54 protein-coding genes (1 of these 54 running past the window's edge) are annotated in these 55,678 nt (G+C 72.0%); 24 read left to right on the top strand and 30 right to left on the bottom strand.

All coding sequences use genetic code 11. The annotated features are described in order from the left end of the window. Positions 1 to 7 precede the first annotated feature (7 nt). Positions 8 to 1,561 carry an alpha/beta hydrolase gene (locus tag ACIPPM_RS20330; RefSeq protein ID WP_401449627.1) on the bottom strand — a complete coding sequence of 518 codons (1,554 nt, stop codon included), beginning with the start codon at positions 1,559 to 1,561 and terminating at the stop codon, positions 8 to 10. 126 nt (positions 1,562 to 1,687) lie between these two features. Further along, positions 1,688 to 1,864: a hypothetical protein gene (locus ACIPPM_RS20325; RefSeq protein ID WP_401449625.1), complete on the bottom strand. Its 177-nt coding sequence runs from the start codon at positions 1,862 to 1,864 to the stop codon at positions 1,688 to 1,690. 22 nt (positions 1,865 to 1,886) lie between these two features. On the opposite strand from ACIPPM_RS20325, the gene ACIPPM_RS20320 reads away from it, so the two are divergent. Together ACIPPM_RS20320 and ACIPPM_RS20315 are read left to right on the top strand one after the other, a co-directional pair. Then, positions 1,887 to 2,246: a hypothetical protein gene (locus tag ACIPPM_RS20320; RefSeq protein ID WP_401449623.1), complete on the top strand. Its 360-nt coding sequence runs from the start codon at positions 1,887 to 1,889 to the stop codon at positions 2,244 to 2,246. Between the two features lie 202 nt (positions 2,247 to 2,448). After that, entirely contained in the window at positions 2,449 to 2,646 is a 198-nt protein-coding gene (locus tag ACIPPM_RS20315; RefSeq protein ID WP_401449621.1) for a hypothetical protein, read from the top strand. Positions 2,647 to 2,990: 344 nt separating this feature from the next. On the opposite strand, the gene ACIPPM_RS20310 is transcribed toward ACIPPM_RS20315, so the two are convergent. Next, complete coding sequence (locus ACIPPM_RS20310) at positions 2,991 to 3,734, bottom strand: metallophosphoesterase (RefSeq protein WP_401449619.1); 744 nt, start codon at positions 3,732 to 3,734, stop codon at positions 2,991 to 2,993. Positions 3,735 to 3,777: 43 nt separating this feature from the next. Continuing rightward, the gene (locus tag ACIPPM_RS20305) at positions 3,778 to 4,347 is read right to left on the bottom strand and encodes a YitT family protein (RefSeq protein WP_401449616.1); all 570 of its coding nucleotides are present in this window, start codon (positions 4,345 to 4,347) and stop codon (positions 3,778 to 3,780) included. 228 nt (positions 4,348 to 4,575) lie between these two features. Between ACIPPM_RS20305 and ACIPPM_RS20300 the strand changes: the two genes are divergently transcribed. From ACIPPM_RS20300 to ACIPPM_RS20270, 7 genes are all read left to right on the top strand, one after another. Continuing rightward, positions 4,576 to 5,937 (top strand): PLP-dependent aminotransferase family protein, encoded by a 1,362-nt coding sequence (locus tag ACIPPM_RS20300; protein WP_401450142.1) that lies wholly within the window; start codon positions 4,576 to 4,578, stop codon positions 5,935 to 5,937. A 167-nt stretch (positions 5,938 to 6,104) separates the two neighbouring features. Next, positions 6,105 to 7,574 (top strand): M1 family metallopeptidase, encoded by a 1,470-nt coding sequence (locus tag ACIPPM_RS20295; RefSeq protein ID WP_401449614.1) that lies wholly within the window; start codon positions 6,105 to 6,107, stop codon positions 7,572 to 7,574. Positions 7,575 to 8,001: 427 nt separating this feature from the next. After that, the gene (dhaK, locus tag ACIPPM_RS20290; RefSeq protein ID WP_401449612.1) at positions 8,002 to 8,994 is read left to right on the top strand and encodes a dihydroxyacetone kinase subunit DhaK; all 993 of its coding nucleotides are present in this window, start codon (positions 8,002 to 8,004) and stop codon (positions 8,992 to 8,994) included. A gap of 46 nt (positions 8,995 to 9,040) precedes the next feature. Further along, positions 9,041 to 9,649, top strand: coding sequence for a dihydroxyacetone kinase subunit DhaL (gene dhaL, locus ACIPPM_RS20285; protein ID WP_401449609.1), 609 nt, complete (start codon positions 9,041 to 9,043; stop codon positions 9,647 to 9,649). Beyond that, positions 9,642 to 10,052, top strand: a complete 411-nt coding sequence (locus ACIPPM_RS20280; RefSeq protein ID WP_401449606.1) for a PTS-dependent dihydroxyacetone kinase phosphotransferase subunit DhaM — start codon at positions 9,642 to 9,644, stop codon at positions 10,050 to 10,052. Before dhaL ends, ACIPPM_RS20280 begins: the two co-directional genes overlap by 8 nt. 417 nt (positions 10,053 to 10,469) lie before the next feature. Beyond that, positions 10,470 to 11,444 carry a fibronectin type III domain-containing protein gene (locus tag ACIPPM_RS20275; protein WP_401449603.1) on the top strand — a complete coding sequence of 325 codons (975 nt, stop codon included), beginning with the start codon at positions 10,470 to 10,472 and terminating at the stop codon, positions 11,442 to 11,444. 160 nt (positions 11,445 to 11,604) lie between these two features. Next, on the top strand, positions 11,605 to 12,141 hold the full coding sequence (locus tag ACIPPM_RS20270) for a hypothetical protein (RefSeq protein ID WP_401449600.1): 537 nt from the start codon (positions 11,605 to 11,607) through the stop codon (positions 12,139 to 12,141). A 4-nt stretch (positions 12,142 to 12,145) separates the two neighbouring features. Here ACIPPM_RS20270 and ACIPPM_RS20265 read toward each other — a convergent pair whose 3' ends face one another. From ACIPPM_RS20265 to ACIPPM_RS20245, 5 genes are all read right to left on the bottom strand, one after another. Continuing rightward, complete coding sequence (locus ACIPPM_RS20265) at positions 12,146 to 12,718, bottom strand: PadR family transcriptional regulator (RefSeq protein WP_401449597.1); 573 nt, start codon at positions 12,716 to 12,718, stop codon at positions 12,146 to 12,148. A gap of 25 nt (positions 12,719 to 12,743) precedes the next feature. Continuing rightward, positions 12,744 to 14,759 (bottom strand): FAD-dependent oxidoreductase, encoded by a 2,016-nt coding sequence (locus ACIPPM_RS20260; RefSeq protein WP_401449594.1) that lies wholly within the window; start codon positions 14,757 to 14,759, stop codon positions 12,744 to 12,746. Positions 14,760 to 14,936: 177 nt separating this feature from the next. After that, positions 14,937 to 15,479 carry a GNAT family N-acetyltransferase gene (locus ACIPPM_RS20255; protein WP_401449591.1) on the bottom strand — a complete coding sequence of 181 codons (543 nt, stop codon included), beginning with the start codon at positions 15,477 to 15,479 and terminating at the stop codon, positions 14,937 to 14,939. A 101-nt stretch (positions 15,480 to 15,580) separates the two neighbouring features. Next, entirely contained in the window at positions 15,581 to 15,955 is a 375-nt protein-coding gene (locus ACIPPM_RS20250) for a hypothetical protein (protein ID WP_401449588.1), read from the bottom strand. Between the two features lie 86 nt (positions 15,956 to 16,041). Then, complete coding sequence (locus tag ACIPPM_RS20245) at positions 16,042 to 16,923, bottom strand: hypothetical protein (RefSeq protein ID WP_401449586.1); 882 nt, start codon at positions 16,921 to 16,923, stop codon at positions 16,042 to 16,044. A 307-nt stretch (positions 16,924 to 17,230) separates the two neighbouring features. Between ACIPPM_RS20245 and ACIPPM_RS20240 the strand changes: the two genes are divergently transcribed. Further along, entirely contained in the window at positions 17,231 to 19,312 is a 2,082-nt protein-coding gene (locus tag ACIPPM_RS20240) for a SpoIIE family protein phosphatase (RefSeq protein WP_401449583.1), read from the top strand. Positions 19,313 to 19,381: 69 nt separating this feature from the next. Here ACIPPM_RS20240 and ACIPPM_RS20235 read toward each other — a convergent pair whose 3' ends face one another. After that, the gene (locus ACIPPM_RS20235) at positions 19,382 to 20,179 is read right to left on the bottom strand and encodes a putative protein N(5)-glutamine methyltransferase (protein ID WP_401449580.1); all 798 of its coding nucleotides are present in this window, start codon (positions 20,177 to 20,179) and stop codon (positions 19,382 to 19,384) included. A 249-nt stretch (positions 20,180 to 20,428) separates the two neighbouring features. After that, entirely contained in the window at positions 20,429 to 21,505 is a 1,077-nt protein-coding gene (locus tag ACIPPM_RS20230; protein ID WP_401449577.1) for a hypothetical protein, read from the bottom strand. A gap of 120 nt (positions 21,506 to 21,625) precedes the next feature. Between ACIPPM_RS20230 and ACIPPM_RS20225 the strand changes: the two genes are divergently transcribed. Continuing rightward, positions 21,626 to 22,054 carry a MarR family winged helix-turn-helix transcriptional regulator gene (locus ACIPPM_RS20225; RefSeq protein WP_401449574.1) on the top strand — a complete coding sequence of 143 codons (429 nt, stop codon included), beginning with the start codon at positions 21,626 to 21,628 and terminating at the stop codon, positions 22,052 to 22,054. An 18-nt stretch (positions 22,055 to 22,072) separates the two neighbouring features. Here ACIPPM_RS20225 and ACIPPM_RS20220 read toward each other — a convergent pair whose 3' ends face one another. Then, positions 22,073 to 22,843, bottom strand: a complete 771-nt coding sequence (locus tag ACIPPM_RS20220; protein WP_401449571.1) for a GNAT family N-acetyltransferase — start codon at positions 22,841 to 22,843, stop codon at positions 22,073 to 22,075. Between the two features lie 172 nt (positions 22,844 to 23,015). Here ACIPPM_RS20220 and ACIPPM_RS20215 point away from each other — a divergent pair, with 172 nt between their 5' ends. From ACIPPM_RS20215 to ACIPPM_RS20205, 3 genes are all read left to right on the top strand, one after another. Next, positions 23,016 to 23,621 (top strand): sulfite oxidase-like oxidoreductase, encoded by a 606-nt coding sequence (locus tag ACIPPM_RS20215; protein ID WP_401449568.1) that lies wholly within the window; start codon positions 23,016 to 23,018, stop codon positions 23,619 to 23,621. Positions 23,622 to 23,709: 88 nt separating this feature from the next. Further along, on the top strand, positions 23,710 to 24,429 hold the full coding sequence (locus tag ACIPPM_RS20210) for a ferredoxin reductase (protein ID WP_401450139.1): 720 nt from the start codon (positions 23,710 to 23,712) through the stop codon (positions 24,427 to 24,429). Positions 24,430 to 24,622: 193 nt separating this feature from the next. After that, positions 24,623 to 25,141, top strand: a complete 519-nt coding sequence (locus ACIPPM_RS20205; RefSeq protein ID WP_401449565.1) for a hypothetical protein — start codon at positions 24,623 to 24,625, stop codon at positions 25,139 to 25,141. A 24-nt stretch (positions 25,142 to 25,165) separates the two neighbouring features. Here the strand turns inward: ACIPPM_RS20205 and ACIPPM_RS20200 are convergent, their stop codons facing one another. Genes ACIPPM_RS20200 through ACIPPM_RS20190 form a run of 3 tightly spaced genes read right to left on the bottom strand, consistent with a single transcriptional unit; the run spans position 25,166 to position 27,701 of the window. After that, positions 25,166 to 25,891 (bottom strand): class I SAM-dependent DNA methyltransferase, encoded by a 726-nt coding sequence (locus ACIPPM_RS20200; RefSeq protein WP_401449562.1) that lies wholly within the window; start codon positions 25,889 to 25,891, stop codon positions 25,166 to 25,168. A 30-nt stretch (positions 25,892 to 25,921) separates the two neighbouring features. Then, positions 25,922 to 26,761, bottom strand: coding sequence for an alpha/beta fold hydrolase (locus ACIPPM_RS20195; RefSeq protein WP_401449559.1), 840 nt, complete (start codon positions 26,759 to 26,761; stop codon positions 25,922 to 25,924). A 43-nt stretch (positions 26,762 to 26,804) separates the two neighbouring features. After that, positions 26,805 to 27,701 (bottom strand): hypothetical protein, encoded by an 897-nt coding sequence (locus ACIPPM_RS20190; protein ID WP_401449557.1) that lies wholly within the window; start codon positions 27,699 to 27,701, stop codon positions 26,805 to 26,807. A 285-nt stretch (positions 27,702 to 27,986) separates the two neighbouring features. On the opposite strand from ACIPPM_RS20190, the gene ACIPPM_RS20185 reads away from it, so the two are divergent. Next, complete coding sequence (locus ACIPPM_RS20185) at positions 27,987 to 29,171, top strand: D-alanyl-D-alanine carboxypeptidase family protein (RefSeq protein ID WP_401449554.1); 1,185 nt, start codon at positions 27,987 to 27,989, stop codon at positions 29,169 to 29,171. A 22-nt stretch (positions 29,172 to 29,193) separates the two neighbouring features. On the opposite strand, the gene ACIPPM_RS20180 is transcribed toward ACIPPM_RS20185, so the two are convergent. From ACIPPM_RS20180 to ACIPPM_RS20165, 4 genes are all read right to left on the bottom strand, one after another. After that, positions 29,194 to 30,210: an asparaginase gene (locus ACIPPM_RS20180; protein WP_401450137.1), complete on the bottom strand. Its 1,017-nt coding sequence runs from the start codon at positions 30,208 to 30,210 to the stop codon at positions 29,194 to 29,196. Positions 30,211 to 30,251: 41 nt separating this feature from the next. Continuing rightward, positions 30,252 to 31,010, bottom strand: a complete 759-nt coding sequence (locus ACIPPM_RS20175) for a FadR/GntR family transcriptional regulator (protein ID WP_401449551.1) — start codon at positions 31,008 to 31,010, stop codon at positions 30,252 to 30,254. Positions 31,011 to 31,127: 117 nt separating this feature from the next. After that, on the bottom strand, positions 31,128 to 31,964 hold the full coding sequence (locus ACIPPM_RS20170; protein WP_401449549.1) for an undecaprenyl-diphosphate phosphatase: 837 nt from the start codon (positions 31,962 to 31,964) through the stop codon (positions 31,128 to 31,130). A gap of 222 nt (positions 31,965 to 32,186) precedes the next feature. After that, positions 32,187 to 32,471: an ArsR family transcriptional regulator gene (locus ACIPPM_RS20165; RefSeq protein WP_401449546.1), complete on the bottom strand. Its 285-nt coding sequence runs from the start codon at positions 32,469 to 32,471 to the stop codon at positions 32,187 to 32,189. A gap of 232 nt (positions 32,472 to 32,703) precedes the next feature. Between ACIPPM_RS20165 and ACIPPM_RS20160 the strand changes: the two genes are divergently transcribed. Continuing rightward, positions 32,704 to 33,105, top strand: a complete 402-nt coding sequence (locus ACIPPM_RS20160) for a MarR family winged helix-turn-helix transcriptional regulator (RefSeq protein WP_393593035.1) — start codon at positions 32,704 to 32,706, stop codon at positions 33,103 to 33,105. Positions 33,106 to 33,376: 271 nt separating this feature from the next. Here the strand turns inward: ACIPPM_RS20160 and ACIPPM_RS20155 are convergent, their stop codons facing one another. Further along, positions 33,377 to 33,781, bottom strand: a complete 405-nt coding sequence (locus ACIPPM_RS20155; protein WP_388998405.1) for an SseB family protein — start codon at positions 33,779 to 33,781, stop codon at positions 33,377 to 33,379. A gap of 309 nt (positions 33,782 to 34,090) precedes the next feature. After that, positions 34,091 to 35,596, bottom strand: a complete 1,506-nt coding sequence (locus ACIPPM_RS20150; RefSeq protein WP_401449542.1) for a purine-cytosine permease family protein — start codon at positions 35,594 to 35,596, stop codon at positions 34,091 to 34,093. Positions 35,597 to 35,832: 236 nt separating this feature from the next. Here ACIPPM_RS20150 and ACIPPM_RS20145 point away from each other — a divergent pair, with 236 nt between their 5' ends. The 3 genes from ACIPPM_RS20145 (at position 35,833) to ACIPPM_RS20135 (ending at position 38,871) form a co-directional block, all read left to right on the top strand. Continuing rightward, a complete protein-coding gene (locus ACIPPM_RS20145; RefSeq protein ID WP_401449539.1) occupies positions 35,833 to 36,486 on the top strand; it encodes a heme oxygenase (biliverdin-producing) in 654 nt (217 codons plus the stop codon). A gap of 129 nt (positions 36,487 to 36,615) precedes the next feature. Continuing rightward, positions 36,616 to 37,077 carry a MarR family winged helix-turn-helix transcriptional regulator gene (locus tag ACIPPM_RS20140; RefSeq protein ID WP_401449536.1) on the top strand — a complete coding sequence of 154 codons (462 nt, stop codon included), beginning with the start codon at positions 36,616 to 36,618 and terminating at the stop codon, positions 37,075 to 37,077. 72 nt (positions 37,078 to 37,149) lie between these two features. Beyond that, complete coding sequence (locus ACIPPM_RS20135) at positions 37,150 to 38,871, top strand: MFS transporter (protein WP_401449533.1); 1,722 nt, start codon at positions 37,150 to 37,152, stop codon at positions 38,869 to 38,871. 51 nt (positions 38,872 to 38,922) lie between these two features. Here the strand turns inward: ACIPPM_RS20135 and ACIPPM_RS20130 are convergent, their stop codons facing one another. From ACIPPM_RS20130 to ACIPPM_RS20105, 6 genes are all read right to left on the bottom strand, one after another. Beyond that, a complete protein-coding gene (locus ACIPPM_RS20130) occupies positions 38,923 to 39,630 on the bottom strand; it encodes an FAD binding domain-containing protein (RefSeq protein ID WP_401450135.1) in 708 nt (235 codons plus the stop codon). 155 nt (positions 39,631 to 39,785) lie between these two features. Continuing rightward, the gene (locus ACIPPM_RS20125; RefSeq protein WP_401449530.1) at positions 39,786 to 41,852 is read right to left on the bottom strand and encodes an iron ABC transporter permease; all 2,067 of its coding nucleotides are present in this window, start codon (positions 41,850 to 41,852) and stop codon (positions 39,786 to 39,788) included. Between the two features lie 4 nt (positions 41,853 to 41,856). Beyond that, the gene (locus tag ACIPPM_RS20120) at positions 41,857 to 42,834 is read right to left on the bottom strand and encodes an ABC transporter substrate-binding protein (RefSeq protein ID WP_401449528.1); all 978 of its coding nucleotides are present in this window, start codon (positions 42,832 to 42,834) and stop codon (positions 41,857 to 41,859) included. Further along, a complete protein-coding gene (locus tag ACIPPM_RS20115; protein ID WP_401449525.1) occupies positions 42,831 to 43,703 on the bottom strand; it encodes an ABC transporter ATP-binding protein in 873 nt (290 codons plus the stop codon). Before ACIPPM_RS20115 ends, ACIPPM_RS20120 begins: the two co-directional genes overlap by 4 nt. A 65-nt stretch (positions 43,704 to 43,768) precedes the next feature. Further along, positions 43,769 to 44,332 (bottom strand): MSMEG_1061 family FMN-dependent PPOX-type flavoprotein, encoded by a 564-nt coding sequence (locus tag ACIPPM_RS20110; protein WP_401449523.1) that lies wholly within the window; start codon positions 44,330 to 44,332, stop codon positions 43,769 to 43,771. A 133-nt stretch (positions 44,333 to 44,465) separates the two neighbouring features. Continuing rightward, positions 44,466 to 45,254 carry an SAM-dependent methyltransferase gene (locus tag ACIPPM_RS20105; RefSeq protein ID WP_401449521.1) on the bottom strand — a complete coding sequence of 263 codons (789 nt, stop codon included), beginning with the start codon at positions 45,252 to 45,254 and terminating at the stop codon, positions 44,466 to 44,468. Between the two features lie 379 nt (positions 45,255 to 45,633). Between ACIPPM_RS20105 and ACIPPM_RS20100 the strand changes: the two genes are divergently transcribed. The 4 genes from ACIPPM_RS20100 (at position 45,634) to ACIPPM_RS20085 (ending at position 52,376) form a co-directional block, all read left to right on the top strand. Beyond that, the gene (locus tag ACIPPM_RS20100; protein ID WP_401449518.1) at positions 45,634 to 47,967 is read left to right on the top strand and encodes a transglycosylase domain-containing protein; all 2,334 of its coding nucleotides are present in this window, start codon (positions 45,634 to 45,636) and stop codon (positions 47,965 to 47,967) included. A 71-nt stretch (positions 47,968 to 48,038) separates the two neighbouring features. After that, positions 48,039 to 49,313: a hypothetical protein gene (locus ACIPPM_RS20095; protein WP_401449515.1), complete on the top strand. Its 1,275-nt coding sequence runs from the start codon at positions 48,039 to 48,041 to the stop codon at positions 49,311 to 49,313. A 196-nt stretch (positions 49,314 to 49,509) separates the two neighbouring features. Further along, positions 49,510 to 50,622: an amidase domain-containing protein gene (locus ACIPPM_RS20090; protein WP_401450133.1), complete on the top strand. Its 1,113-nt coding sequence runs from the start codon at positions 49,510 to 49,512 to the stop codon at positions 50,620 to 50,622. Positions 50,623 to 50,810: 188 nt separating this feature from the next. Further along, on the top strand, positions 50,811 to 52,376 hold the full coding sequence (locus tag ACIPPM_RS20085) for an MFS transporter (protein WP_401449512.1): 1,566 nt from the start codon (positions 50,811 to 50,813) through the stop codon (positions 52,374 to 52,376). A 60-nt stretch (positions 52,377 to 52,436) separates the two neighbouring features. On the opposite strand, the gene ACIPPM_RS20080 is transcribed toward ACIPPM_RS20085, so the two are convergent. After that, entirely contained in the window at positions 52,437 to 53,351 is a 915-nt protein-coding gene (locus tag ACIPPM_RS20080) for a LysR family transcriptional regulator (protein ID WP_401449510.1), read from the bottom strand. Between the two features lie 100 nt (positions 53,352 to 53,451). Here ACIPPM_RS20080 and ACIPPM_RS20075 point away from each other — a divergent pair, with 100 nt between their 5' ends. Beyond that, positions 53,452 to 53,817, top strand: coding sequence for a YybH family protein (locus ACIPPM_RS20075; protein ID WP_401449508.1), 366 nt, complete (start codon positions 53,452 to 53,454; stop codon positions 53,815 to 53,817). Between the two features lie 117 nt (positions 53,818 to 53,934). On the opposite strand, the gene ACIPPM_RS20070 is transcribed toward ACIPPM_RS20075, so the two are convergent. Further along, entirely contained in the window at positions 53,935 to 55,182 is a 1,248-nt protein-coding gene (locus ACIPPM_RS20070) for an MFS transporter (protein WP_401449506.1), read from the bottom strand. Positions 55,183 to 55,313: 131 nt separating this feature from the next. After that, on the bottom strand, positions 55,314 to 55,678 hold the 3' portion of the coding sequence (locus ACIPPM_RS20065; protein ID WP_401449503.1) for a DsbA family protein. 286 nt of this gene lie beyond the right edge of the window; 365 of the gene's 651 nt are visible here — the last part of the coding sequence; its start codon lies off the right edge, out of view — the gene reads right to left on this strand; the stop codon is at positions 55,314 to 55,316.

The following is a 55,678-nucleotide window of genomic DNA, read 5'->3' as shown; positions in this document are numbered from 1 at the left end:
TGGGTCCTCAAGACATGTCGCCCCGGCACACCTTTCCCGGGGCCGGGGTGTGGCCCGTGTTGAGGTATGTGTCGACCGTCTCCGTGACGCAGCGGTTCTGCGGGTATGTGCCGTGACCCTCTTCCTCGGCCGTCAGGAGCACGCCGACACCGTCGCCCAGGGCGTGGGCCATGTGGCGGGCGCCGGAGTAGGGGGTGATCGGGTCGCCGGTGCCGCCGACCACCAGGACCGGGGCCGCGCCCTCGGCGTTCACCTGGGGCGTGACGCGCTCGCCGTCGAACGGCCAGCCGTAGCAGAGGTAGACGACGCCGGACCAGGCCGCGCCGAAGACGGGTGAGGCGGCTTCGACGCGGGCCTCGTCCCGGTCGAGGCGTGCGAAGCCGGGGCGCAGACTGGAGTCCGCGCAGGTGATCGCGGTCTGGGCGGCGCGGCTGTTGTCGCGCGGGGGCGCCGCGCGGTCGGCGGAGCCGATGTCGTCCGCGCCCTTGCTCAGCGGACGGCCGTCGTTGTGGTCGATCAGCGCGGTGAGGGCCTTGGCGAGCGGCGGCCAGCCGTCCGTGCCGAGGCGGAGGTGGTCGCTGATGGCATGTGCGACGGCGTCGGCGTCGAGGTTCCTTCCGCCGCCGGCCGGGGCGGGCTTCTTCTCCAGGCGGTCGGCCAGGCGCGCCATGCGCCGCGCGGCCTCCTCGGGCCCGTCGCCGGTCGGGCAGTTGCGGATACGGGCCGCGCAGTGCGCCGCGAACCGGTCGAAGGCCGCCTGGACCGCCTTGACCTGCGAGAGCTTCTCCTCGTCGAGGTCCTCGGTCGGATCGACGGAGGCTTCGAGGACGAGCCGTCCGACGTGCGACGGGTACAGATGGGCGTAGACCGCGCCGAGCGCCGTTCCGTACGAGACGCCGAAGTAGTGCAGCCGCTCGTCGCCGAGGAGGTAGCGCATCAGGTCGAGGTCGCGCGCGGTGTGCGAGGTGCCGACGTACGGGAGGAGCGCCCCGGAGTGCTCGGCGCAGGCGTCGGCCCCCTCGTAGCCGGTGTCGGCCGCGGTCTTCCCGCAGCGGACGGGGATGGTCGCGCCGACGCCGCGCGGGTCGAAGGAGACCAGGTCGTAGCGGTCGAGCAACGGCATGTACTGGTTGAGGAAGTCAGGCAGTCCGCTCACGCCGGACACACCGGGACCGCCGAAGTTGAAGACGAGCGAGCCGATACGCCGGCTGTTCGGGCCGGTGGCCTTGCGGCGGATCAGGGCGACGTCGATCGTCCGGCCGTCCGGTTTCCGGTAGTCGAGGGGCGCCTTCATGACGGCGCAGTCGTAGCCCGTGCGCGCGGTGGGCGGCGAGGTGCAGCGGGACCAGTGCAGGTGCTGGCCGGTGGTGAGCGCGGGCGGCAGACCGGCGGGCGGGTTCTTCGCGGTGAACTCCGTACGCGGCTCCGCACTCCGACCGGAAGCGTCGCGCTGGAGCCAGGCGCCGACGGCCCCGAACACGACGAGGACGACCACGGCGATGATGCGCGCACCGATCGACAGGCCCGGCCCGTGGCTTCGTATCCGGTGTGCGTCACTCATCGAAATCCCCGCGCTCCCGCCCCTGGACGCCCGCCCCGTGCCCGCACGCCCGTACCTGTGATCGTCCGATCGTCGAACGAATGGAGGTTACAACCCGCCCCCGACGATCCGAAGTGGCCCGCGTGGTCAGTCGGCCGGCATGCCGTTCAGGACGGAGTCCACGACGAGGCGGGCGTCGACCGTGCCCAGCGGTTCGTCGCTCATGTGCGCTCGGCCGTGGAGCGGGCCGACCAGCATCTCGAAGATCACCCGCGGGTCCACCTTCTCCGGAATCCCGTCGCGTTCACGGACCCGCTCGATCACGACCGCGCACCGCTCGAGCCGTGTGCGCCATCTCTTCGGCGCCGCAGGCGCCAGTATCGCCTCGATCCTCCTGCTGATCCTCGGCAACAGCACCAGCGGCGCCACCATGCCCCCGGCCTACCTCCCCGCCTGGCTCAGCCCCCTGTCCGAGATCCTGCCGGTCGGCGTGGGCATACGCGCCATCCAGGGCCTGTCCCGCTTCCAGTCCGACGGCCTCCCCCGCGCCCTGATGACCCTCCCCCTGTGGGTAATCGGCGCCGCCGTCGTGGTCCACCTGAAGGACGTCTTCCGGCGCGCGGCTCCGGACGACTCGATTCCCCCCGGTCGAAGCGCACGCTTCAGACCCAGAAACCTCAACCCCCGCCACAGGCAATCCCGGTGAAGATATGCGATCACGGCACCGGGGGGTGTCTGGCGAATGATCGTCACATCCCAGTCCGTGGCCCGGATCAACGGCCTTGCTATGGGTACTGCCAGGCGGCGATGCTGGGCCGGTGCCAGGACAGCGGAAGAGAAGACGTCAGCAGCAGGACGCGAGGCGGCACGCTGCTGCTCGCGCCGTTCCGGACACGGGGAGCTGGCGAGTGCTCTTCGAGACTCGGGACGAGGCGGAATGGCGTGCTCACCTCTGTGGCCTGCGTACAGGGGAGGAGAGGATCGACTGGGCGATGACGCGGATCGACATGTTCTGCGGGCGGCTGGCGCAGCCGACCACCTACCGGTTGAGCCTGTTCGTGCCGGACCCCGCATGCGATCCCGACCGAGATCACCCTGATCATTGATCTCGTGTTGGGTCGCGGCGAGTTGACGGATCGGGCAGACAGCCGGGACGGCGCCGAGCCGGTCCGTCCGGCACTGCACTGGGTCCGGGGGCGGGCCCCATCGGCAGTCGGCCGTACGGGACCAGCGCGTCAGCGTCCTCGTCCGCTGTTTCGCCGCCCACATCGACGAGCAGCGCAACAGTCTTGGGCAACTCCCGCTGGATCAGACGCTGAACCGTGTCGTCGGCCTGCTCACGGGTGATCATTCATCAGCCAAGACCCGGAGGAGACGACGGCCGAGGCGATGTGCCCGGGCGTCCCGGTGGCTGCCGAGCGGGGCGGGTCGGACGGGCGGACGGGCGGGCTCAGAGCACGACGCGGTAGTGGGTGGTCAGGCGCCGGTCGTCGCCCAGGACGTGGAAGGCGATCCCGGGTGGCTGGTCCCGGTCTGCGAGATCGTCGCCTTCCCACCGCATTCTCAGGGTCCAGGTGACAGCGGGGGCGACGATCAGGGGACGGGCCGCGAAGGTCGAGGCGGCCGCCGTGTGGGCGTGTCCGGTCAGGACGGCGACGACCTGTGGGTGCGCCTCCAGCAGGGTGGCCAGTCGTTCGGGCTGCTCCAGCATGATGGAGTCGATGTACGGGTGGTGGAGTTCGACCGGCGGGTGATGGAAGGCGACCAGTGCCGGGGTGTCCCGTGGCAGGTCGGCGAGGGTGGTGTCCAGCCAGTCGAGCGTCGCCGCGTCGAGGCGTCCCTCGTCACCGCCGGGGATGGTGGAGTCGCACATCAGCACGGCGGTCCCGGAGATGTCGTGCAGCCGGTTGACGGGCGCGTGGTCGGGCGCCTCTTCGAGGAGAGCCTTGCGGTAGGCCGGGCGGACGTCATGGTTTCCGGGGCAGGTGAGCACCGGGAAGGGCGCCGCCAGAATCCGGGCCGCCTCCTCGTACTCGGCCTCCTCGCCGTGATCGGCGATGTCACCGGTGACCAGGACCGCGTCGACTGGGTGGGGCAAGGCCCGCAGGTGGTCCATGACGCGCTCGGCGCGCCGGGTGGCCCTCTCACTGCCGTCCAGGTGCAGGTCACTGATCTGGGCGAGTAGCAGCGTCATTTTCGTCCTCTCATCGTGCAAGTGGTCGGGCGCATCAAGGAGTTCACAAAGATTGTCCGTCCGCGTCGACGGCGGGGAGGCGCACCGCCACCCGAGGGAGGAAGAGGCCGACGAGGGGCCCCATGCACAGTGCGACGAGAACGGTCCCAGCCCCGAGGGTCCCGCCCAGGAGCCAGCCCGCGCCGGCCACAGCGACGTCGATGCCGGTGCGCACCACGGCGATGGGAAGACGGGTGAGCCGGACGAGTCCGGTCATGATGCCGTCGCGGGGGCCGGAGCCGAACTGCGCACCGAGGTAGAGCGCGTCGAAGAAGGCAAGAGCGACAAGCCCGAGTACGAGGTACACGATCTCGGCGAGTGTCCCCTCCGGGCGGGGGAGGACGGCTGCGGTGGCATCCGCGGCGAAGCCGACGAGGGCGACGTTGAGAAGGGTGCCGAGGCCGGGCAGTTCGCGCAGCGGAATCCATGCCAGAAGTACCGACAGGGAGATCAGGTTCGTCGCCCAGCCGAACGAGATACCGAGGGTCGCGGCGGTGCCCTCGGTGAGCACGTTCCAGCTGGCCGCTCCCAGCCCGGACTGGACGAGCGTCATCACGGCGGTCCCGTATCCCACCAGGCCGACCAGAAGCTAGAGTACGCGACGTGTCGTGCGGCCCGCCCTGAATTGAGCGAGCGCGTTCAACCGGGCCAGCACGGGCGGGCCTTGGCGGGCCTGGACAGGGAGGTGTGCGGCGGAAGCAGGAGGTGCCATGCGGCAAGCCTGCGAGCACCTGGCCCTCGATTCCATAGCCAGATTGCCTATGCTGGCGGGGTGAAAGTAAGTGCGCACGCCGTGGCACGCATGCTCGGAACCTGGCAAGAGGGACCCGGGCCGACGCACCAGCGCCTCTCCGACAGGCTGCGGCTCCTCGTCCTGGACGGACGTCTCACGCTCGGGTCGGTCCTGCCGAGCGAGCGCGACCTGGCCACCGCGCTGTCCACCAGCAGAACCACGGTCGGCGCCGCCTACCGCACGCTGGTCGATCAGAGATACGTCGCCACCCGGGCCCGGGCCAGGGCGACGGTGCGGCTACCCGATGACCCGGCGCCCGAGCGCGGCGGCACCGCGGGCCCGGCGGCCATCGACCTGTCCTTCGCCGCCCCGCCCGCGCCTGTCGAGATCCTCCACACCGCGTTCGCGACCGCGCTCGAACAACTGCCACGGCACTTCGAGCGGCACGGCTACGACCGGTACGGCATCGCGGAGCTGCGTGAAGCGGTGGCCGACTGGTATCGACGGCGCTCCCTGCCCACAGCCCCCGATCACATCCTGATCACCAACGGCGCGCAGCACGCGCTCGCCCTTCTCGCGCGTACCCTCCTGTCCCCACGCGACAGGGTCGTGATCGACCATCCGACCTATCCGCACGCGATCAGCACGTTCACCGAGGCGCGTGCCCGGCTCCTCGCGGTCGCCGTGACGCCTTCGGGCTGGGACACGGCACAGCTCCAGGAAGCGGCCCGCGGCGCGAGCCTGGCCTACCTGATCCCCGACTTCCACAACCCGACAGGGCTGTGCATGCCCACGAGCGTCCGCGCCCGGCTCAGGCTCGCCTGCCCCACGGTCGTCGACGAGACCATGACCGACCTGGCCCTGGACGGAGCGAGCCCGGAATCCCTCGCGCTGCACATGCCGACCGCGATCAGCATCGGCTCGGTCTCCAAGAGCATCTGGGGCGGCCTGCGCATCGGCTGGATACGAGCGGCGCCGTCCCTCCTGGAACGCGTCCAGCAGACCCGGCACGCGACGGACCTCGGTACCCCTGTCGTCGAACAGCTCGCCACGGCCGTACTCCTGAACGAGCACCAGACTCGTCGCCCGGACACCCTCAGCCAACTGCGAGCGCAACGCGACGCACTGTGCGAGGCGCTCACCGAGAAGCTGCCGGAGGTCCAGGCCCCTCGACCCGACGGCGGCGTCACGCTGTGGGCGACCTTCCCCGAGCCCATCAGCTCACGGCTGGCAGCGATCGCGCCGGACCACGGCGTGACCATCGCGGCCGGACCACGCTTCGGGATCGGCGGCGCGTTCGAACGCAACGTCCGACTGCCCTACACCCTCCCGCCCGCCCAACTGACCCGGGCGATCGACGGACTCGCACGGGCCCGGCGAGCACTCGCTCGGGGCGTCACCGGAACTCACACCCCCGCGCCGGTCGCGTGAACGTCGCACCGCACCCGCCACTTTCCGCCGAGACGCCCGAGCGCCCGCCGCTCGCCGCACCTCGTCGGCCGCGAGGCGCGTGAAGAACTTTTGCCAACCCTGAGGCAACCGACGGACGATGCCGACTTTCTGACGTGTCGCGCCCTGCGATCGACGGGAGACACGAGATGAGACCGCACATGGCGAAGGGCAGCCGTCCTCGGTCGGCGGTCCCGGGCCGGCTGTCCGGCTGGGCTCCGGCCGCCGCACTCCTCCTGGCCGTGACGACGTCCTGCACCGGCTCCGCACCGGGAAACGGCGCCCTCGCGGTCGGAACGCCCGGCACGGCCGGAGTGGGAGATCGACTGTTCCCAGGACTCGGCAATGGTGGCTACGACGTGGCGCACTACGGACTGACACTGGACTACGTGCCCGAGACCAACCACCTGACGGGCACGGCGGTCATCACGGCGCGGGCCACCCAGAACCTGAGCCGCTTCAACCTCGACCTGTCAGGGCTGCGGGTACGCACCACCACGGTGCAGGGAGCCAAGGCCCAGGTCGCCCGCTCGGGCGACGAGCTGCTCGTGACACCGGCGAAGACGGTGAGGAACCGCGAAGTCTTCACGACGGTCGTCACCTACGACGGCACCCCGCGCACGCTCGAGGACGACGACGGAGGGCTGGAAGGCTGGGTGGAGACCGACGACGGCTCGACGGCCCTGGGCCAGCCGTCCGGCTCGATGACCTGGTTCCCGGGGAACCACCACCCGTCGGACAAGGCCACGTACGACATCACAGTCACCGTGCCCAAGGACGAGGACGGCGACCCCTACGACGTGATCAGCAACGGTGAGCTGATCACGGAGGAGGACCAGGGCAGAGCGGTCACTCGTCACTGGCGCACCGAGGAGCCCATGGCCGGCTACCTCGCACACGTCTCGGTCGGCCACTTCGAGATCCACAAGGGCCGGACGGGCGATGGCGTGCCCGTCCACGTCGCCGTCGACCCCGACGAGGCCGAAGAGTCCGCCGGTGTCGCGGACCTGGTGCCCGAGATCGTCGACTGGGCCGCCAAGCGCTTCGGTCCCTACCCCTTCTCCTCCACCGGTGCCGTCGTCGACCACCTGCCCGGCCTCGGTTACGCCCTGGAGACCCAGACCAAGCCCTACTTCGCCGAGGCGCCCGAAGAGGCACTGCTCGTGCACGAACTGGCACACCAGTGGTTCGGCAACTCCGTCACCCCGCGCAGCTGGAAGGACATGTGGCTCAGCGAGGGTCTCGCCACCTACGCGGAGTGGCTCTGGGAGGAGGACCGGGGCAGCAGGAGCACCACGGAGATCTTCGAGGACTTCTACGACGGCACGGACACCGAGAGCGAGGGCATCTGGGCGTTCCCGCCGGCGGATCCGCCCAGCGCGGGGCGCGTCTCCGACCCGCCCGTCTACGGACGCGGTGCCATGGTCGTGCACCAGGTGCGCAGGGCCGTCGGCGACGAGACGTTCTTCAGCATCCTCCGTACCTGGACCCGGCAGCACCGGCACGGCAATGCCGACACCCGGCAGTTCATCGCCCTGTGCGAGAGCAGGTCCGGGAAGGACTTGACCGCGCTCTTCGACACCTGGCTCTTCGACAGGAGGAAGCCCTCCCGGATGTGAGGAGGGCGACCCGACGAGGGACGTGACCTCGCGGTCCAGGCCGGTCTCGTCCACCTAAGCGCCCACGCACCCGCCGCTCACCGTCGAGATCACCCCAATGGCCGATACGGACTCTCCTGGGTCGCGGAGCGATTCTGCCGGATCGCCCGCGATCACTGGGCGACCCCCGCTCACCGGGCCCCTGAAGGTCAAGCACAGCAGCAGACATCCCACGATGCTTGAACCGACCCTGACCTACGCGCGACCGGGGCACGCGGAACCAGTACAAGCACCTGTCCCACTCCACGTGACCTTCCCAGCCGCAAGGTCGATACTGCCGACAGTAGTACTGCCATCTCAACGCCACAGACCGCCCACCCACACCTGGCAGCTCACCAGCGACAACGCTGCCCATAGGCCCGTACGCTCGCCTCATCAGGAGATACCGATGAAGATGTTGATCAACGTCCCGGAGACCGTGGTGGCCGATGCGCTGCGGGGGATGGCGGCCGCGTATCCGGATCTGAACGTGGACGTGGAGAACCGGGTGATCGTCCGGAGGGACGCGCCGGTGGCCGGGCAGGTGGGGCTCATCTCGGGGGGCGGTTCGGGGCATGAGCCGCTGCACGGCGGGTTCGTCGGGCCGGGCATGCTGGCCGCGGCCTGTCCCGGCGAGGTGTTCACCTCGCCGGTGCCGGATCAGATGGCGCGGGCCGCGGCGGCCGTGGACAGCGGGGCCGGGGTGCTGTTCGTCGTGAAGAACTACACGGGCGACGTGCTCAACTTCGACATGGCCGCCGAACTCGCCGAGGACGAGGGCATCCAGGTCGGCAAGGTCCTCGTCAACGACGACGTCGCGGTCACCGACAGCCTCTACACGGCGGGCCGGCGCGGTACCGGGGCGACCCTGTTCGTGGAGAAGATCGCGGGCGCGGCGGCGGCCGAGGGGCAGCCGTTGGAGCGGGTGGAGGCCATCGGCCGCCAGGTCAACGACAGCTCGCGCAGCTTCGGCGTGGCCCTCAGCTCCGTCACCACCCCGGCCAAGGGCTCCCCCACCTTCGATCTCCCGCCCGGTGAGCTGGAGTTGGGCATCGGCATCCACGGTGAGCCGGGGCGGGAGCGGCGTTCGATGATGACCTCCGGGGAGATCGCCGACTTCGCGGTGAACGCCATCCTGGACGACATGCCGCCTCGCGGCCCGGTACTGGTCCTGGTCAACGGCATGGGCGGCACCCCGTTGCTGGAACTGTACGGCTTCAACGCCGAGGTGCAGCGGGTGCTGGCGGAGCGGGGGGTGGCCGTCGCCCGCAACCTCGTCGGCAACTACGTCACATCGCTCGACATGGCGGGCGCCTCCGTCACCCTGTGCCAGGTCGACGAGGAACTGCTGCGGTTGTGGGACGCGCCGGTCAGGACCCCGGCGCTGCGCTGGGGGATGTGATACGGCGGAGTCAGTGGTCAACATCCCTACCAGCCAAGGAGATCCAGTGCTCGATGCCGACTTCTTCCGCCGTTGGATCACGGCGACCGCCGCGTCCGTGGACCGGGAGGCGCAGCGGCTCACCGCTCTCGACTCGGCCATCGGCGACGCCGACCACGGCAGCAATCTCCAGCGCGGCTTCACGGCCGTGCTGGCCACCTTGGAGAAGGAGGCACCGGACACGCCGGGCGCGGTGCTGACACTGGCCGGGCGCCAGCTGATCTCCACGGTCGGCGGGGCGTCCGGGCCGCTGTACGGCACGTTGCTGCGCCGGGCCGGGAAGGTGCTCGGGGACGACCCCCAGGTCAGCGAGGGACAGCTGGCCGAGGCGTTGCGGGCCGGGGTGGACGGCGTACGGGCGCTCGGCGGGGCGTCCGCCGGGGACAAGACGATGCTGGACGCGCTGATCCCGGCCGTGGACGCGCTCGCCGACGGGTTCGACGCCGCGCGCCGGGCCGCCGAGTCCGGCGCCGTGGAGACGACCCCGATGCAGGCCCGTAAGGGACGGGCGAGCTACCTCGGGGAGCGCAGCATCGGCCATCAGGACCCCGGCGCCACCTCGTCGGCCCTGCTGATCGCGGCGCTGGTGACGGCGGAGGGAGGCTCCGATGAGTGACGAGCGGTATGTCGGGATCGTGCTGGTGTCGCACAGCGCGGAGGTCGCCGAGTCGGTGGCCGGGCTGGCGAAGGCCCTGGCGGGCGGTGCCACGGCGGTACCGGTCGCCGCGGCGGGCGGCACGGAGGGCGGCGGCTTCGGCACCAGCGCGGAGCTGATATCCGCCGCGTCGGCCGCCGTGGACCAGGGCGCGGGGGTCGCGGTCCTCACCGACCTGGGCAGCGCCGTGCTCACGGTGAAGGCGCTGCTCGCCGAGGGCGACGAACTCCCGGCGCACACGCGCCTGGTGGACGCCCCGTTCGTGGAGGGCGCGGTGGCCGCCGTGGTGACGGCGGCGACGGGCGCCGATCTGGACGCGGTGGTGGCCGCCGCGACGGAGGCTTACGCCTACCGCAAGGTGTGAGCGCCGGGCCGGTCCCCGCCACCGGGGACCGGCCCGCCCGCCCTCAGCGTCGGAGCGAGCAGGGGATATTCCGGACACCATCATCCGCGCGCGCCGAGAGACGCGTACGCCTGCCGCTTTACGGGCGGACAGGCACGTTCCGCCGCCGGATGGGGCAGCTCACGGGGTCCGAAGGGCCGGACCGGCGAGGGTCCGGCCCTTCGGCCGCCCGCGTCGGCGCGGGTTCGGCGACGACAGCATTTCCGCGCCACGGACATGAACTCGGCCCCACACGGGGGCAGTTCACGCCTCAGGGAGATCACAGCATACGTAACGCCCGGACGCCCCCACCCGCGAGGCCCCCTTGCCGGGGTGACCCCGCGGGCGCCATATTGGTCCGGACCTTTGCCGTGATGCGGGCCTCCGGGAGGCAGCGCCGTGCGACGTGTTCCCCTCCGCCCCGGACGCCGGGTGCCGGTCTGCGCGGCCCTCCTGCTGGCCGTCTCCTGCGGCGCGCCCGACGGCGGGTCCGGCGACGGCCCGGCCCCCGGCGCCCCGACCGGTGTCACCGCCGACGCGGGGAGTGCCACCAGCATCCATGTGATGTGGAACGCGGCCGGGTCCGGCGTCCATACCTACGAGGTATATCGCGGCACCACAAGAGTGAGGGAAATACCGGCTGCGCAGCACATGGTGGATGTCACCAGGCTGAAGCCGTCCACCCTGTATGTCTTCACCGTGCGGGCCCGGAGCGCGGACGGGCGCCTCGGGCCACCGAGTCGCGAGGCACACGCACGGACACCCGCCTATGTGGCGGCGGACCATGTGGCGCCAAGCCGCCCCGACCGCGTGACCGGTCGGGTGGTGGACGGCCGCGCGGTCCAGCTGTCCTGGACCGCCGCGCACGACGACCAGGGTGTGCGGTCGTACGCCGTCCAGCAGGGCGGGGTGAAGATCCACGCCGTGGGCGCCGGCCAGACGGCGACCGTGGTCACCGGACTGCGCCCCGGCACCCGCTACGCGTTCACCGTGCGAGCCCAGGACGCGGCGGGCAACCTCTCCCCCGCGAGCACCCCGGTCCGGCTCACCACCCCGGGCACGGACGACCGCCGGGGCACCGCGCCGACGGGGTTCGACGTGACCTCGCGCCGTTCCGCCGGGTCGTACTACCTCGATCTCGCCTGGGACCCGCCGCGGGTGGACGGGGTGGTCACCGAGTACCAGATCCGGCTGGACGGGGACACGGACAGCTCTCTGGTGTGGGGCGGCACCCCACCGCGCGGCCGGGCGCACCACAGCCTGTACGCCGGGCGCGAGGCCGGAGAGGTCCACCGGGTGCGGCTGCGGGCCCGGCTGCCGGACGGCACCTGGGGCGGCTTCTCGGCCGAACGGACCGTCACCACGGGCCGCTGACCGGCCGACGCCCGGACGGCGGAGCGCGTCACCTGTGCGGACGCCCTGCGCGTGCGGCGCCGTACGGGGCCGCGTTGGCTGCTTCTGGGGCAGCACGGATGTTTCCCGACCCCAGGCGGCGCACGGGACGTACCGCCACCGTGCCGCCGGAGGCAGGCCCATGCGCTACTCCCGAGTTCTCTCCCGTTCCGCCGCTCCCCTGGCCGCCGTCGCGCTGCCGCTCGCGCTCGCCGGGCCGTCCGCGGCCGTGGCGGGGATCTCCGTCAGCACCACGGGCACCAACGTGTCGGTGGTGACCAGCGCCTGCGCCCAGAACAGCGGCAGTTGGGGCACCGCCTCCCTGCTGGGCAGCGGGCAGACGAGCTTCACCCAGGGGCGCCAGGTGGCACTGTCCGGTACGACGACGAGCCAGTCGGCCGCCTGGTCGGCAGTGGCGCCGGGGACCTACACGGTGACGGTGCGGTGCTCCAACGGCGTGTCGGCGGGCACCCAGTCCGTCATCGTGTCCGCGGCCGCCGCCACCCCGCCCCGTGCGGCCACGCCGTCACCGTCGCGGGGTGTGGCGGGCGGCCTGGGCGGCTCGGCCCGTGACTACGGCACGCTCACCCTGGGGGCGGGCGCGGCGCTGGTGGGGTCGGCGGTCATCGCGGGCGCCTGGTTCCTGCGCCGCCGCCCGAGGCCGCACCGGCGGTACTGACGGATCACCGCCCGGGGCCGTCCGGTTCCAGCTCGCCGTCCGGTTCCAGCTCGGGGAAGTCCTTCAGCGCCTCGGTGAGCCATTGGGCCCAGAAGGTCTCCAGGTCGATCCCGGCCCGCAGGACCAGATGGCGCAGCCGGTCCTCCGGAGAGTCCCGGCCGGGCGGGAAGTCGCGCTGCTCGATCTCCTGGTAGACGGCCAACTGGCTCTCGTGCAGCTGCAGATGGCGCCGCATGTCGGCCGCGAGGCCCGCCGTGCCGACCACCGCCGCCGCCCGCATCCGCAGCAGCATCGCGTCCCGCGGCGGCCTGGGGTCCTGGGGCGCGGCGGTCCAGCGGGCCAGTTCCTCGCGGCCCGCGGGCAGAACCTCGTAGCTCTTCTTCTGCCCACGGGCGGGCTGCGCGGACGGCAGGGCGCGGATGAACCCCTCGGCCTCCAGTTTCCCCAGCTCGCGATAGATCTGCTGGTGGGTCGACGGCCAGAAGTAGGCGATCGACTTGTCGAACCGCCGGGTCAGTTCCAGACCCGAGGACGGCTTCTCCAGCAGGGCGGTGAGGATGGCGTGCGGGAGTGACATGGGCTCATCCTAGGGACGCGCGGCGCTACAGCGCCGCCGCCAGTTCGGTGCCCTGCTTGATGGCCCGCTTGGCGTCGAGTTCGGCCGCGACGTCGGCGCCGCCGATCAGATGGGCGTTGACTCCGGCCGCGATCAGCTCCTCGTACAGGTCGCGGCGCGGGTCCTGGCCGGTGCACAGGACGACGGTGTCGACCTCGAGAAGGTGGCTCTCCTCGCCGACGGTGATGTGCAGTCCGGCGTCGTCGATGCGGTCGTAGCGGACGCCGGGGACCATGGTGACGCCCCGGTGCTTCAGCTCGGTGCGGTGGATCCAGCCGGTGGTCTTGCCCAGTCCGGCGCCGACCTTGGTGGCCTTGCGCTGCAGCAGGTGGACAGTGCGCGGGGACGCGGGGCGGCTCGGCGCGGCGAGGCCGCCGGGGGCCGCGTAGTCCATGTCGACGCCCCAGGTGCGGAAGTACGTCTCGGGGTCCTCGTGCGCCTTGTCGCCCGCGTCGGTGAGGAACTCGGCCACGTCGAAGCCGATGCCTCCCGCGCCGAGCACGGCGACCCGGTCGCCGACCGGGGCGTTGTCCCGCAGCACGTCGAGGTAGCCGACGACGCGCGGGTGGTCGATGCCGGGGATGTCGGGGGTGCGCGGGGTGACACCGGTGGCGACCACGACCTCGTCGTACCCGGTGAGGTCACCGGGGGTGATCCAGGTGCCGAGGCGAACGTCGACGCCGTGGGTGTCGAGCTGGTGGCGGAAGTAGCGCAGGGTCTCGTCGAACTCCTGCTTGCCGGGGACCTTGCGGGCCACGTTGAGCTGGCCGCCGATCTCGTGCGCGGCGTCGAACAGGGTGACCTGGTGGCCGCGTTCGGCCGCGGAGACCGCGCAGGCCAGGCCCGCGGGTCCGGCGCCGACGACGGCGACGCGCTTGCGCAGCCGGGTCGGGGTGAGCACGAGCTCGGTCTCGTGGCAGGCGCGGGGGTTGACCAGGCAGGAGGTGATCTTGCCGCTGAAGGTGTGGTCCAGGCACGCCTGGTTGCAGCCGATGCAGGTGTTGATGGCTTCCGGGGTGCCCGCGGCGGCCTTGGCGACGAAGTCGGGGTCGGCGAGCATCGGGCGGGCCACGGACACCATGTCGGCCCGGCCGTCCGCGAGCAACTCCTCGGCGAGGTCCGGGGTGTTGATGCGGTTGGTGGTGACCAGGGGTACGGACACCTCGCCCATGAGCTTCTTGGTGACCCAGGAGTAGGCACCGCGCGGCACGGAGGTGGCGATGGTGGGGATACGGGCCTCGTGCCAGCCGATGCCGGTGTTGATGATGGTCGCGCCGGCCGCCTCGACGGCCTTGGCGAGGGTGACGACCTCGGGCAGCGAGGAGCCGCCGGGCACGAGGTCCAGCATCGAGAGGCGGTAGATGATGATGAAGTCTGTGCCGACGGCCTCGCGGACCCGGCGGACGATCTCGACGGGGAAGCGCATCCGGTTCTCGTACGAGCCGCCCCAGCGGTCGGTGCGGTGGTTGGTGCCCGCGGCGATGAACTCGTTGATGAGGTAGCCCTCGGAGCCCATGATCTCGACGCCGTCGTACCCGGCCTGCTGAGCGAGGCGGGCGGTGCGGACGTAGTCCTCGATGGTCCGCTCGATGTCGGCGTCGGTCAGCTCACGGGGGACGTGGGGGCTGATCGGGGCCTGGAGCGGGCTCGGGGCGACCAGGTCGGCGTGGTAGGCGTAGCGGCCGAAGTGCAGGACCTGCAGGGCGATGCGGCCGCCCTCCCGGTGGACGGCGTCGGTGACGACGCGGTGGTCCTCCGCCTCGGCGTCGGTGGTGAGTTTCGCGCCGCCCTCGTAGGGGCGTCCCTCGTCGTTGGGGGCTATGCCACCGGTGACGATGAGGCCGACCCCGCCGCGCGCGCGGGCCGCGTAGAAGGCCGCCATCCGCTCGGAGCCGCGCTCGGCCTCCTCCAGGCCCACGTGCATGGAGCCCATGAGGACGCGGTTGGGCAGGGTGGTGAATCCCAGGTCGAGCGGGGACATCAGGTGCGGGTAACGGCTCATCGGGCCCTCCGTGGGGGTGCGGTCGCTTCTTGTTGTAGAGCAACCGCCCACCTTTTTGCAACTAGTTGCATAAGGGTGGGACGGAGGGCACATGGGCGTGGCGCACATGTGGAGAGGCGTGAGTACCGTCACCCGGCTCCGGCCAGGGCGGACGAGGCGAGTCGCGGCGTATCGGCTTCACGGCGCCGCGTAGCAGCGGATCGTCACGGTCTGCTCCGGGCTCCACCGCTGTTCGGTGCTGCCGAGCAGTTCCCAGCCCAGTCGCTCGTAGAGGGCGGCCGCCGCGGTGTCGGAGGCCAGGACGTCGAGCACCGGATGCAGGCCGCGATCCCGCGCTTCCCGGACAGCTCGGGCCATCAACGACGCGCCCAGCCCGTGGCCGCGTGCCGCTGGAGCGACGAACAATCGGCTGATGACCGCGGTCGCCTCGCCGCCCGCACCCTCGCGGGCCCTCCACAGGCCGGGCGCGACATCGCCGATGTCGTTCCGGGACAGCCCGACATGGCCCGCGATCCGGCCGTCCAGTTCCGCCACCCAGGCAGCGACGAGCACGGGCTGCGTCAGCCAGTCACCGGGGCGGTCGGGCCAGTTCATCGGATAGCCGTCCCGCTCGTGGACGGCGGCGAGTACCTGGACACAGGCGTCGAGGTCGCGATCGGTCCTGCGCCGGACACGAGGGGCCGGGATCTGCGGAGACGGGCGTCCGCTCTCAGTCCTCATCGCGGAAGGGAAGCACAGTCCACGACCCGCGACCAGCCGTTTTCACGGCAGGGTGCCCCGGCCGACGGGAATCGGCCGGGGCACCTCGCACGAGGGGTCGGTCAGCGGCTGTCCAGCAGCAGGTGGAGTTCCCGCTCCTGGTCGCCGGAGGCCGCCGCGGTCTCCTGGACGGTGAACATCTCGCCCAGCGCCTCACGGAACCGGTCCACCGCCCAGTACCCGCCCTGCACGTCCGCCTGGACGGACGAGCTGAGCTTGGCGGGCGGACAGTTCCCGGTGCGGGAGTCCGCGATGTCGTACGTGCCGAGCCACACCATCGGGCGTGACGCGTCCTGCTGCTGCGGGGCGTCGCCCGCGTCACGGTCCGACGCGAAGCAGGCGCTCAGCACATCGAAGACCACGCGCGCGTCGTCCGGCGAGCACCCGCTGATCTCCACCGAGACGGTCTCCGGGTGCGATGCCTCCGTGTTCGTCATGTCCGCTCCTTTCCTGGCCGTCCGCGCTGGTCGGGTACCCAGGCAGGCGGCGGCCATCCCCCCGGAGACCGGCGGACCCCGACGGATCAGCTCCGGGTGAACTTGTACGTCTTGCTGTCCGTGATCACACAGAACCCCGGCGAGACGACGATCACCCGCAGGGTGCCGCTGCGCCGGTCGTAGTCGATGCCCTCGGTCTCGAAGCTGCCCGAGCAGGAGCTGCGCAGCGGGAGCTGGCGCAGGGCCGTCACACGGCCGGACACGTTGGAGGTGCCGTTCGCCGGCGCCGACAGATCGATCTGGAGGAGCGGCTTGGTCATGCCGAACAGCGTGCCCTCCGGGTCGTCGGAGGAGCAGAGCAGCGTGGTGGGCCCGGAGAAGTCGCAGCCCTGCACATCGCGTACGGGGCGGTCCAGGGTGACATTGGAGGCCAGCTTCAGGTCGGCCGAGGGCGAGGTGGCCGCGTTGACGCCGGGGGTGGGGAAGACCAGCAGGCGGTTCATGGTGCCCCACTCGCCGGAGAGCATCCACTGCCCGTCGGGCGAGATGGCGGACCAGGAGTTGTTCATGGCCTCGCCGGGGGCGAGCGTGTGCGTGTACTCCGACCAGGCACCGCCGGGCGCCTGCACCCGGTACATCTTGGAGTTGCCCGAGTCCCGCTGGTAGGGCTCGATGTAGTAGCCGTTGTACGAGGCGTCGGGGTCGCCGACGTGGTTCCAGCCCCGGCTGGAGACGCCGACCGGGATGGTGCCGACGCCGGTGTAGCGGTTGGGGCTGTTCGCCGGGACCTCGACGGAGGTCAGGCCCTGGCTCTCGGTCAGCGGGTCGGCGCGGTCGGAACCGGTCTCGGTCCAGGTGTCCGCCGCCGAGGCGGGGGCCGCGGCGCCCAGGGACAGGGCGGCGGCGGTGGCCAGCGTGACGAGTCCGGCGGATAACGCGTGGCGGCGCTTTCGGGCAGGGGCGGGCATGGGCCGACTCCTCGGTGAGGGGGGGTGGGGACACTCGGTCGGCGCACAGTCTGGCCCGCCCAGGTAGGCATGTACAGACCAACAAGGAAGATGACGGTGAACTCTCCCGGCCCGTTGGACGACGTCCGCCACACGCGTCACGGGGCCACTGGGGCCGGGGAGTACACCGGAGGCCGGAGTGAGAGATGGTGGACGCACACGGTTCCTGGCACCACGGCCTCGGCGCGCCGGGTGTGGGCGCGGTACAACAAGGGGAGTCGGCACGGGGGACGGCGTGCCGTGCGGACGGGCGAAGGCGGTGCGTGGCATGAGTGCAGCCGAGACTCAGGCGGCCGGGAACGGCGAGCCCGAGCGCGGCCCCGTACGGCCCGGCGGGCTGCTCGACATGCTGGGCGTGGCCTCCGTGGTGCTGGACGCCCGGGGCCGCATCGTGCTGTGGAGCCCGCAGGCCGAGGAGCTGTTCGGCTACCCCGCCGATGAGGCGCTCGGCCGGTACGCGGCCCGGCTGATGGTGCACGAACGGCACATCGAACTGGTCGGTGAGTTGTTCGAGGACGTGCTGCGCACCGGACAGAGCTGGGCGGGCGGCTTCCCCATCCGCCGCAAGGACGGCACCACCCGACTGGTGGAGTTCCGCAACATGCGTCTGCTCGACGACCGGGGTGACGTGTACGCGCTGGGTCTGGCCGCCGACCAGTCGACGGTACGGCGGCTGGAGCACGACGTGGCGCTGTCCGAGCGGATGGTGCACCAGTCCCCGATGGGACTTGCCGTCCTGGACACCGCGCTGCGGTTCGTCTCGGTCAACCCGGCGCTGGAGCGGCTCAGCGGGGTCCCGGCCGAGCGGCACGAGGGCCGGACCATGCGCGAGGTGCTGCCGCTGCTGGACGCCGACGTGGTGGAGGAGGCCCTGCGGGAGGTGCTGACGAGCGGAGATCCGGTGATCGACCGGACCGTGGTGGGCCGTACCCCGGCCGACCCGGACGCCGAGCACACCTGGTCGCTGTCGCTGTACCGCCTGGACGACGCGCTGGGCAACGTCCTGGGGGCCGCCCTGTCCCTGGTCGACATCACCGAGCAGCACCGGGCGGCGGTGGAGGCGGAGAACGCACGGCGCAGGCTCGCCCTGATCGCGGACGCCTCCGCCCGCATCGGGACGACGCTGGAGCTGGAGCGCACCGCGTGCGAACTGGCCGAGGTCGCCGTCCCGGCACTGGCCGACGTCGCCGCTGTCGACCTGCTGGACGCGGTCGTGGAGGGCAGGCGCAGCACGCTCGGCCCGTCCGAACCGGCCGTGATCCGGGCGCTCGCCGTACGCCCGGACGACGGCGGCGACGCCGTACGGGCGGCCGACCGGCCCGGCGGCATCGCCTGGTACGGCCCGGACCGCCTGGTCACCGAGTGCGTGCGTACGGGCGAGGCGGTACACGTGCCCCGGGTCAAGGACGAGGACCTGCCGCGCATCGCGCGCTCCCCCGAGGCCGCCGTCATGCTGAGCCGGGCCGGGCTGCACTCCTACCTGGCCGTCCCGCTGATCGCGCGCGGCGAGGTGCTGGGCGCGCTGGACCTCAAGCGCACCCGCAACCCGGCGCCCTTCGACGAGGACGACGTGCTGCTGGCGCGGGAGCTGGCGGCGCGCGCCGCCGTGCAGATCGACAACGCGCGCTGGTACCAGAACGCCCGCAGCACCGCGCTGACCCTCCAGCGCAGCCTGCTGCCGAGCCATCCGCCGGTGACGGCGGGGCTGGAGGTGGCGTCCCGCTACCAGCCCGCGGGCTCCACCAGCGAGGTCGGCGGCGACTGGTTCGACGTCATTCCGCTGGACGGCGACAAGACGGCGCTGGTCGTCGGCGACGTGATGGGCAGCGGCATCAGCGCGGCCGCCACGATGGGCCTGCTGCGCACCGCCACCACCACCCTCGCCTCGCTCGACCTCGACCCGTCACTGCTGCTGGAACAGCTGGACAAGGCCACGGCGGCGACGGAGCACTCCATCGCCACCTGCGTGTACGCCGTCCACGACCCTCGGCAGCGCCGCTGTCTGATCGCCAACGCCGGGCACCTGCCTCCGGTACGGGTCCGTCCGGGCCGGCCGCCGGAGCTGCTGGACCTGCCCACGGGTGTGCCGCTGGGGGTGGGCGGGGTGGAGTTCGCGACCGTGACCGTCGACTTCGAGCCCGGCGACGAGCTGGTGCTGTACACCGACGGTCTGGTGGAGACCCGCAGCCACTCGCTGGACGAACGCCTTGACCGGCTGTTGTCCCTGCTGGCCGACGGCGCGGACCGTCCGCTGGAGGAGGTCTGCGAGCACCTCCTGAGCACGCTGTACGAGCCGGACAACCACGACGACGTGGCCGTACTCATCGCGCGGGCCCGCGACTTGTCGTAGCTCGCGGCTGTCGCAGTCCGCGATGTGTCGTGGGCCGGGGCTTGCCGTCGACTGGGGGCCGGGGCCGGGTCACCGTACGCCGATCACCACATGTGCGTCCCACTCATGTGAGACGGCCACATGTGCGGCCAGCCCAGCGCGGGCGAACACCTCCTGGGCGGCGGACGCCTGGCGTGCGCTGGTCTCGGAGAGCAGGCAGCCGCCGGGGGCCAGCCAGTCGGCCGCTCCGTCGGCCACCCGGCGCAGCACGTCGAGTCCGTCGGGGCCGCCGTCGAGCGCGGTCGGGGGTTCGTGGTCGCGGGCCTCGGCGGGGAGCAGGGAGATCTCCGCGGAGGGCACATAGGGCACGTTGGCGGTCAGGATGGCGACGCGACCGCGCAGTTCGGCGGGGAGTGCCGCGTAGAGGTCGCCAGTGTGGGCGCGCCCCATGTGGGGGGCGAGGTTACGGCGGGCGCAGCGGACGGCGGCCGGGTCGATGTCGGCGGCGTGCACCTCGGCGCCGTCGAGCGCGACGGCGAGGGCCGCGCCGAGTGCGCCGGAGCCGCAGCACAGGTCCACGACCACGCGTGCGTGCGGGGCGCGGGCCAGGGCCTGGTCGACGAGGAACTCGGTGCGGCGGCGGGGTACGAACACGCCGGGCTCCACGGTGATGCGCAGCCCGTGGAACTCGGCCCAGCCGAGGACGTGTTCGAGCGGGAGCCCGGAGGCGCGGCGCTCCGCCATCGCGGTGGCCTCGTCGGCGCTGCGGGCGGTGGCGAGGATCAGCCGGGCCTCGTCCTCGGCGAATACACAGCCGGCGGCGCGCAGTGCGGCCAAGAGGGAGGACGGGTCGGCGAGCGGGGAGGGTGATACGGGCACGGCGGCCATAAGAGCCTGGAGCCTTTCGGGGACCTGGGGCCTCAAGGCGCTCTCACGGTCACCGTCGCGTGAATCCGTGCCGTCACATGGCACGGGTACGAGGGGAGAGCACCCTGGCTGACACAGCGTTGATGGGTCTCACCTCCTCGTTCGCACCGGGCGCGCACTCCGCGCGACCGGACGGCCACCATACCGTGCCGGGGTCTCCGGACGGGACCGGATTCCTGGCACGGTCGGTGGCCGTGAGTCCGCGACGGCTCAGACGGCCACGGTCTCCTCGGTCTCCTCCTCGGCCTCGCGCACGGCTTCGCGCTCGGCCTCCCGTTCGGCCTCGGCGGCCGGGGTGTCCTGCGCGGCCGGCACCTCGGCCGGGGTCCGGCGGGCCGGGCGCTCCCACAGGGCGGCGATCCCGGTGACGGCGATACCGACGACCAGCCAGGCCACGAGGGTCCATACGTTGCGGGCGATGCCGTCGTCGCCGAAGTACAGCAGCGAGCGGATGCCCTCGACGAACCCGGCGCCGTTCCAGAAGGCGTGCAGGGTGCCGAAGAAGCCGTTCTGCAGCTCGGGCCGGAACAACCCGCCCGAGCTGGTGAAGTTCAGCATCACGAACAGCACCATCATGGCGAGCGTGGTCCAGCGCTTGAGGAAGGTGTGCAGGCCGACGCCGATGAGGAGGATGCCCGCCGAGTACAGCCACGCCATGGCCCACAGGGTGCCCAGGTCGTGGTGGGCGAGGTGGAAGACCGGCCCGGCGAGCAGGGCGCCGATGCCGCCGACCACGGCGGCCGTGCCGACCGCGATGAGCGCGCGCACCCGCACGGCGAGCGCGGCACCGGCCGCGCCGATGGCGGCGACGGAGGCGTAGGAGCCGATGCTGACGGCGATCAGCAGGAAGAACAGGCCCTGGCCCGTGGGGTCGTCGGACACCGGCTTCGCGATGTCGGTGACCTTCAGCGGGGCGCCCTGGTGCGCGGCGACCGGCGTGAAGACCTTCTCCACGGCGGTGGCGCCCATGTCGGAGGCGGCGCTCGCCACGATCAGCTCGGGTTCATGTGCGCTGGGCACATAGGCGCCGGTGACATGCCGGTCCCTCAGCAGCTCCACGGCTGCGGCCCGGGTGGAGACGGTACGGACGTCGAGCTTGTCCCCCGCGGTGTCCTTCACCGTCTGCGCGAACACCTTCGCCTCGGGTCCGGCGCCGACCACGGCCACGGGCATGTGGTGGGGCTCCGGGGTGACGAAGGCTCCCATATAGGCGAGCCCCATACCTATGCACATCAGCAGCGGGGTGATCAGGTGCGTGAGCACATGACGCAGTGCCGGGGACTTCATCGACCGGAACCTCCATTGGTTGTCTTATACAACTCACGTTCAAGTTGTACTATACAACCAGAATCGTTCGGACGGCTCGGAGGAGTTCCGTGAAGGGGTTCTCATGACGAAGGTGATCTCATGACGGCGGCGGAATCGGCCGTCGAGACGATCCAGCGCGAGATGACGGCGTTCGCGCGCCGGGCCCGCGCCTCGGCGGGGCGGATGCATCCCGAGTTGTCGCTGGTGTCGTACACGCTGCTCGGGCATCTGGAGGAGCGCGGCGGCTGCCGGGCGACCGACCTGGCCTCGCACTACGCGCTGGACAAGTCGACGGTGAGCCGTCAGGTGGGCGCGCTGGAGCGGGCCGGGCTGATCGAGCGGCGGCTCGCTCCGGAGGACGCCCGCGTGCAGGTGCTCCATCTCACCCGGGCGGGCGAGGAGATCCTGGCCCAGGTCACCGAGAGGCGCCGGGGCGCCTTCCAGGAACGGCTCGCCGACTGGCCGGAGGACGACCTGGTCCGCTTCGCGGCCTACCTGGAGCGGTACAACGCGGGGTCCACCGAATAAGCCGAACAACCGGCCGGGCTACGACTCGAGGGGCACGCGCACCCCGAAGAACCTCGTGTCCAGCCGGTGCCGGAAGCCGAGGGACTCGTAGAGGCGGATGGCGCCGGTGTTGGCCGCGCCGGTGTGCAGGAACGGGCGCTCGCCGCGCTCGCGGATGCCGTGCGCGACGGCGAGGATCAGCCGGGTGGCCAGCCCCTCGCCGCGGAAGGCCGGGTCGGTGCAGACCGCGCTGATCTCGGTCCAGCCCGGCGGACGCAGCCGCTCCCCCGCCATGGCGATCAGCGCGCCGTCACGCCGGATGCCGAGGTACGTGCCCATCTCGATGGTGCGCGGTTCGAACGGGCCGGGCTGGGTGCGCGCGACGAGGTCCAGCATCTCGGGCACATCGGCCGGGCCGAGCGGCATCGCCTCCGGGTCCGGGGCACCGGGCACGCCGTCGTCCGCCAGCTGCACCCCGGCCACGTCGAAGGTGATCTCCCAGCCTTCCGGCACCCGGCCCCGGTAGCCGAGCAGGGGGACCTCGGCGCCGGGTCCGGCGAGCGCGGCGAGTTCGGCCCAGTCGGCGGCCTCGGGTTCGTCGGGCAGGGCCAGCCAGGGCGACACCTCGACCGGGTACCGGAGCACCCGGCCGTACCGTTCGGCGAAGTGGGCGTGCGGGCCGGTGAGGGAGGCGCGGGCGGCGTTGTCCAGCGGGTGCGGGACGGTTGTCCCGGCGGGGCCGGGGTCCGCGCCGGTCAGGGTGTCGGCCTCCCGGCCGTCGTACCGCGTGGAGACGTACGCCTCGGGCATCCTGTTGTCCTCGTTTCCCTCGTCTCTTCACCGGCGCGGCGGCGCCTCGGCACTCCCCCCAATCGCGGCGGAGGGACGGCTATTCCCGATGCGCTCCCGGATGTGGCCGATGTCGCCGGTGTGGTCACTGATCAGGACGGGAGCGTGTGTGGCGGGAGCGTACGGTTGGACCATGAACGTCACCCGAGGCTTCACGGGCCGTCGGCGCGTCTCCCGTCCGGGGCTGCCTCCCGGACAGTACGACGCGGGCGACGACTGGCCCGTCCTGTCCGCCGAGGTCACCCCCGACCTCGCGCCCGCCGACTGGTCCTTCCACGTCGACGGGCTGGTGGACCGGCCGCACACCTGGAACTGGGACGAGGCACACGCCCTGCCCGGCTCGCTGTACGAGGGTGACATCCACTGTGTGACCGGCTGGTCCAGGTTCGGGATGCGCTTCGGCGGGGTCGCGCTGGACACGTTCCTCGCCGTGGCGCGGCCCCATGTGTCCGCCACACATGTGCTCGCCCGCTCCCACACCGGGTACACCGCGAACCTGCCGCTCGCCGATCTCACCGGCGGCCGGGCCTGGCTCGCCTGGGACCACGACGGCGCGCCGCTGGCCCCGGAGCACGGCGGTCCGGCCCGGCTGATCGTGCCGCACCTGTACTTCTGGAAGAGCGTGAAGTGGATCGCGGGCCTCACCCTCCTCGACCACGACGAACCGGGCTTCTGGGAGGGCAACGGCTACCACGAGCGGGGCAACCCGTGGGAGGAACAGCGGTACCGAGGTGACTGAGCTGACGTACGAGACACCGGCCTACGGGACCTCCGAGACCCCGGGGGCGGCCGGGTCCGCGCCCGTCGCTCCCCCGGCCCGCTTCGCGGTGCCCGGTCGGATCGCGGTGAGCGAGCAGGTGGCGGCGGCCTGGCAGACCGCCACCCTGACCGAGATCCGGCGGGAGACACCGTCCGCGTCGACGTTCCGGCTCGCGGTGCCCGAGTGGGCGGGGCATCTGCCCGGCCAGCATCTGATGCTGCGGCTGACCGCCGAGGACGGTTATGTGGCCCAGCGCCACTACTCCATCGCCTCCACGCCGGACGACTCCGGGCACATCGAGCTGACCTTGGACCGCGTCCCGGACGGTGAGGTCTCGGGCTGGTTCCACACGGTGGCCCGGCCCGGTGACCGGATCGACGTGCGCGGCCCGCTGAGCGGCTTCTTCGCCTGGCCGGGCGACCGTCCGGCGCTGCTGCTCGGGGCCGGTTCCGGGATCGTCCCGCTGATGTCGATGGTCCGGCACCACCGTGCGCGGGGTCTGTCGGTGCCGCTGCGGATGCTGGTGTCGGCACGCGGCCCGGAGGAGCTGATCTACGCCGACGAGCTGGGCGCGGAGACGACGGCCGTGTTCACCCGGAGCGCCCCGGCGGGTGTGCCGGTGGGCCGTATGTCGGCCGCACATGTGGCGCCGCTCCTGGCCGAGCAGCCGTCCGGTGGGTGGGAAGCCTATGTGTGCGGCTCCAATGGCTTCGCCGAACATGCCTCCCGTCTCCTCGTCGCGGCCGGTCAGCCGGTGGACCGCATCCGCATCGAACGCTTCGGCTGAGCCGCCGGGCTGCCGGGCCGTCGGGCTGCTGATCTTGCTGCGTCGTGGGGCCGACGGCAGCTCGTGGCGCGCCGGGTGCGCGAGGTCGGGTCCTGCTGGGTACCTGACGGGTGTGGACATCCGTACCCGGTCACCCGGCCGCCGGCGTCGGCCCAATCCGCTGCGGCGGCGGTCGGACGTGATGGAGGCGTGGGTGGTGGCGCTCGTCGCCGTCCTGCTGTGCGTGGTCGCGCCCCTGGCGGGAACGGCGGCCGGGTTCTACACCTACGACCGGGCGCGGGCCCACGCCGAGGAGCAGCGGGCCGAGCGGCACGCGGTACGGGCCGTGGTGCTCGGCCGTCCGGCGGCCCGGCCCACGGTGCACGGTGACCGTGGGCACGCCTACCGCGCCGAGGTCCGCTGGACGGAGCCGGGGCCAGGGTCGGGGCAGCGGAAACGTACCGCCGTCGCGCATGTCGCGGCCGGGACGCGTGCCGGGGACACGGTCACCGTCTGGTTCGACGGCCGGGGGCGCACGGTGGCGCCGCCGCCGAACGACGTGGCCGTCTGGCAGCACACGGTCGTGGTCGGCCTGGGCGTGGCGGGCGGCACGGCCGCGATCGTGCTGCTGGCCCGTGCGGTGGAGCGCCGGGTCGCGCTGCGGCACCGGCTGGACGAGTGGGAGCGTGCCTGGGCCCGTACCGGCCCGAGATGGACACGACGGAGCGCGTGAGGAACCCGCGTCGCCGCATCCCGCCTACGAGTTCACCGGTGCCCTCAGCGCCGTCACCAGCCGGGCGCGGGGGCTGCCGTCGGCACGCGTGCCGAACTCGGGCAGCGGCTGGAGCTCCACGGTGAACCCGGCCAACTCCAGTTCCCGGCGGACGTCGCCGAGGCGGAACGCGCGATAGTACATGACGAACGGTGGTCGCCACACGGCGTTGCGCACCCGCATCACCGCGTCGAAGGCGAGCAGCATCCAGTACGCGGGGCTCGACGGCCGGGGCGGCGCGAGCACCGGGAAGGCGAACCGCCCGCCCGGTCGCAGGGCCGAGTGGACCTGGGTGAAGAGGCCGGGCAGTTCCCGTGGCAGGAAGTGGCCGAAGGCACCGAAGCTGACGACGAGGTCGAAGGCGGCGGTGAAGGGCAGCGCGCGGGCGTCCGCCCGGACCAGGGCGACCTCCGCGCCCTGTCCGCGCCGGGCCACGTCGAGCATGCCCGCGCTGAAGTCGACCCCGGTGACGCTCCGGCGGCACAGTCCGTCCAGCACGGGCAGCCCGGCACCGGTGCCGCAGCACAGGTCGAGCCCGTCCTCGAACGGGCCGAGCGGTGCGAGCGCCTTCGCCACGGCGTCCAGCACCGGGGCGGGCGTCCGGAACGGCGTGTGGTCGAACTTGGGCGCGAGCAGGTCGTAGCCCCGCTCGACTGACGACAGCGCCTGCACGGCCAGTTCACGCGTGGTGGGACCCTCGGGGCTGAACATGGCTCCAGCGTAGGGCGTACGGGTGCCGGGTCAGGGCCGGGTGAGGAAGTCGGCGGCGACCGTCACGAACCGTTCCGGGTCGTCGAGCCAGGGGTAGTGTCCTGCCTCGGGCTGGACGACGAGCCTGGCGTCGGGGAAGAGTTCCGCGCACTCGGCGACGACCTCGGGCGGGCTGTTCAGGTCGAACTCGCCGGTCAGCAGCAGGACGGGCGCGGTGACGTCGGTGAGCGCCGCACGGGTGGCGGGCGGGTCGAAGGCGCCCTCCTCGCCGAAGCGGGTGACGGCCTCCATGTTGGTCGGCCGGCTCCCGGTGTGGTGCCGCTGGGCCGCGGCGTCCCAACGGCCGTAGCAGAAGGGGCTGATGGCGTCCCAGTCGGTGCCGGTGCCCTCGGTGATGGCCTCCAGCGCGGCGAAGGCCGCGGGGAACCAGGGTTCGTTCTTGCGGAGCCGGGCGACCTGGCGTCGGCTCTCGCCCGTGATGTCCAGGCCGACCGCCCGGGTGCCGGGCCCGATCAGGGCGAGGCGGCGCAGCCGGTGCGGGTGGCGGGCCGCGTACCGTGTGGCGATGTTGGCTCCCGCGGAGTGGCCGAGCAGGTCGATCCGGTCCAGGCCGAGGTGGACGCGGAGGGCCTCGATGTCGTCGACGAGCCGGTCGCAGCGGTAGGAGGCTGGGTCCTCGGGGGTGGCGGACCGGCCGGTGCCGCGCAGGTCGGGGACGGCCAGCCGCCGGTGCCCGGAGAGGCCGCCGAGGTCGCCCAGATAGCGGGAGTCCGTGGGGCCGCCGGGCACGCAGACGACCGGGTCGCCGTCTTTTTCGCCGAGGACCCGATAGGCCAGCGGGGTGCCGTCGGGTGCGGAGTAGGTGGGCATGGCGGGAAGTCTGCCCCCGGCATCCGATACGGCGAAAGCCATTTCAGTCCTTCAGCCGGTCCAGCGTGTTCCGGGTGTCCGTCTTCAGCCAGTCCGAGATCTCTTCGATCTTCGGCGGGTCCTTGTCGGGGTCGTACGAGGAGAGGTAGGCGCTGTAGCTCATCGTGTAGGTGACCCAGCCGTCGCGGACGGCCAGGGTGGCGTAGCGGGAGCCGCTGGAGGTGCCGCTGGTGGTGTCACGGGTCACGAGGTACGCCTCGTCGCCGATGTCCTCGACCGGGCCGACGTCGTAACCGCTGTGGCTCTCCTCGTAGTTCTTCCAGGTGGCGGTGAACTCGGGCCCCGGGTCGGTCGTTTTGTGCAGGTCCAGCTGGATGGAGAGGTAGGCGTCGGCGTAGGAGGAGCCGGGCTTCTTCAGGCTCGCGCTGCAGTAACTCTCGTCCAACGCCCGGTCCTCGAGGGAGCTGTGGGTGGGCGCGGAGTCTTCCGCGGTGTACTCGTCCTTGAATGAGGCGTAGTCCGCGCGGGAGCAGAGGTCGGACGGGGCCGCGTAGCCGCGCAGGTCGGCCGCGCTCGCCGCGGCGCCGATCAGGAAGACGCCGCCCGCCCAGGCGGCGGAGGCCACCACCGCGCCGACGACGGCCCACAGCACCGCCCGTCCGGCGGCACCGCTCCCACGGGCCGCGGGCGGCATCGGCGGCGGCCCATACTGCGGGGGCTGGGTGTAGGGGTTGCCCGGCTGGGGGCCGCTCGGCGTCGCGGGCGGCTGGAAGGGGCCCGGGGGTCCCGGGGGTGGGGACTGCGGGACCGGCGGCGGGGACTGCGGGCTCGGATACGGGTATGCAGTCGGCTGCGGCGGGACCGAGGGCGGCTGCGCGGGCGGTCCGGGCTGCGGCGGCCGGTCGGCGGGCTGCGCGGGCTGCTGCGGTGGCGTGGACATGTCGTGACGATAGGGCACAGGTGGCGCCCAAGTACCCCGCTCTACCGGGATCGTTACGGCACCCGGACACCGGTGGTGGGGGCGGGGCACATGTGGCGCCACACCATGTCGCCCCGTCATACGTCAGAGCCCGTCAGAGCCCTGGGGGTGTGTTCACAGCCCATACACAGCTGCCACCTATAGAGCACCGCCACATGGGCGCTCAGTGCGGCATCCGGGTTGCTCCCCTCAGCCGTCCGGCGCGGACAGCTCGCCGCACCACGTCGACCTTCCTACGTTGATCATATGAGCACCGGATTCTCACGTCGGGCGACCCTTTCCGTCTGTTCCCTGTGCATGGCGGGAGCGCTGGCCCTCGCGCCCGCGGCCGCCGCCACCGGAGGCGGCGGGGAACCAGCACCGCCCGCACCACGGGCGGCCGTCCCGCAGCCGTCCCTGCTCTACGGTTCCGGCGTCCAGGTACGCCCGCGCGCCGGTGCCCCCGAGACACCGCAGCTCTCGGCGCTGTCCTGGCTGGTGGCCGACGCCGACAGCGGTGATGTGCTCGCCGCCGACGGGGCGCACCGCAAGCTGCCGCCCGCGAGCACCCTGAAGACCCTGTTCGCGCTGACCGTCCTGCCGACGCTGCCCGCGACCCAGCAGCACAAGGTGAGTTACCAGGAGCTGGCGGACGTCGGCGAGGGCAGCAGCCTGGTCGGGGTGGAGGAGGGCCACACCTATCAGGTGGCGGACCTGTGGCGCGGCGTGTTCCTCAGCTCGGGCAACGACGCCGTGCACGTCCTGGCGGCCCTGGACGGGGGTGTGGACACCACCGTCGCCAAGATGCAGACGAAGGCGCGCACGCTGGGCGCGATGGACACCCATGTGATCTCCCCCGACGGCTACGACTCCCCCGGTCAGGTGTCCTCGGCGTTCGACCTGGCGGTGTTCGGCCGGGCCGGGCTGCACAACCCGGACTTCGCGCGGTACTGCTCGACCGCGCAGGCCCAGTTCCCCGGTGAGGGGTGGCCGTTCGCCATCGAGAACACCAACCGGCTGCTGACCGGCGAGGACGGCGTCGCTCCGTATCCGGGGATCATCGGCATCAAGAACGGCTACACCAGCAACGCGGGCAACACCCTCGTCGCCGCCGCCCGCAGGGGTGGCCGCACCCTGGTGGTCACGGTGATGAACCCTCAGGAGGGCGGCGGGCTCGCGGTGTACGAAGAGGCGCGCCAGCTGCTGGACTGGGGCTTCGCCGCCGCCGGACGGGTGGACCCGGTGGGCTCGCTGGACGGACTGCGCACCACGCCGGAGCCCACGCACTCCGCCGTCCCCGTCGCGGCGGCCACCTCTCCGGCGCCGGACGACGACACCGACTGGACCCGGACCGCGACCATCGCCGGGATCATCGTCCTCGGAGCGGCCGGGGTGACGCTGGCGCTGCGTAGCAAGGGCGGCAGGAACACCGGCGGAGGCACCAGAGCCTGACCTCCGCCACCGGTCAGCAGGCTCAGCCGCAGGGCAGCAGCGGTGCCGGTTCCAGCTCTCGTACCGTACGCACCGCTCCCACCGGCCGGCCGCCGCCCAGCAGGGGGGCGCCGGCGAAGTCGGTGAGGAGCGCCGGGTCGATCCCGGCGTGGGCGAGGGCGGCCGCGGCGACGGGTATCCGGGCCCGGTCGGCGCCGTCCGCGATCTTCACGGCGATGGCGCGGCCGTCGGGCAGCGCGGCCACCTGGACGCCCTCGAAGCCGTCCTTGGCGAGCAGGCCGGGCACGGTCCGCATCAGCGCGGCCACGTCACGGCGGGCGCCGGAGGCCATCTCGGCGTGCTCGCGCATCGCGTCCGCCACGCGCGCCTCGGGGGTGCCGGGGGCTGCGGTCGTGATGCGGGCGAGGGCGCGGGCGAGTCCGTGCAGGGAGACGGCGAACAGGGGCGCGCCGCAGCCGTCGACGGTGACATGGGCGACCCGCTGCCCGGTGAGGTCCTCGACGGTCTCGGCGATGGCCTGCTGGAGGGGGTGGGCGGGGTCGAGGTAGTCGGCCAGGGACCAGCCGTTGAGCGCCGCGGTCCAGAGCATGGCGGCGTGCTTGCCGGAGCAGTTCTGGGCGAGCCGGGAGGGGCTCCGGCCGTCGCGGACCCAGGCGTCGCGGACGACGGGGTCGTACGGCATGTCGGGGGTGTTGCGCAGGTCGGCCTCGGTGAGTCCGGCGCGTTCGAGGATGCGGCGGGTGCCCGCGAGGTGGCGTTCCTCGCCGGAGTGGCTGGCGGCGGCCAGGGAGAGCAGGTCGCCGTCGAGGGGCAGCCCGGCGCGCAGCATGGCGACGGCCTGGACGGGCTTGAGCGCGGAGCGCGGGTAGAAGGCGGCCTCGGTGTCGCCGAGCTGGAGCCGCGTCCGGCCGTCGGTGTCGAGGACGACGACCGAGCCGTGGTGGACGCCCTCGACGACTCCGCCGCGCACCAGGTGGGCGACGGGGGTGTGGCGGGGTGCGCGGACGACGGGGGCGTCGAGGGGGGAGCTGGTGTGCATCATTGCCTGCGTCACGGGGTCGGGGGTGGCCTGGGCGCGGGTCACGCGTCGGCTCCGGTGGTCTGCGGTCCGCCCTGTGCGGGCAGCGCCGGGGGTGTGGCGGCGCCCGCGGTGCGGACGATACGGGTGAGGGTCGTGGCGACCCGGTCGAGATGGTGGGTCATGGCCGCGACGGCGTCGTGTTCGGAGCCCGCGGCGAGCGCGTCGACGATGGCGCGGTGCTCGCGGTCGGACTGCTCGCGGCGGCCGCCCAGCTCGGTGAGGAAGGCCGACTGGCGGGCCAGGGCGTCGCGGATCTCCTCGATCACCTGGCGGAAGACCGGGTTGCGGGCGGCCTCCGCGACGGCGAGGTGGAAGAGGGTGTCCATGGCGACCCACGCGGTGGTGTCCGTCTCCCGCTCCATACGGTCCAGGAGACGGGTCAGCCGGTCCAGGTCCTCAGGGGTGTGCCGCCTGGCGGCGTACCCGGCGACCGGGACCTCTATGTGGCGCCGCACCTCCAGCAGGTCGCTGGCCGCGTAGTCGCCGAACGTGGGGTCCTCTACGGCGTCGGCGACGACGAACGTGCCCTTGCCGGTGCGGGAGACCGTGAGCCCCATGGTGTGCAGGGCGCGCAGCGCCTCGCGCACGACCGGCCGGGAGACCTCGAGGGTGCGGCACAGCTCAGCCTCGGAGGGCAGCTTGTCGCCGATCGCGTAGTCGCCGCGCTCGATGGCGCCGCGGAGGTGGCCGAGGACCGCTTCCATCGCGCTGACGCGTCGGGGGGCCGGACCACCTGTCTGGCTGTCTGACAGGTTCACGGAGCGATCGTGCGGTCTGAGGGCAGAACCTGTCAAGGCGGGACGAGCCGGTACGCGCACGGGGTGCGGACGCCCGTGTGTCCGGGCGTCCGCACCCCGTGCGGTGGGCGCGCTCGCTCAGTTGCTGAGCGTGCCGGTGGCGAGCAGGCCGATCAGGGCCACGCCGACGACGATCCGGTAGATCACGAAGGCGTTGAACGAGTGCTTGGCGACGAACTTCAGCAGCCAGGCGATGGACGCGTAGGCGACGACGAAGGAGACGACGGTGCCGACCACCAGGGGGGCGGCGCTGACGCCCGCGCCGAGGGCGTCCTTGAGCTCGTAGACACCGGCGCCGGTGAGGGCCGGGATGCCGAGGAAGAAGGAGAGGCGGGTGGCGGCGACGCGGTCGAGGTCGAGGATGAGCGCCGTGGACATGGTGGCGCCGGAGCGGGAGAAGCCGGGGAAGAGCAGCGCGAGGATCTGCGAGCAGCCGACCAGCATCGCGTCCTTGAACGAGGTGTCGTCCTCACCGCGCTTGTGGCGGCCCATCTGGTCGGCGGCCCACATCACGCCGGAGCCGACGATCAGGGAGCCCGCGACCACCCACAGGGAGGCGAGGGGCCCGTCGATCAGCGGCTTGGCGGCCAGTCCGACGACGACGATCGGGATCGTGGCCGCGATCACCCACCAGGCGAACTTGTAGTCGTGCCGGTAGCGCTGCTCGGGGTGGATCAGCCCCTGGAACCAGGCGGTGACGATCCGCTTGATGTCCTTGAAGAAGTACACGAGCACGGCCGCGATGGCACCGACCTGGATGACCGCGGAGAACCCGACGACGGACTTGTCGTCCACGGGGATGCCCATGAGCCCCTCGGTGATCTTCAGGTGACCGGTGGAGGACACCGGGAGGAACTCGGTCACCCCCTCCACTACTCCGAGGACGACGGCCTGACCGACAGAGATGGCGCTCATGGATTCCAGTTCTGGGGAGAGGGGGTCGACTGCGGTGCGGGCACGTCTTGGCGCGCCCGTTCGGCACCGGCGCGGACCGCTCCGGAGCGCCGCCCGCGCGTACGGCAGCGTAGAGGCACCGGGGGTGTGGGGCGGAACGCGGCCACGCGCGCTCCGGGCGGAACCCGGCTCGCTCACAACGACTTCTTACCGTCCGTGCCCGTATTGCCCGGGAAGTGAGGATCACCAGTTCTTCTCGAAGAGCTGGGCCACCTCGGCGATGCGCGCCTCGTCGCGGCGGTAGTAGGTGCGCAGCAGGCGACGGCGGGTGCGCAGCAGACCGAGGCGGGCGAGGAAGTCGAGGTGGGCGGCGGCGGTCCGGCGGGGTACGCCGAGCTTGCCGGCTACGGCGCGCAGGGTGACGCCGGTTCCGACGGGGTCGAGGCTCGCCGGAGGGAAGTGGGCCGCCGGGTCCTTGAGCCAGTCCAGGACGGTCTGGCGTACGCGGCCCGAGGGCGTGCCCATCATGTGTGTGCCGCCTCCACTCCCCCGGGTCTGCCGTGTGCCGTGGTCCCACTGTGGCGCAGGCGCCAGGGGTGCGTCCGGCTCTCGGTGCGGGTTGTCCGGTACCGGACTGCGGGCGGGGCGGGGGCCGTGGCGAGGTGGGGTGAGGCGGGCGGCCGGGTTCGCCCGTACGGCGGCTTGCGCCCGCACTAGTTGCACAGTCAACGATTGGCCGGATCGGTGCTACGGTGCGGGTATGGCAGTGAAGACGGGCGAGGGTGCCCGGCTCGAAGAACGTTGGCGGGACATCCTCGCGGTGCACGCGCGCACGATGTGCGAGATAGACCGTGCCCTCCATCCGCACGGACTGGGCGCCAGCGACTTCGAGGTGCTGGACATCCTGGCCGCGGAGACCCCCGTCGAGGGGGACCACTGCCGGGTGCAGAACCTGGTCGGCCGGGTCCACCTCAGCCAGTCCGCGCTCTCACGGCTGATCGGGCGGCTGGAGAAGGAGGGCCTGGTCGAGCGCTCGGTGTGCGCGGAGGATCGGCGCGGGGTGTGGGTGAGCCTCACCCGCAAGGGCCGCGACCTGCACGCGGAGGTGCTGCCCCTTCAGCGGGGGGTACTGGGGCGGATGCTGGCGGAATCGACGGACTGAGGTCCGGATCGCACATGGGCGTGGCCTACATAGGCGTGGCCCACGTGGGCGCAGCGCACATGGGTGCCGCCCACGCAGTGGCTACACACACGGGTGTTGCCACGCAGGCGCGCGACGCACATGGGCGCTGCCCACACAGGCTGAACGCACATAGATGCAGCCCACATGACAGCGGCCCCCATGGGCGCGCCACACACAGGCCCAGCCCCCACCCCAGACACACCCGTATGGCGAAGCCGCCCATGTGCGACTCCGCCATACGTGAGGCGGTTCAGCGCGCCAGCAGTGTCCGCACGCCCTGTGAGGTGAGCGTCAGCCCGTGCTCCGAGCTGCCGTCGATCGTGAGCGAGAGTTCCTCCTCGGGCCATTGGGCGGCGAGGGCACCGAGCTGGATCAGCCGGTAGCGGGACACGGAGGGCAGCAGCCCGGCCATCTCCAGCTCCGAGGTGAACACCGGAACCACCTGCTCGCCGCCGGGCTGCTCGAGTACCGGCAGAGCGACCATCGTGGAGTCGGCGCCCTCCGCGTCCACGGCCTCGTCGGGCATCGGGACGAGCACGTCACTGTGCGCGAGGGTCTCAAGGGCGGCCTGGTCGTCGGTGTTGACGGTCAGCACGTCCAGCGCCTGCTGGGCGGGCGTCGGCGTCGGAAGGTCGTCGTGTGCGGGTGTCTCCATGGCACATCCCCAGGTAGTGCGGTCGTACGGGCTCACGCTGGGCCGGGGCCCGAGCGCGCTCCCGGCCGCGTACCCATCCGCGCCCGGAGCATGCGCGCGGTTTCCAGCAGGTCCGAGCCCCGGCCCGCCCCTCCGAGCCCCGGCCCACCCCCCGGTCCCGGCGCCCCTTGGGGTCAGGCGATGCGCGGGGCCGCCCCCAGTCCGATGAACGGTTCACCCGATCAGACGGCAGGCACACGATCACAGCGAGCGAAGTCCGCACCTCCCAGCACCCGGTTCAGCTCCCGGCGAGCAGCCCCGGCACCGGCCTCACGCGCCGTACATCCCGTGGGCCGGGGCGGGGCTCGGCGGGAGTGTCTCCTGCGCGCGTACCCGGCCCCGGCCCAGCAGCAGGGTGCCGAGGAGGGTGAGCGCCAGGGCGACGAGGACGCCGAGGTTGGCGTGGGCCCACTCGCCGGACCGGCCGCCGAGGCCGAGCGGGCCGAGGAGGTACCCCTGCCAGCTCAGCCAGGCCGCGGCGGTGTTGGTGACCAGGCCCCAGCCGATCGCGGTGGCACTGAGGGTGAGGACGAGGGGCAGGACGGGGGCGTCGCCGTAGCGGCCGTCGGGACGGTAGAGGTCGCCTTCGTCGTAGTCGCGGTGGCGCAGGGCGAGGTCGGCGAGCATCACGCCGCACCAGGCGCCGATGGGCACGCCGAGGGTGGTGAGGAAGCCCATGAACTCGCCGAGGAAGGCGCCGCCGTAGAACACGATGTAGAGGGAGCCTGCGATCATCAGGACGCCGTCGAGGAGGGCGGCCAGATAGCGGGGCACGCGCAGTCCGGCGGAGAGCAGGGCGAGCCCGGAGGAGTAGATGTCCAGCACCGCGCCGCCGACCAGGCCGAGCACGGCCACCAGGGCGAAGGGGACGAGGAACCAGGTCGGCAGGATGGTGGTCAGGGCGCCGATGGGGTCGGCGGCGATGGCCCGGCTCAGCCGGTCGGAGGACCCGGCGAGCAGCAGGCCGAAGACGAGTAGGAGCAGCGGGGCGGCGGAGGCGCCGAGGGTGGTCCAGCCGATGACGCCGCGACTGGAGGAGGAGCGCGGGAGGTAACGGGAGTAGTCGGCGGCGGCGTTGACCCAGCCGAGTCCGAAGCCGGTCATCATGAACACCAGCGCGCCGATGAACTGCTGGGCGGAGCCCGCCGGGATGGCGCTGACGACGGCCCAGTGGACGTGGTCGGCGACGAGGGCGACGTAGACCAGGGTGAGCACGCCGGTGATGATGGTGATCAAGGTCTGCAGGCGCATGATGAGGTCGAAGCCCATGACGCCGCCGACCACGGTGAGCGCGGCGACGACGAGGAGGGCGACGGCCTTGGTCTCGGTGCCGCCGCCCCAGCCGAGGCGGCTGAAGACGGTGGCGGTGGCGAGGGTGGCGAGCGAGGTGAGGACGGTTTCCCAGCCGACCGTGAGCATCCAGGACATGACGGACGGCAGGCGGTTGCCGCGTACTCCGTAGGCGGCGCGGCTGAGCACCATGGTGGGCGCGGAGCCGCGTTTTCCGGCTACGGCGATGAGGCCGCAGAGCAGGAACGAGGCGACGATGCCGAGGACTCCGGCGGCGAGGGACTGCCAGAAGGAGATGCCGAAGCCGAGGGCGAAGGCGCCGTAGCTGAGGCCGAGGACGCTGACGTTGGCGCCGAACCAGGGCCAGAACAGGGTGCTCGGGGTGCCTTTGCGGTCCGCGTCCCCGATGACGTCGAGGCCGTGGGTCTCCAGTTGGATCTGGCGGCCGTCGGCTCCGCTGTCGTGGGGGTGCTGCGGCTGCGTCATCGGCGACCTACCTGTCCTGACGTGTCGCGTCCAAGCTAGGCGGGCGGGTGGAGGGGCGCAAGGAACGACCCGGCGTCAGCCGGTGGGCCTGACCGGGGCGTTCGGGCGGGAGGGGGTGGGCACCCCTCCCGAACGGCAGTAAGTTAGGCTAGCCTAAGTATGTTGCCGACACCCGGTCGGCAACGCGGCGGCCTCCGGTCGTCCGCGTGACCGCGGGCTCTGCCAGGGAGGCAGCGTTGTCGACACCCCTCTTCTCGTCGGTCATCCGCACCGCCAGCCAGGACCGGCACACCGAGGCCGAGCAGGCGCCGTTCATGGGCGCACTGCTGAGCGGCCGGTTCGGCGTGGACGCCTTCGCCAGGTACACCGAGCAACTCCTCTTCATATACCGCGCGTTGGAGGATTCCGCCGCCTCGCTGGAGGGCGATCCGATAGCGGGCCCGTTCCTCCGTCCCGAGCTGCGGCGGGTGGCCGAGCTGGAGCGCGACCTGCGGCACCTCCTGAGTGAGGACTGGCGCGACCGGGTGGCCCCGCTGCCCGCGACGGAGCGGTACGCGGCCCGTGTCGCCGAGGTCGCCGCGACCTGGCCGGCCGGATATGTGGCCCACCACTACACCCGCTACCTGGGCGATCTGTCGGGTGGTCAGGTGATCCGGCGCATCGCGGAGCGGACCTGGGGACTGGAGAGCAAGGGCGACGGCGTCCGCTTCTACGTCTTCGAGGGCATCGGCAACCCGGCCGCCTTCAAGCGCGAGTACCGCGAGCGGCTCGACGCGCTGCCGGTGGACGAGCTGGAGAAACGACGTGTGGTGGAGGAGTGCCGGTCAGCGTTCGCGCTGAACAACGCGGTCTTCACCGACCTCGGCACGCTCTTCCCGGCCACCGCCTGACATCCACTCCCCCTGACCGCGGGCAGCTGATCTCCCCGGCCCGGCGCGGTCCCGTTTCGGCGGGGCCGTGCCGGGCTTCTTCATGCCCGACAACTTGATTCACCGTACAAGCATCTGCATAATGGGCTTATGCATAAGCGGGTTATGGACACCGGTCCCATCGAGACCTCCCCGGAGACCTCCGTGGAGGATCTGATGCTCGCCGTGGAGCAGTTGGTGCGCCATGTGCGGCGCAGCGCCACGGCCGGGGGCCTCAGTACCGCCGCGTCCTCGGCGCTCGGCAGGCTGGGCCGGGAGGGGCCGCAGCGGCTGACCGAGCTGGCGCGGGCGGAGAACGCCACCCAGCCGAACATGACCCAGCTCGTCACCCGCATGGAGCGCGCGGGGCTGGTACGGCGGGTCGCCGACCGCACGGACGGGCGAGGTGTGCTGGTGGAGGTCACCGAGCTGGGCGAGGAGGTGTTCCGGGAGCGCCGGGCCGAGCGTGCCGAGGCGCTGGGGCAGCTCGTCGGCGAGCTGTCCGAGCCGGAACGGCAGGCCGTACGGGTCGCGCTGCCCGCCCTGGCCCGCGCGATACAGGAGCGTTCCTGAGTCATCCGTCGGATCTCTCCGGCGCCGCCACGGCAGGGCCGGGGAGAGCGACTCGAGCGGAGAGAAGCGGTAATGAGTGCACCGCGTGGAAGGGCCGCGAGCCCGTTCCGGCAACCGAAGGCCGTCTGGGCCGTGGCGTTCGCCTGCGTGATCTCGTTCATGGGCATCGGACTGGTCGACCCGATCCTGCCCGCCCTGGCCGACAGTCTGCACGCCACACCGAGCCAGGTGTCCCTGCTGTTCAGCAGCTATCTGATCGTGACGGCCGTCGCGATGCTGTTCGTCGGCTGGTTCTCCAGCCGCTTCGGCGCCAAGCGCACCCTGATCGTCGGCCTGGCGGTCATCGTGGTCTTCGCTGCGCTGGCCGGGACCACCGACTCGATCGACGGCATCGTCGGCTTCCGGGCGGGCTGGGGGCTGGGCAACGCCCTGTTCATCGCCACCTCGCTCGCCGTGATCGTCGCCTCGGCCAGCGGCGGCTTCGGCGGCGCGATCATCCTGTACGAGACCGCGCTCGGCCTCGGTATCGCCGTAGGCCCGCTGCTGGGCGGGGAGTTGGGGGCGATCAGCTGGCGCGGGCCGTTCTTCGGGGTGGCCGCGCTGATGGCCGTGGCTCTGGTCGCCACGCTGGCCTTCGTCCCCTCGATGCCGAAGCCCGCGCGCCCCACCTCCCCCATCGCCCCGCTGAAGGCGCTACGGCACCGGGGCCTGCTCACCATGGGCATCATGGCCCTGCTCTACAACTGGGGCTTCTTCACCATGCTGGGCTACGCGCCCTACCCGATGCGCCTGGACGCCCATGAGCTGGGCCTGGTCTTCACCGGCTGGGGTCTGCTGGTCGCCGCGTTCAGCGTCTTCTTCGCCCCACGCCTGCAGGCCCGCTTCGGCACGGCCCCGGTGCTGTACGCCAACCTGCTGGGCCTCGGCATCGTGATGACGGTCATCGCGGCGGGGGTCAGCAGTCCGACGACGGTCATAGCAGCGGTCATTGTTTCGGGCTGCTTTATCGGCATCAACAATACTTTGACCACGCAGGCCGTCATGCTCGTCTCCCCCGTCGAGCGTCCGGTGGCGTCCTCCGCGTACGGCTTCCTGCGGTTCATCGGCGGCGGTCTCGCGCCGTTCGTGGCAGGCAAGTTGGCGGACGCCACGGACCTGAGTGTGCCGTTCTACCTGGGTGCGGCGACCTTCGTGCTGGCCATCCCGGTGCTGGCCAGCGGGCACGGGCTGCTGCGGAAGGCGGAGGAGCAGCCGGATGAGGCGCCGGTCATGACGCCGTCGCTCGCCGCCGTGGGTGAGCCGGTGGAGGCGGGCGTGCCCCGGGTCATCGTGGCGGTGGGCGCGCGCGGCGGGGCCCCGGCCATCGTGGACGCGGCGGCGCGGCTCGCGCGGGAGACCGGCAGCCCGCTGGAGGTCGTGCACGTACGGGAGACGGTCGTGGTGGAGGAGCAGGCCGTGGAGCCGGAGGGTGCCGAGGAGGCGCGGGCGGCCGTCTCGGCCCATCTCGCCCGGCTGGCCGCACACGGGGTGACCGCGTCGGGGCAGGTCCTCACCAGCGTCGGCGACCATGCCGCCGCCGGACGGGTGCTGGCCGAGCACGCCGCGCGGGTCGGTGCGCGCGCGGTGGCGGTGGGCCGTTCACCGCGCGGGCCGCTGGCCCAGTTCGCGGACGGCAGCCTCACCTCCGCCCTCACCCACGGCGCACCCTGCGACGTGCTGTTGGTGGACACGGAGGCGGTGCCCCGGCAGCTGACCAGTGGCTCGCTGGTGGAGCTGCGCGACAGCGCGGTCTGAGCGGCGTACGGCGAAGGGGGGGGCCACGGCACGCGGCCGTGGCCCCCCCCTTCAGCGCGGCAGCAGCCCGTTGATCTGGTCGTGGATCGCCGTGCGGGCGGCCGGTATGTCGTGCAGGAGGGTGGAGCGCAGGGCTTCCAGTGGCTCTTCGGGGTCGGTGCCGCACTCGGTGGTCTCGCTGATGACCTCGTAGCCGTCGCGGACGGCGATGTTGAGCCGGTGGCGGCCGTCGCCGAGGGCGTGCAGGGCGGAGGCGACGACGAGGGGCGGTGGTCCGCCCGGCTCGCCCTCGTGCTTGCGGTAGGCGCTGGCGACGGGGGTGCGCCAGCGCAGGCTGAGCAGGACGGGGCTCTTGGCGACGACCTCGGCCAGGTCGGTGTCGTACACACCGGTGGAGGTCAGGACGGTGGCGCGGGTGTCCAGGACGAGGGCGGCCGGGAGCAGGCAGCGCAAGGTGCTCCCGGCTATGTTGCCGCCGACGGTGGCCGCGCGGCGTACGGCGCCGGTGCCGACCGCGCCCGCCGCGCGGCGCAGGACCTCGGGGACGCGGTCGTCGACGCGGTTGAGGACGACGGCGCCGCCCAGTTCCTCGGGGCCGAGGACGTTGGCCTCGGGCAGTTCGCGCAGCGACATGGCCTGGGCCGGGAACCCGTCGCGCTGCCAGGTGGCCCAGACCAGGGTGGCGCCGCCTACGGGCAGGGCTCCCTCGGCCAGGTATTCCCGCGCTTCGGTAACGGACGTGGGCAGACGCAGCAGCACAGTGGCCAACCTGCCTTCCTCGGGGAGGGGTTCGGCGGGCGGCCGCCTCCGCCGCCAGGGGCATTCTCGCCGTAGGCCGAGGGGCGCGTCCAGGGCTCATGGATGCGCGCCCCGTGCGCCCTTTGGCGCCCCCCGGCTCATCACGCGCCGCCCGTTCAGCGCCGGGTGCGGATCAGCAGGTACAGGAAGTACGGCGTGCCGATGACCGCGGTCATCAGACCGGCGCCGAGCTGCGCCGGGGCGATGACGGTGCGGCCGATCAGGTCGGCCACGCAGACGAGGACCGCGCCCAGCATGACGGCCACCGGGATCACCCGGGTGTGGCGGCGGCCGACGAGGGCGCGTGCCGCGTGCGGGGCGATCAGGCCGACGAAGCCGATGGAGCCCGCGGCGGCGACGGCCGTGGCGCTGAGCAGGACGCTGACCACGAGCAGCCCGAACCGGGCGGGTGCCGTGCGCAGGCCGAGCAGCCTCGGCGTGTCCTCGTCCAGGGAGACCAGGTCGAGTTCGGTGCGCCGGGTGACGGCGACGACCAGCCCGACGGCGAGCGCGACCGCCACGGGCAGGGTGTCCGTCAGGGTCCGCCCGTAGGTGGAGCCGGACAGCCAGGTGAGGGCCTTGTTCGCGTTGAACGGGTCGGTGAGCACGATGAGCAGCCCGATCAGCGCCGTCGTCGCGTACTGCGCGCCGACGCCCACCAGGACCAGCCGGTTCTGCCCGAACCCGCCCCGTGCGGTGAGCCCGAAGACGACCACGGCGGCCACCCCCGCCCCGGCGAACGCGGCCCAGGCGATGCCCCAGGACCCGGCCAGTGGGGCCGTCGTCACGAAGAGGACCGCGCCGAGCGCGCCGCCGCCGGAGACGCCGAGGATGCCGGGTTCGGCGAGCGGGTTGCGGGTGACGGCCTGCACGATGGTGCCGGAGAGGGCCAGCGCCGCGCCCGCGAGGAGCGCCGCGAGGACCCTCGGCACGCGGGTGTCCAGGACGAAGCTGACGGACTGTCCGGCGAGGCCGCCCGCCCAGTTGACGACGTCGCCGAGCAGGAGCTTGGTGTCGCCCAGCAGCATCCCGGCGACGACGGCTCCGGCCAGGACGAGGACGAGCACGGCCACCGTGACCAGGAACGTGGTCCGGCCGACCAGGCGTCCCCGCTCGGGGCTGCCCGCGGCGGCGGTCTCGCGGACCCGCGTGGCCATCCCGACGAGGAACAGCGCGCCGAGCAGGCTGGTGACGACGCCGGTGGGCACGGCCACGGCGGACTGGGCCGATACGAGCAGGCGCAGCAGCACGTCGGCGCCGAGGACCAGTGCGGCGCCCGTGAGTCCGGCGACGGGCAGGGCGGCCCGTACCCGGACGAAGGGGCGGATGCGGCGGGCGAGGGGGCGTACCAGCGCGGGCGCGCACAGGCCGACGAAGCCGACGGGTCCGGCGAGGGTGACCGCGGCGGCGGCGAGCAGCGAGGCGCACACCACGACGGTGATCCGGGTGCCCCGGACCGGTACGCCGAGTCCGCGCGCGGTCTCGTCGCCGAGGGCGAGGGCGTCCATCCGGCGGGCCGTCAGGAGCAGTCCGGCGAGGCCCGCGAGGGCGACCGGGGTCATCTGGAGGACGCCGTCGAAGCCGTTCTGGGCGATGCTGCCCTGGTTCCACTGGTAGAGGCCGTTGGTCCGCTCGGGGAAGAGCAGCAGCAGGGCGTCGGTCACGGAGGTGAGGCCGAGGGTGACGGCGCTGCCCGCGAGGACGAGCCGTACGGTGCCCGCGGCGAGGCCGGACAGGGACAGCACGACGGCGGCGGCGGCGAGCGCCCCGGCGAAGGCCACGCCGGAGGAGGCGAGCAGGGGCAGCGATACCCCGGTGACGCCGAGCAGGCCGAGGCCCAGGTAGGAACCGGCGTTCACGGCCAGGGTGTCGGGTGCGGCGAGCACGTTGCGGCTGACGGCCTGGAGGGCGGCGCCCGCGATGCCGAGGGCGGCGCCGACGAGGAGCCCGGCGGCCGCGCGGGGCAGCCGGGAGGCGACGACGACGGAGGCGTCGCCGGGGTCGGCGCGTCCGGTGAGCGCCTTCCACACCTCGGGCGCGCCGACGGCCGCGGTGCCCTGGGCGATGTCGACGACCGCGAGGGCGGCGACCAGCAGGACGAGCAGGGCCGTCACCGCGACCGCGCCCGTCCGGGTGGTCACGGCCGCTGGGCCGGTGGCGGGAACTGTCGCGGTGGCGGCCATGGTGCTACTTCGTCAGGACGGCGGTGAGGGCGTCGATGTACGCCTGCATGGACTTGGGGCCGCCGAACATCCAGATGCCGTCGGGCAGCCGGTGCACGTCGCCCTTCTTGACGAAGGGCAGCGCCTTCCAGGCGGCGTTCTTGGCGAGTTCCTTCTTGAACGGGTCGCCCTCGCTGTCGCTGCCGATGTACGCGAACTCGGTGTCGCCGCCGAGCGAGGACAGGCCCTCGACGTCGGTGGTGGCGAGGCCGTAGGAGGGGTCGCCCTTGAGCTTCCAGGCGTTCTTCAGGCCGAGGGCCTTGTTGACGGAGCCGAGCTGGGAGCCGTCGGTGTAGGCGCGCAGGGAGACCTGGTTGGCGGCCACATAGGCGTCGGCGAAGGCGATCTCGTCTGCGGCGTGGCCGGTGTCGGTGAGCTTCTTCCTGGCCTCGGCGATCTTGGCGTCGAACTCCTGGCCCGCCTTGGCGGCCTGGTCGGTGGTGCCGGTGGCCTTGGCGATGAGGTCGAGGTTCTTCTTCATCCGGCCGATCTGGTCGGCGGCGTCCGCCGACTTGACCTCCAGCACCGGGGCTATTTTGCGCAGCTGCTTGACGGCGGCGGCCGGGAGGTCGGTGGTGGCCACGATGAGGTCGGGGCTGAGCGAGGCGATGGTGTCCATGCTGGGCTCGCCGCGGGTGCCGATGTCCTTGGGGGTGTTGCGCAGCGGGGCGGCGGTGTCCCAGGTCTTGTATCCCTTGACGTCCGCGACGCCGACCGGGTCCACGCCGAGCGTGACGAGGCTCTCCACGACGTTCCACTCGGTGCCGACGACCTTCTTGGCCGGGCCGTCGAGCTTGATCTTGGCGCCGGTGTCGTCGGTCAGGGTGATGCTCTTGGCGGCGTCCTTGCCCGTGCCGGAGGCGGCGGGTTCGGTGGTGCCGCAGGCCGTGAGGGCGAGCGTGCCGGCGGACAGGGCGGCGAGGGCGATGAGGTGGCGTCTCATGAGGTGGTGCTGAGCCTTCCGGTGCGTGCGTGGTGGCGGCCGAGGGCGCGGGTGCGCAGCCGGCCGGTCAGGGGGTCGGTGTCGACGTCGATGCGGATGCCGTAGGTGGCGGTGAGGCGCTCGGCGGTGAGGACGTCCTCGGGGGCGCCGTCGGCGATGATCCGGCCCGCGCGGAGCAGGGTGATCCGGTCGGCGACGGCGGCGGCCTGGTCCAGGTCGTGCAGGACGACGCCGACCGCGATGCCGTGGTCGTCCGCCAGGTCCCGCATCAGGTCGAGGAGTTCGACCTGGTAGCGCAGGTCGAGGTAGGTGGTGGGTTCGTCCAGGAGGAGGACTCCGGTGTCCTGGGCGAGGCAACTGGCGAGCCAGACCCGCTGGAGCTGGCCGCCGGAGAGGTGTTCGGCTCCCCGGTCGGCGAGTTCCGTCAGGTCGGTCAGGGCGAGGGCCCGCCGTACGGCGTCCGCGCCGCCCGCGTCCGCGCGGGTCCAGCGGGTGCGGTACGGGTAGCGGCCGAACTCGACCACGTCGCGCACGGTCAGCCCGCCCGGGGTGGGGCGGCCTTGCGTCAGCAGGGCGACGCGGCGGGCGAACTCGCGGGCCGTCAGGGCCAGTCCGTCGACCGTCTCCTCCCCCGGTTCCGTCAGCGTGAGCTGGGCGGTGCGGGGGCGCTGGAGGCGGGCGACGGTACGCAGCAGGGTGGACTTGCCGCTGCCGTTGGGGCCCACGAGCGCCGTGACCTGGCCGGGCCGGATCGTGAGCGCCGCCTGGTGCACCACGTCCGTCCCGTCGTACGCCACGGTCACGTCGCGGGCGGTCAGTTCATGACCGCGCGTACGGGGGACCTCGGTTGTCTCTTCACCGGAACTCACGAAGGAAGGTTAGCCTATCCTTACTTCGATCGATCACCCCCTGACCGGGGCAGTCGCCGCAGGGGTCAGCTCTCGGGCCAACTGGACGGCTCCCACAGGCCCGAGCGGCGCAGCGAGGCCGGGCAGTGCAGGTAGATCTCGTCGATGTCGAGCACGAGCGCGAGCTGGGGGCGTCGGCCGCCCTGGGCCATCGCGTCGAAGAAGGGGGCGTCGGTGAGGAGGCGGGCGCGGCCGTTGACGCGGAGCACCTGGGTGCCGCCGGGGATCAGGTAGAGGAGTCCGGCGTGCGGGTTGTCCAGGATGTTGTGGAAGCTGTCGGCCCGCCGGTTGCCGGGGCGGTCGGGGATGGCCAGCGTGGACGGGCCCAGGACGTGGGTGAAGCCGGGGCCGTCGCCGCGCGGGGAGACGTCGCAGTTGCCCCGGCGGTCGGAGGTGGCCAGCAGGCAGAAGGGCGAGCGGGCGAGGATGTCCCGGTCGGTGTCGTCGAGTTGCCCGTGCACCTTGTCGATGACGAGGGGGTGCGGCTCGCCCAGGAGTTCGCGCAGCTCCTCCCGCGAGCCCAGTTCCACGTATCCGGCGGTGCCGACGCGGTCCGGTTGGCGCGTCGCCGCGTCGATGATCTGGGACAAGCCGACTCCCGAGGTGCTCGCGTGCCGGACGGCCCGGCCCGCAGTCAGGTCATACGGACCCACGCTGCGGGCCCGGCTGATTGCCCGGCACACATTATCGGAAGTTAGGTTCGGCTTACCTAAGTGGACTTCGCTACGGGAGGCGCGCCACCCCGGCGTAGATCCCGCTCTTCTCGGCCGCCGGGGCCTCGCCGTCCCTGAACCACTCCGTGGCCGTGACGAGGCCGGGCTCGACCAGCTCCAGGCCCTCGAAGAAGCGCAGGACGCCCGCGCGGTCGCGGAAGCCGAGCCGGATGCCGCCCTTGGCGTACTCGGCCGTGACCTGCGCGGACAGCTCCGGGAAGATGTCGGAGGAGGCGTGGGAGAGGACCAGGTAGCTGCCCGAGGGGAGGGTGGCGAGCAGGTTGGAGACGAGCCCGTAGGGGTCCTGGTCGTCGTTGATGAAGTGCATCAGGGCGATCAGGGACAGGGCGATGGGCCGGTCGAAGTCGAGCGTCTGCCGGGCGTTCTCGATGATCGCGGCCGGGTCGCGGACATCGGCCTCCACATACTGGGTGGCACCCTCGGGACGGCCGACGAGCAGCGCCTCGGCATGCCGCAGCACGATCGGGTCGTTGTCGGTGTATACGATCCGGGCCGTCGGCACGATCCGCTGGACGATCTGGTGCAGGTTCGGCTCGGTCGGGATGCCGGTGCCGATGTCGAGGAACTGGTCGACGCCCTGCGCGGCGAGCCAGGCGACCGCGCGGTTCATGAAGGCGCGGTTCTGCCGGGCGCCGTCCCGCGCCTCGGGAGGCAGCCGCTCCCCCACGGCCTCGTCCACGGGGTAGTTGTCCTTGCCGCCGAGCAGCCAGTCGTACACCCGCGCCGGGTGAGCCGTGCTGGTGTCGATCTGCCGGGGGCCGGGTGTGCCGGTGGTCATGGGCGGACTCCGTCATGATTCTGGCCGGTGCGAACACAGACGATCATCGAGTGATGGACGTCATTCTGCATGTGGGGCACGGGAGTTGACCAGGCCGGGGTGCCCGCGGACCACACCGGGAGCCAGGTGCGCGGGGCGTCGGCGCGGGCCGTCGGGGCAGGGCGGGTGACCGGGTCCGATCACCCCGGGGCCGGGGTGTGACCCATGACCGACCCTGGTCTCCAGGTTTCGAAAGTATTAGCTGATAATTTGTGAAGCTCGCGGGCAGACACGGGGCCAGGGGGAAACAAGACGGCCGTCGGTGCCACCGTGGTGGTCGCCGATTCCGGCCGGTCCGTCCGCCCACGCGAGCAAGGCCGAGTGGGGAGGGAGACCTGTCGTGACCGAGGCAGGGCGGGGGACGGACGCCGACGACGGCGCCCGTCGCGGGAGAGGCAGGCGCGCGGCGCCGAAACGGGCATGGGGACGCCGTACGCGGGAGCCGGACCGGACGGCCCGGCACGAGCCCGAACAGACCCCCGACGGCCCCGCCTTCGAGCCCGAGGCCACCATGCAGCTCCGGGTCGGCACGATCCGCCCGGACGAGACGATGCAGCTCAAGATCGTCGCCCTGGACGGCACCCGCCCCGCACCGAAGCCCGAACCCGCCGCCACCGAGCAGCCGGACGGCACCCGCACCGCGAAGGTCCTGGCCCCGCTGCTGACCGTCCTCGCCGTACTGCGCCGCCTCCTCGCCCCGGTCACCGCCAGGCTCGCCCCCTACGCCGCGCTCGCCGCCCCCCACGTGCGCAAGCTGCGGCCGGAGTACCCGCGTCCGGGCCGGGAGGGCTGGCGGCGCTGGGTGCCGTCCTGGCGCCAGTGGCTCGCGGGCTGGCTCGCCACGGCCGGGATCACCGGTCTGCTCCTCACCGTGGCGTACGCGGCGACCGACGTGCCGACCAACCTCAACTCGTACGCCACCCAGCAGGACAACGTCTACTTCTGGTCCGACGGCACCCCGATGGCCCGCACCGGCTGGGTGCGCCGTCAGGCGATGCCGCTCAAGGACATCCCCGAGGGCGTGCGCTGGGCGGTGCTCGCGGCGGAGAACGAGAGCTTCTACACCGACCCCGGCATCTCCGGCAAGGGCATCACCCGCGCCCTGTGGCGCACCCTCGGCCAGGGCACCACCGAGGGCGGGTCCACGATCACCCAGCAGTACGTCAAGAACGTCTATCTGAACCAGGACCAGAACCTCGGCCGCAAGTTCACCGAGGCGATGATCTCCCTCAAGCTCGACACCCGGATGAGCAAGGACAAGATCCTCGAGGGTTACCTCAACACCAGCTGGTTCGGCCGCGGCACCTACGGCATCCAGCGCGCCTCCCAGGCGTACTACGGCAAGGACGTCAGCAGGCTGAACCCGAGCGAGGCCGCCATGCTCGCCTCGCTGCTCAAGGGCGCCGGTCTGTACGACCCCACGCTCAGCGCGGCCAACCACCGCCGGGCCGTGGAGCGGTGGTCGTGGATCCTCGACCGCATGGTCAAGATCGGCAAGCTCTCCCCGGCCGAGCGGGCCACGTACACCAAGTTCCCCGAGCCGATCAAGACGCTCCAGATCTACGACACCGGCAAGCAGAGCGACTACCTGGTGGAGCTGGCGTCGAGTTACGCCAAGAAGAACGCCCATCTGTCGGACAAGGAGTTCGACCTCGGCGGCTACCAGATCTACACCACCTTCGACCGCAAGCGGGAGAGCGAGCTGACCGACGCGGTCACCAAGGCCCGCGAGGCGGCGCTGAAGAAGGACCCCAAGGACGCGCGCACCGCCCACTACGGCGCCGCGTCGGTCGCCACCGACGGCCGGATCGTCGCCGTCTACGGCGGCCCCGACCACCGCAGGCAGGGCTACAACGAGTCCAACGCCACTACCGTGCCCGCCGGTTCGGCTTTCACACCCTTCGTCTACGCGGCAGCCCTGGAGAACGGGGTGCACAAGACCCGTGAGGGCCCGGCCACCCCGGTCACCCCGGACTCGGTGTACGACGGCAACGACGCGGTGCCCGTCACCACCCCCGAGGGCCCCTACTGGGACCGCAGCGGCAAGAAGGTCGCCGCGCACAACGACGGCAAGCGCTCCTACGGTCCGATCAGCCTGCGCAAGGCGCTCGCCCGCTCGGTGAACACGCCGTTCATGCAGCTCGGCATGGACACCGGGCTGGAGCAGGTGAAGGCCACCGCGCAGGCGGCCGGGCTGCTCTCCTCCAGCTTCGGCCCGGCGACGCCCGCGCTGTCGCTCGGCACCTCCACTCCCAGCACGATCCGCATGGCCAGCGGCTACGCCACCTTCGCCGGGGAGGGCAGGCACACCGAGCCCTACTCGGTGCGCCGCGTCACCCGCAACGGCGCCGGTGTCCGGCTCGACGCCCCCGACCGGCGCCGGGCGGTCAGCCCGGAGGTCGCCGGGCAGGTCAGCGAGGCGCTCGCGGACAACTTCCGCCTCTCCCACCCCACCACCGCCGCGACCACCCCGGCCGCCGGAAAGGACGGGACCACCGACAAGGACACCGCGCTCTGGTACACGGGCACCCTCAAGTCGGTGTCGACCGCGATCGTCGTCTACCGCATCGACCTGGGCAAGAGCCTGGAACCGCTGCCGCTGGACGGTCTGGCCGGCACCCGCGAGAACAGCGTGCCGTTCGGAATCTGGTCGCGGGCCGTGGGCATCGGCTGACCCCCGCCGCCACCCCGGCCCGCCCCTTCCCGGCTCCTCAACCCGCAACCCGCCCCCGGAGATCGATCCGTATGAAGTCGTCGAGCACAGGCCGCCGTCGCAAGGCACGCACCCACGAGGGCGGCCGCGTCACGCGCCCCGTCGTCCTCGCGCTGGCCGTGCTGCTCGTGCTCGTCTCCACGGTCACGGGATATCTGCTGCTGAACCACGACGACGGCCTGGCGTCGGCGGTCTCCCCCGCCAAGGAGCCCGGCGCGTCCGCCGAGCCGAAGTGGGACGGGAAGACCAAGGTGCTCGGGGACGGCTCCACGTCCTACACCGGCCCGCAGAAGGGCACGTTGAAGCCCGTACGGCTCAAGCCCGGTGAGAAACCGCCCCAGTTCGTCGTCTTCTCCTGGGACGGCGGCCTGGAGGGCAGCGACCACCTCTTCTCGCACTACCGCGAACTGGCCAAGCGCTACGACGCCCACATGACGTTCTTCCTCACCGGCATCTACCTGCTGCCGAAGGCCAAGAAGGACCTCTACCGCGCGCCGCAGCACTCGCCCGGCGCCGCCGCCATCGACTACGCCACCGACGACCACATCCGCGAGACCATCGAGCAGTTGCGCGCGGCGTACGAGGACGGCAACGAGATCGGCACCCACTTCAACGGCCACTTCTGCGGCGCCAAGGGCGGCGGCGACTGGAGTGTGACGGAGTGGAAGAGCGAGATCGACCAGTTCTACTCGTTCGTGGAGCACTGGAAGACCAACACCGGCCACCAGGACATCGACCCGCTGCCCTTCGACTTCAGGAAGGAGGTCACCGGCGGCCGGGCGCCCTGCCTGGAGGGCCAGAAGAACCTGCTGAAGGCCATCAAGGACTACGGCTGGCGCTACGACGCCAGTTCCGCGGGCGACTTCCAGATCTGGCCGGCGAAGAAGGACGGCGTCTGGGACTTCCCGCTCCAGATGCTGCCGTACGAGTCGGGCAAGTACCAGGGCCTGTCGATGGACTTCAACTTCCTGTACAACCAGTCGGACGGCGAGACCCACGGCAATCCGGCCGAGTTCCCCAAGTGGGAGCAGGAGACGGTCGATTCGTACATGGCCGGTTTCAACCGGGTCTACTACGGCAGCCGTGCGCCGTTGTTCATCGGCAACCACTTCGAGGAGTGGAACGGCGGCATCTACATGCGGGCCATCGACCAGGTGGTCAAGAACGTGTGCACCAAGAAGGGCGTGAAGTGCGTGTCCTTCAAGGAACTGGCCGACTGGATGGACGTCCAGACCCCGCAGACGCTGGCCCGGCTGCGCACCCTGGACCCCGCTCAGTCGCCTGACTGGTCGTCGGTCGTCAAGTGACCTGTGAAACAGTCTGGTTCCACTTGTACATCCCGTCTTCACAACCATCACACGCGGCATGCGAAGATGCGTTCGCCCGGTCTCTGTCACCGGAGTCCCGGTCTGTGTACCGGCGTAGAGGGGAACATCATTGAAGTCCAGAAAATTGAGCCGTAAGCGGAGCCGCGCCACCATAATCTCGGCGGCGGCCGCCTCCGTGGTGACGGGCGTCGCCCTGCTGCCGAACTGGAGCGCGGGCGCGGCGGTCACCGACGACCCGACCGTCGACACGGCGACCAAGGCGACCTTCCAGCGGCTGGCGGACGCGGTCTTCACCGACCGCACCCAGGCCCTGGTGGGCGGTGGCACGGAGGGCCGCAAGCAGCGGACCTCCGGTTTCTCCGGCGATGTGCGCCTGTCCGGCACGCAGTCGCGCCAGGAGGACTCCGCACTCAGCCAGCTGCGCGGCCGCAAGAGCCGCCTGGCCGCGCTGGGCGAGCAGTACAGCGCGGGCAGCACCAGCGTGAAGCTGGACGCCACCCAGGTCAAGGGACGGCAGGCCAAGGTGGCCGTCACCGAGACGACGTCGCTCACGTACAAGAAGGTCACGGGCTCCCAGCCCGCGACCACGGGTTTCCAGGCCCACCACGAGCTGACGTTCCAGGCGGACCGCAGTGGCAACTGGCAGCTGACCCGCATCAAGGACACCGACGAGGGCTACCTCGCGGTGAACCAGGTGGCGAAGCCCGAGGTCGCGGCGCCCGCCGTCAAGGCGGACACCGGTCCTCCGTCGGCGCCTCGCGCGGCCACCACGCGGCCGGCTCCCGCGAAGCCGAAGAACCTCACCGCGTCCGGCTATGACTACAAGGCCATGGTCGCGTACGCGACGAAGTACTGGAGCAAGTACAACACCGACTACCCGAACTTCAACGGGGCCGGCGCGGGTGGTGACTGCACCAACTTCGTCAGCCAGTCGCTGAAGGCGGGTGGCTGGAAGCACGTTCCCGGTTACACGAACGACTTCCACAAGTGGTTCGGCAACGCCGACATCCAGTCGGACTCGTTCGTCGGCGTGAACGAGTTCTCCTGGTTCGCGCTGTCCTCGAAGCGGGTCACGAGCCTTGCCAACGTCTACCAGGCCGACATCGGCGATGTCGTCCAGATGGACTTCAACAAGGACGGGTCCAAGGACCACACGATGATCGTCACGAAGCGCGACGCCCAGGGCGTGCCCTACGTGACGTACCACTCCACCAACACCTACAACCGGTCGGTGGCGAGCCTCGTCGCGTCCTACCCGACGGCGGCGTTCTTCGCCTACCGCACCTGAGGTGAGCGAGAGCCCCCGTACGGCGCGCCGGTTCCGGCGCCGTACGGGGGCTCTCGCGCGTCCGGGGTCGGCTGGTCATAACCAAAAGTTCGGCATTCCAGAAAAAGCAGGTCTTGGACTTCTGGACGCCGCGTCGGAACCATGAGTCGTGGCCGACCGCTCCCGACAGCAGAAGGACGATCACGCTCATGGAAAAGAAGTGGTGGACCCTGTTGGGGGTGTGCGGCGGGACGTTCATGCTCCTGCTGGACACCACCATCGTGTACGTCGTCATTCCCGATGTGCAGCGGGACCTGGGCGCCAGCTTCGCCGACCTCCAGTGGGTGATCGACGGGTACGCGCTGGCGCTGGCCTCCTTCCTGCTGACGAGCGGCACGCTGGCCGACCGGTTCGGGCGCAAGCGCCTCTACGCCATCGGGGTGGCCCTGTTCACGGTCGCCTCGCTGCTCTGCGGGGCGGCACAGTCCCCGCAGATGCTGATCCTGTCCCGGGTGCTCCAGGGCGTCGGCGGCTCGGTCATGTTCGCCACCGGTCTGGCGCTGCTCGCGGGCGGCTTCCAGGGCAGGGAACGCGGCATGGCGTTCGGTGTGTGGGGCATGGTGACGGGCCTGGCCTCCGCGGTCGGCCCGGTGGCCGGCGGTCTGATCTCCAGCGGCATCAGCTGGCGCGGCATCTTCCTGGTCAACGTGCCGATCGGGGTCGTCGTGGCGCTGATCGTCGCCCTGCGCGTGGACGAGTCGAAGTCGTTGTTCCCCCGCAAGCTGGACCGGCCCGGCTTCGTCCTGCTCACCGGCGGTCTCGCGACCCTGGTCTACGGTCTGATCCGCGCCGGTGAGACCGAGTGGAGCGACGGCCGCGCGGTGACCGGCCTGACGGTGGGCGCGGTGCTGCTGCTCGCCTTCCTGCTGGTGGAGGCGAAGTCCGACCAGCCCATGTTCGATCTGCGGCTGTTCCGCATCCCGACGTTCGTCGGCGGCTCCATCGCGGCCTTCGCCATGAACGGCTCGCTGTTCGCCATGTTCCTGTTCCTGGCCATCTACTTCCAGGAGGCGTTGGGTTACTCCTCGCTGGAGACCGGTCTGCGGCTGCTGGCCGCGTCCCTGTCGATGCTGGCCGCCTCCCTGCTCGCCGGGCGGCTCAGCGCCAAGGTCCAGCCGCGCTACCTGATCGGGGGCGGGCTGCTGCTGGTCGGTGCCGCGCTGCTGCTGATGAGCGGGGTCACCGGGTCCAGCGGCTGGGAGCACTTCATTCCGGGCCTGGTGCTGGGCGGTGTGGGCGCCGGTCTGGTGAACCCGCCGCTGGCCTCCACGGCCGTGGGCGTCGTGGACTTCTCCCGCTCCGGGATGGCGTCGGGCGTGAGCGGCACGTTCCGTCAGCTCGGGGTGAGCGCGGGTGTCGCGGTGCTCGGCTCGACCTTCGCCGGGGTCATCGGCGAACGGTTCCGGGACGGGCTGCGCGGGGTGCCGGAACTGGCGGGCCGCAGCGAGCAGTTGGCCGCGCTGGCGCGGGGCGGTGAGACCGGTCGGGCGGTGGATCTGGTGCCCGGGCAGTACGGGGAGAAGGTGCGGGAGATCGCCACGACCGGTTTCGTGGACGGCCTCAACACCCTGCTCGCCGTGTCGGCCGGGCTGGCGCTGCTCGGCGGTGTGCTGGCGCTGGTGCTGATCCGGCCCGCCGACTTCCAGGCGGCCCAGCAGCCGAAGCCCGAGGCGAAGGACGCCCCGGGCCAGTCGGCGGTGGCCGCGGAGAGCTGAGCCCGCCACCTCGCGAGCGGGCCCGTCGGTCGCCGACGGGCCCGCTTTCGTGCGGTCGGGTCACGCCCCGTTCATCGAGGCCACGGCCCGGGCGGGAGTGGGCTCGCCGAAGGACTGGCGGCAGTGCAGCAGCAGTTCGCGCAGGGCGGGGCTCTTGGTGGGCGCGGAGATCAGGGCGAGCACCGCGGGGACGTCGGCGTCGGTGATGGCGACCGTCCTGAGCCCCTCCTGGTGTGCGGTCATGGACGCGGAGAGCACCGCGACACCGAGGCCCCGCTCGGCCAGGTGCATCACCGCGCCGGGCGCGCTGGCCTCGAGGGCGATGGTGGGGGTGAGGCCGAGCGCGGCGGACGCCTCGTCCAGGGTCGCCCGGATGCCGGTCCCCGCGGGCAGGCAGACGAGGGGGAAGGCGCTGAGTTCGGCGAGGGTGACCCCGTCCCGCCCGGCCAGCGGGTGGGCGTGCGGCACGGCGGCGACGATCGGCTCGCTGATCACCTGCCAGCCGTCGAGGTCCTCCGGGGCGCGCTGGGCGGCGCCGATCAGCGCCAGGTCGACGGTGCCCTCGCGCACGTGCTCGACCAGCTTGGCGGAATCGTCCTCGCGCAGGCTGATCTCGACGCCGGGGTGGGCGAGATGGAAGCCGGACAGGGCGTCGAAGAGCGGCTGGACGGTGCAGGCGGTGACCATGCCGACCACCAGTTTGCCGCGGACCAGACCGTTCATCTCGTCCACGGCCTGCCGCAGCGAGTCCATCGAGGACAGCACGGACTTGGCGTGGGCGAGCACCACCTCGCCGACGGCGGTGAGCTGGGCGCTGCGCCCGGAGCGGTCGATCAGGGTGGCCCCGAGGTCGTTCTCCAGCTGGCGGATCTGCGCGCTGATGCCGGGTTGGCTGATGTGCACCAGCTCCGCGGCCCTGGTGAAACTGGCTTCCTGCGCCACGGCGATGAAATACCTCAGCTGCCTGATCTCCATAAGTTCAAATTATAACGTCGATCTGAAGGATTGATTGGACTTATTCTCGGCCAGGGACGGAAGATTGCCGCTTCGGTACCCGACCTCAGGAAGGACGATCGTGTCCGAGAACGAGAAGGCCCTGAAGCCCGAAGACCTCACCCGCCTCTTCGTGGAGCGCGCCAACGCGGGTGACGCCGCGGGCCTCGCCGCGCTGTACGACGAGGAGGCCGTGATGGCCTACCCGCCGGGCAGCACCACGGTGGGCCGGGAGGCGATCCGCAGGCTCTGGGAGAAGGTGCTGTCGGGCGGTCCGCGTTTCGAGCCCGAAGAGCCCCTGCCCACGCTGGTGTTCGGTGACATCGCGCTCACCTCCACACCGCCGAGGGACGGTTCGGGTGCCCGCGCGCAGGTGGTCAGGCGCCAGGCGGACGGCAGCTGGCTGCGCATCATCGACCAGCCGGAGTTCCGCCCGCCGACCGGCTGACGGCCTGTCGGTCCACCGGCGGAGTCCGCCGGTGACATGGGGCCTGGACGGGGGTCGGGCTCAGAGGACCGGGAGCGGGTGCGGGATTTCCCGCACCCGCTCCCGGTCCGCCCAGGTTCAGTCCCGTACCGGTTCCGCCTCCCGCGCCCGTGCCGGGCGGCGCGCCTCCGCCCAGCGCACCGCGGGTTCCATGGCGAGGCCCGCCCCCAGGAACAGCGCCCCCACGACCAGCCAGCCGCCGGTGCCCCAGGACAGGATGAGCGTGGTCAGCAGCAGCGGGCCGATGAGCCGCGCGACGGCGGTCCCTGCGCCGTAGAAGCCCTGGTACTGGCCCTGTTTGTCGGCCGGGGCGAGGGCGAAGCCGATCTCCCAGGACCCGGAGCCGAGCAGCATCTCCCCGAAGACCTGCACCCCGGCGGCGACCAGCAGCACCAGGACCGGCAGCCAGGCGGAGGTGCCGACCGCCGACACCGCGAAGCAGACGCAGGCCAGCAGCAGCACCAGCCCCGCCTGCCGTACGGCGCGCGCGGCTGAGCGCAGCCCGGTGACCCGCGCGGCCATCCGCACCTGGAACAGGACGACGGTGAGCGTGTTGAGCACCAGCAGCGCGGACACCGTCCAGCCCGGCGCCCCGGTCCGTTGCACGATCCACAGCGGCAGCACCACGCTGAGCAGCGGCATGTACAGCAGCATGACCATGTTCAGCAGCGAGACCACCGCGTAGGGGCGGTCCCGGAGCACGGTGAGGGAGCGTCCGGCGGGCCGGTCGGCGTCGGGGAGCTGCCGGGCGGGCGCGGGCAACCGGCCGAGCACCCAGGCGGCCAGTACGAAGGTCACCGCGTCCATCGCCAGCGCCGCGAGGTAGGACGCCTCGTCGTCGAGCTGGAGGGCGATGCCGCCGAGCGCGGCGCCGAGGGCCAGGCCCGCGTTGACCGTCGACTGGAGGTAGGCCCGCGTCTCGGTGCGCCGGGCGGGTTCCACCAGCCCGGCCAGCAGGGCCTGCCGGGCCGCCGCCAGCCCGCACTGGCAGCAGGTGTACAGGCAGACCGCGGCCAGGAACGCCGGGTAGGTCCGCACGAAGAGCAGGGAGGCGATCGCGGCACCGGTGGCGAGCGACATCAGGACGGCGATCCCGCGCGGTCCACGCCGGTCGGCGAGGTGGCCGAGCGGCACCCCGACGACGGCGCCGAGCGCCCAGCCGAGGGTGAGCGCGGCACCGATCCGGGTCGGGGTCAGCCCGATGACCCGGCTGAAGTACAGCACCGAACACACGTAATAGGCGCCGTCGCCCACGGAGTTGGTGAGCTGCGCCAGCGCCAGGGTCCGTGGCGGACCCGGCGGCGGGATGATTCGGCTGACGCGCATTCAGTTCCTCCCCGTACGAGCACGTGTCGGGAGGATCTTTCCGTCTCGTCGTGGGGCGCGCCACTGGAAAAAGCCCCTCCGCTTGCGGCTGTTGGGGTGCCTCGGCGCTGCCCGGTCGTCGTCGGGGTGTCTCAGTCGAAGCGGAGAGTGCCCGTCCGGGTCCTCTTCAGCTCGAAGAAGTCCGGGTAGTTGGCCAGCGCGCGGGCTCCGTCGAAGATCCGGGCGGCTTCCTCGCCGCGCGGGATGGAGTTGAGCACCGGGCCGAAGAAGGCGACGCCGTCGATGTGGATGGTGGGCGTGCCCACGTCCTCGCCGACCGGGTCCATGCCCTCGTGGTGGCTCTTGCGTAGTTCCTCGTCGTAGGCGTCGCTGTCGGCGGCGGCCAGCAGCGCGTCGGGCAGACCGCGGGCGGCGAGGGCCTCGGCGGCGACCGCGCGGTAGTCCTTGTTCCCGCCGTTGTGGATGCGGGTGCCCAACTCGTCGTAGAGGCCCGGCA

Origin of the sequence: Streptomyces sp. NPDC090119 (assembly GCF_044747085.1) — a bacterium.
Taxonomy (GTDB): Bacteria; Actinomycetota; Actinomycetes; order Streptomycetales; family Streptomycetaceae; genus Streptomyces.
The sequence above is the reverse complement of the archived record's forward strand: the minus strand, read 5'-3'. Positions and strand labels throughout refer to the sequence as shown.

Bases quoted from the DNA above. Each gene is read 5' to 3' on its own strand.
- ACIPPM_RS20330 (WP_401449627.1), bottom strand. From the start codon at position 1,561: ATGAGTGACGCACACCGGATACGAAGCCACGGGCCGGGCCTGTCGATC.
- ACIPPM_RS20310 (WP_401449619.1), bottom strand. From the start codon at position 3,734: ATGACGCTGCTACTCGCCCAGATCAGTGACCTGCACCTGGACGGCAGT.
- ACIPPM_RS20300 (WP_401450142.1), top strand. From the start codon at position 4,576: ATGCTCGGAACCTGGCAAGAGGGACCCGGGCCGACGCACCAGCGCCTC.
- ACIPPM_RS20295 (WP_401449614.1), top strand. From the start codon at position 6,105: ATGAGACCGCACATGGCGAAGGGCAGCCGTCCTCGGTCGGCGGTCCCG.
- dhaK (WP_401449612.1), top strand. From the start codon at position 8,002: ATGAAGATGTTGATCAACGTCCCGGAGACCGTGGTGGCCGATGCGCTG.
- ACIPPM_RS20280 (WP_401449606.1), top strand. From the start codon at position 9,642: ATGAGTGACGAGCGGTATGTCGGGATCGTGCTGGTGTCGCACAGCGCG.
- ACIPPM_RS20270 (WP_401449600.1), top strand. From the start codon at position 11,605: ATGCGCTACTCCCGAGTTCTCTCCCGTTCCGCCGCTCCCCTGGCCGCC.
- ACIPPM_RS20265 (WP_401449597.1), bottom strand. From the start codon at position 12,718: ATGTCACTCCCGCACGCCATCCTCACCGCCCTGCTGGAGAAGCCGTCC.
- ACIPPM_RS20260 (WP_401449594.1), bottom strand. From the start codon at position 14,759: ATGAGCCGTTACCCGCACCTGATGTCCCCGCTCGACCTGGGATTCACC.
- ACIPPM_RS20255 (WP_401449591.1), bottom strand. From the start codon at position 15,479: ATGAGGACTGAGAGCGGACGCCCGTCTCCGCAGATCCCGGCCCCTCGT.
- ACIPPM_RS20250 (WP_401449588.1), bottom strand. From the start codon at position 15,955: ATGACGAACACGGAGGCATCGCACCCGGAGACCGTCTCGGTGGAGATC.
- ACIPPM_RS20245 (WP_401449586.1), bottom strand. From the start codon at position 16,923: ATGCCCGCCCCTGCCCGAAAGCGCCGCCACGCGTTATCCGCCGGACTC.
- ACIPPM_RS20240 (WP_401449583.1), top strand. From the start codon at position 17,231: ATGAGTGCAGCCGAGACTCAGGCGGCCGGGAACGGCGAGCCCGAGCGC.
- ACIPPM_RS20235 (WP_401449580.1), bottom strand. From the start codon at position 20,179: ATGGCCGCCGTGCCCGTATCACCCTCCCCGCTCGCCGACCCGTCCTCC.
- ACIPPM_RS20230 (WP_401449577.1), bottom strand. From the start codon at position 21,505: ATGAAGTCCCCGGCACTGCGTCATGTGCTCACGCACCTGATCACCCCG.
- ACIPPM_RS20225 (WP_401449574.1), top strand. From the start codon at position 21,626: ATGACGGCGGCGGAATCGGCCGTCGAGACGATCCAGCGCGAGATGACG.
- ACIPPM_RS20220 (WP_401449571.1), bottom strand. From the start codon at position 22,843: ATGCCCGAGGCGTACGTCTCCACGCGGTACGACGGCCGGGAGGCCGAC.
- ACIPPM_RS20215 (WP_401449568.1), top strand. From the start codon at position 23,016: ATGAACGTCACCCGAGGCTTCACGGGCCGTCGGCGCGTCTCCCGTCCG.
- ACIPPM_RS20200 (WP_401449562.1), bottom strand. From the start codon at position 25,891: ATGTTCAGCCCCGAGGGTCCCACCACGCGTGAACTGGCCGTGCAGGCG.
- ACIPPM_RS20195 (WP_401449559.1), bottom strand. From the start codon at position 26,761: ATGCCCACCTACTCCGCACCCGACGGCACCCCGCTGGCCTATCGGGTC.
- ACIPPM_RS20190 (WP_401449557.1), bottom strand. From the start codon at position 27,701: ATGTCCACGCCACCGCAGCAGCCCGCGCAGCCCGCCGACCGGCCGCCG.
- ACIPPM_RS20185 (WP_401449554.1), top strand. From the start codon at position 27,987: ATGAGCACCGGATTCTCACGTCGGGCGACCCTTTCCGTCTGTTCCCTG.
- ACIPPM_RS20180 (WP_401450137.1), bottom strand. From the start codon at position 30,210: ATGCACACCAGCTCCCCCCTCGACGCCCCCGTCGTCCGCGCACCCCGC.
- ACIPPM_RS20170 (WP_401449549.1), bottom strand. From the start codon at position 31,964: ATGAGCGCCATCTCTGTCGGTCAGGCCGTCGTCCTCGGAGTAGTGGAG.
- ACIPPM_RS20165 (WP_401449546.1), bottom strand. From the start codon at position 32,471: ATGATGGGCACGCCCTCGGGCCGCGTACGCCAGACCGTCCTGGACTGG.
- ACIPPM_RS20160 (WP_393593035.1), top strand. From the start codon at position 32,704: ATGGCAGTGAAGACGGGCGAGGGTGCCCGGCTCGAAGAACGTTGGCGG.
- ACIPPM_RS20155 (WP_388998405.1), bottom strand. From the start codon at position 33,781: ATGGAGACACCCGCACACGACGACCTTCCGACGCCGACGCCCGCCCAG.
- ACIPPM_RS20150 (WP_401449542.1), bottom strand. From the start codon at position 35,596: ATGACGCAGCCGCAGCACCCCCACGACAGCGGAGCCGACGGCCGCCAG.
- ACIPPM_RS20140 (WP_401449536.1), top strand. From the start codon at position 36,616: ATGCATAAGCGGGTTATGGACACCGGTCCCATCGAGACCTCCCCGGAG.
- ACIPPM_RS20135 (WP_401449533.1), top strand. From the start codon at position 37,150: ATGAGTGCACCGCGTGGAAGGGCCGCGAGCCCGTTCCGGCAACCGAAG.
- ACIPPM_RS20125 (WP_401449530.1), bottom strand. From the start codon at position 41,852: ATGGCCGCCACCGCGACAGTTCCCGCCACCGGCCCAGCGGCCGTGACC.
- ACIPPM_RS20120 (WP_401449528.1), bottom strand. From the start codon at position 42,834: ATGAGACGCCACCTCATCGCCCTCGCCGCCCTGTCCGCCGGCACGCTC.
- ACIPPM_RS20105 (WP_401449521.1), bottom strand. From the start codon at position 45,254: ATGACCACCGGCACACCCGGCCCCCGGCAGATCGACACCAGCACGGCT.
- ACIPPM_RS20095 (WP_401449515.1), top strand. From the start codon at position 48,039: ATGAAGTCGTCGAGCACAGGCCGCCGTCGCAAGGCACGCACCCACGAG.
- ACIPPM_RS20085 (WP_401449512.1), top strand. From the start codon at position 50,811: ATGGAAAAGAAGTGGTGGACCCTGTTGGGGGTGTGCGGCGGGACGTTC.
- ACIPPM_RS20080 (WP_401449510.1), bottom strand. From the start codon at position 53,351: ATGGAGATCAGGCAGCTGAGGTATTTCATCGCCGTGGCGCAGGAAGCC.
- ACIPPM_RS20070 (WP_401449506.1), bottom strand. From the start codon at position 55,182: ATGCGCGTCAGCCGAATCATCCCGCCGCCGGGTCCGCCACGGACCCTG.